We start from the raw sequence: 57,671 nt of genomic DNA, 5'->3' as shown, positions 1-57,671 counted from the left end.
GAGCCTGCGAGGGACTGGTATCCGCAAAGGTCGGCTTGCGTGAGGCGTTCCGCGCGAAAGCGCTGCAGCATGCAAATGCCCTGAAGGTCGGCAGAACTCAGCTTCAAGATGCCGTTCCGATGACAGTCGGGCAAGAGTTCGGGGCCTTTGCCGAACTCATAGATGAGGACATCATCCAGCTTCAATCGGCATCGAGATTGTTGCTGGAAATCAACCTCGGCGGTTCGGCAATCGGCACGTCGATCAACGTGCCTCGCGAGTTCCCCAGTATCGTTTGCCGTCATCTGTCGCAAATATCCGGGATTCAGCTTATCGCCGCGCGCAACCTTATCGAGGCAACGTCCGACACCGGAGGTTTTGTCTCCTTTTCAGGTATGCTGAAGCGCATCGCTGTCAAGCTGACCAAGATCTGCAACGATCTGCGCCTCCTTAGCAGCGGACCGCTCGGCGGCCTCGGCGAGATTCGCTTGCCGCCGGTACAGGCCGGCTCTTCCATCATGCCGGGCAAGATCAACCCCGTCATTCCGGAGATGATGAACCAGCTCAGTTTCCAGGTCATTGGGAATGATCTTGCCGTGACGCTCGCCGCGAGCGCCGGGCAGCTCCAACTGAATGCAATGGAACCGGTGATCGTCTTGAACATCCTGCAATCAATGCGGTTGTTGACGAGAGGAATGCGGATTTTCAAAGAGCGCTGCGTGGACGGGATCGAAGTCGACGAGGATCGCTGCAAAGCCCTGCTTGACCAATCTCTTGCTTTGGCCACGCCGTTGGCAAAGCTCATTGGCTATAGCAAAGCGGCGGAGCTGTCGAAGCGCGCTTTGGCAGGGAAGAGAAATTTGCGCCAGGTCGTTGAAGACGAAGGTGTTCTGCTCCCTGAACAGATTGAGCAAATCTTCGGCAACAGCGCCGAGTTCATCGGTCTTTCAGATGCTCCTTAGGATTTATGGTCGTAAGATATATTCCGTTCCGTAGAGATTGTGATGCGTTGTTGTAGCGCAAGATCGGAAGCGCTTCCGAAGGAATAAGAAGTTGTACGCTTCAAGTGGCTCCGTGTGTGCGTGAGACGAGGTCGGGCTTTTCTAAAGTCATCCACCATCTGGTGGACGAATGAAGCAGTGACGTCGACGAAGCGCCGCATCTCCGCTTCGGCCGGGGTTGCTTGGGGAACCGGCTGTCGGGGTAGATGAAGGCCAAATACTGGCCTTGAAGCTACCTGACGCGCGGCGGCTGTGCGGTTTGTCGTTCGCCAACTGACGGCCGCATTTCCGGCTGTAACTGCACCTGAAGGCTGAAGGGTGGACGTAAGTATAAAGTATGGTGCCCTCAGCCAATCGAAACGGGATCAACTTGACGCGCTGTGGAGCAAGTGACGCCAAGCGACGCCAAGCGACGCGCAAACTGAAATGGGCAAAGATACTCCCGGCCGCGAACGGCGGCCTGAGCGACAAGGTTATAGTCGCAATCTTGAAGGTCTGGGGGTCGACGATTTATCGGACCCGGCGGGGCCTTGTGGAAGCGAACCTGGAGAAGCGCTCGTCGAGGAGACGCCTCGCGTGCCGTCACAGTGCCGCCCCTGCGCGCATGTCTTGACGCTAATGTCGATTTTCCTAGCGCCAATCAGAGCAAAGGACGCGCAGCTACGCAAGACATGCTTCACCTCGCTTCAACAAACCTGTGTCTGCGAAATTGTGTGACGCGTCAATCTGGAAGAACCTACTGGAAGAACAAAGTGCGCGGTCAACAGGGTTCGACCAGCCGCCGGGGACATGCATTACAACTGAGACTTTGATGATCGTGGCCCAGCCGACTCCGCGGCTGAAAATTGAGCCACGTACTCAAAAGTGCGAGCGGACGACGGACCGTCACCCGCCGGGATAGGCAAAAGATGAGCCTGGCACGAACAAGGACTAGTGCAATCCTGGCGGGCCCCACGGTCGCCTACATGTTGGCTTTCTTCGTCGTTCCCAGCCTTATCCTTCTCGTCTACAGCTTCTGGTCATCCGCCTCCTACCGCATCGTTCCGGATTTCCAGTGGGGCAACTATGCAGACTCGCTGATGTCGCCGGTGTTCTGGAAAGTCACCTTCAACGCCATCCGCATCGGCCTGTTGACTGCTACGGTCAGCCTGATCCTCGCGATTCCGGTCGGCTACTACCTTGTTTACATCAGCCGCTCGCAAGTCATCCTCTACCTAATCCTGATCACGTGGTTCTCGAGCTACCTCGTGCGCATCTATGCCTGGCGCACGTTGCTCGGCACCAACGGCGTGCTCAACACGGTCTTGCTACAGCTCGGCCTTATCGACCATCCACTCGAGGCGTTACTGTTCAACTCCTTTGCAGTTACGATCACGCTGGTTCACGTTTATCTTCCATTCTGCATTCTGCTGGTGGTGGCCTCGCTCAGCGAGATCAAACGCGACCTGATCGATGCCGCGCGCGATCTCGGCACCACGTCGTTCGGCGCATTTCATAGGGTCATCGCGCCGAACGCGGCCAACGGTCTCATTGGCGCCTTCATGCTCACCTTCATTCTCGTCTCGGGCGACTACGTGACGCCGCAGATGCTCGGCGGCGCATCTGGCCAAACCACCGGACTGCTCATCGCGGACCAGTTCCGCAAGACCGGTAATTGGCCGCTGGGAGCGGCGCAGGCGTTCATCATGTTCGCTGTCTCGGTGCTTCTTTACACGATCCTGCTGGGGCTCGGCCGCGTCAGCGGACTGATCGTCAAACGCCGGCGACCAACCGCCTCCGCGGAGGCTTAAATGCTGATCAAGCTCGTCGTGTGGACCATCCTAGCCTTCTTGCTGGCGCCGCTCGTCATCATCGTGCTGTTCAGCTTCCACGATTCGCCGTCGCTTTCCTTTCCGTTCGCCGGCTTCAGCCTGCGCTGGTACGAGGAATTGCTGGGCAATCCGCAACTGAGCGCCGCGGTGCTGAAAAGCCTTGGCATCGCGCTGCTGACCGCTGTCATCACCCTGCTGCTCGGCGCGACGGCTTCTTTGGCTTGGCTGCGTTCCGGTCGCTTCGGCCGCAACCTGATCGAGGCAGTGACGGTCACGCCGATCGCGCTGCCCGGCCTGTTCGTCGGCGTGTCGCTGCTGGTCCTCTTCGCCCAGGCTGGGGTGCAGCTTTCAACTGTGACCATCGTCATCTCGCATGTCGTCATCGCCATCCCGATCATGATTGTGGCCATGAAGGCGCGACTTACCCTGTTCGACATGTCGCTGGAGGAAGCGGCTCGCGACCTGGGCGCCAGCCAGTTGCAGACCTTCTCGCGCGTCACGCTGCCGCTGATCGCGCCGACGCTCATTTCCTCGGCAATCCTCGCCTTCGCCGTCTCTTTCGACGAGTTCGTCGTGACGTCTTTCGTGGCAGGCACCGAGACGACGCTGCCCATGTACATCTGGTCGATGATGCGGCGCACCGTGACACCCCTCATCAACGCCATCTCCACACTGGCTCTCGCCTTCTCAGTCGTCATTCTGGTAGGCGCGTGGGCGATCGGCAGGTGGCGTCGCAGTTCATCCATCTCAGGCCGCGAAACGTCGTGAGGAGCCCAGCATGACCCCTCCCAATCCCATCATAGAGATCAAACGCGGCAAGAAAGTCTTTGGCAGCTTCATCGCGCTGTCCGACATCGATCTCGCGATCGAGGAGGGCGAGATTCTCACCCTGCTCGGGCCGAGCGGCTGCGGCAAGACCACGCTGATGCGCCTCATCGCGGGCTTCGACAGCCTGACCGAAGGCTCGCTACGCATCGGCGGCGTGGATGTCGCCGGCGTGCCGCCGGAGCGACGGCCCGTCAACATGGTATTCCAGCGCTACGCGCTCTTCCCGCATCTGGACGTCTTCGAGAACGTCGCTTTCGGCCTAAAGGTCAAGGGCCTTCCCAAGAACGAGATCAAGGAACGCGTTCAGCGGATGCTACACATCGTGCAGCTGGACAGCTTCGCCAACCGCTATATCGATCAGATCAGCGGTGGGCAGAGCCAGCGTGTCGCGTTGGCGCGGGCGCTTGTGAATGGACCGAAAGTCCTGCTCCTCGACGAGCCGCTAGCAGCTCTCGACCTCAAAATCCGCCAGCACATGCTTTCTGAGATGAAGCGCATCCACGCGGAAACCGGTGCCACCTTTGTCTACGTAACACACGACCAGGACGAAGCCATGATCCTGTCGGACCGCGTTGTGCTCATGGAGAAAGGACGGTTCGTTCAGGTCGACCGCCCCGAGGACATGTATGCGAAGCCTAAGTCGCTGTTTGCTGCGAAATTCCTCGGCGAGACCAACCTGTTCGAGGCCAAGGTTACACACGTCAACGGCGTCGGTACAACGGCGGTAACGCCCTCCGGAATCCGCTTCCTCGCAAGCCACGCGCCGAATGCGTCAAGGGACGACAAAGTTGCAGTTTCCCTTCGTCCGGAATCGCTGAGTTTCCAGGAGGGCGACGCAGCGCGGCAGTCGGTCGAGGGGACAGTCGACGACATTGCCTTCATCGGCAGCCGCTCCTTCTATACCGTGCGGCTGGACGACCAGTCCTTCGTCCGCATCCAGGTGCAACGCGACGGCCGCAACCTCCTGCCAGCGTTGCATGCGCGGACCAAGGTTTTCTGGGACGCCCACAATGTGGTGATGTTGCCAAACCATTGACCCAGCCGCCGCCAGTAAGGCAGGGCCGCCCACCATTCGCAGGATGGCGCACGGCTTGCGTCGTCAAGCGGCGGCAATTTCGATCATGCGAAATTGTGGAAGCGTCTGCGAAGCGGGAAACTTTCCAAGCCAAGAAACACGAAAAGGGGAACGAAGATGAGACGAATTTGGTCAACAGGCGAGATCCTGCAGGCGAGGGTAGGCCGCCGCTCCTTCCTTCAGGGCGCCACGGCTCTGGCCGGCGGCGCAATGCTTGGTCCGCTTCTGCCCTTCCCGGCGCGCGCCGCAAGCGGCGACCTGCAGATTATGGCTTGGGAAGGCTGGGAGCTGACAGATGAACTCGCCGACTGGCGTGCCAAGAACGGCATCAACGTCCAGGTCAGCGCCATGGGCAATCAGGACGACGTGACGACAAAGTTCAGCGTGCCGAACCCGCCGCCCTTCGACGCCGCCGAGTATAACCAAGGCTACGCCGACCTCTACCTCGACGTTTTGAAGATCGCCAAGCCGCTCGATAAGGTCAAGCTGTCGAACTACAACAAGGACAATCTCTTCGACGTCTTCTACGACAAGCCGACCTGGTTCCGAAACGGCCAGCTCTACGGCGTGCCCTATGCATGGGGACTCAACGCTTTGGTCTATAATCCGGCGCTGATGGAAAAGCCTACCTCCTACGAGGACCTGCTCAAGCCCGAGTTGAAGGGCAAGATCGCCTTCGTCGATGATACGCTCGCCACTTGGCCTATCGCTGCCCGTATGGCCGGCCTCGGTGACAAGTTCCCGAATGTCACGCCCGACGAGATGAAGGCCATCTTTGAAAACCTCAAGAAGTACCGCGACCAGTCGCGAATCATCAGCCTGACCTACGGAGACCTCGTTTCGCTGTTCGTTTCGGGCGAAGTGGCCGCGCTCTTCTGTGGTTGGACCGGCATCCCGGTCGAAACCGCCAAGCAGGGTGTCAAAACCGAATACACGATCCCGAAGGAAGGCGCCGGTACCTGGTGTGATGCCTGGTTCATGCCGCCGTCGGTCGACAACGAGGATGCCGCTTACGCCTTCATCGACATGGCGATTTCGCCGGAAATCCAGGCCAAAGTCGTCACCCGCAACGCCGCCGGCGTGGTATCGCCGAAGGCGGTTGACCTTTTGCCACCGGAGACCAAGGCGCTGTTCGACTATTCAGACGTCGAAGGCATCTTCAAGTCGTCACCGCTGCTTGGCATTCCACCGCTTGAGTCGACCCAGTTCGCCACTTACGCCGACTGGGTCGCAGCTTGGAATGAATTCAAGGCCGCCGGCTGACCGGCGCCTCGCTCTTTCCTCTTATGCCCGCATAGTGAGGCGGCCTCGTCCTGCGCCGCCTCGCTGTCTCTTAACGGATAGCAGATGCCCGACTACATCGTGATCGGGGGCGGCTCGGCCGGATGCGTCGTCGCCTCACGCCTTTCCGAAGACCCCGCTACATCCGTGCTCCTTCTCGAAGAAGGCCCGGAAGACCGACACATCGCGATCCATCTGCCTGCAACGGTCTACAAGACGGCGACCGGCAATTTGCTGCAACGCTTCGAGCAGGAAGTCACAGCCGGAAACCCGAAAGCCCGTCCGCCGACCATGGTGCAGGCGCGAGTGCTGGGCGGCGGCTCATCGGTCAATGCCATGCTCTATGTGCGCGGCATCCCCTCCGACTATGACGGCTGGGCAGCCAACGGCGCCGAAGGATGGTCCTACGCAGATGTGCTGCCGTTCTTCTTGAAGGCGGAAGATAACGACACGCTGGCAGGCCCAGCGCATGCGCGCGGCGGACCTCAACACGTATCCAGTCCCGAGCATGTCAGCCCGTTGACCAGGACTTGGCTGCAGGCCTGCCAACAGGCCGGTATTCCCTATGTCGCTGACTTCAACGGTGGCGAGCAGGCGGGCTCGGGCCTCTACCAGCTCACGCTGCGCAACGGCCGCCGTGCCAGCGCGGCCGTATGCTACCTGAGACCGGCGCGCAGGCGGCGCAATCTCTCCGTACAGACCAGCAGCCGCGCCCTGCGCATCCTCTTTGACGGCAAACGGGCTGTCGGCGTTGAGTATATGCGCGGCGGCGTCCGCATCGTGGCGAAGGCCGAACGCGAGGTGATCGTGTCGGCAGGCGCCATCAATTCGCCCCGGCTGCTGCAACTCTCAGGGATTGGCCCGGCCGCGCATCTGGCCCAGCTGGGCATTCCGGTGGTTCATGACCTGCCCGGCGTTGGCCGGGGCCTCCAGGATCACATGGATGTCTATCTGATCTATGAGCTGAACGGCCCACACGGTTACGACAAGTACAAAAAGCTGCATTGGAAGGCTTGGGCGGGGCTGCAATATGCGCTTTTCCGCAAAGGTCCGGTCTGCTCGAACATCATCGAAGGCGGCGCCTTCTGGCGGGTCAATTCAGACGATCCGCACCCCGACATCCAGTTCGCCTTCCTCGCCGGCTCGGGGGTCGAGGACGGCGTCGCGCCAGTAGAGAGCGGCTATGGCTGCACACTCAACGCCTGCCAGATCCGGCCGCGCTCACGCGGCTTCGTCGAACTGCGCTCGGCCGACCCGGTCGATCCTCCGCGCATCCAGCCGAACTATCTGTCGGACCCCTATGATCTCGACACCATGGCCCAAGGCGTGCGCCTCGGCCAGAAGATCATGAGCCAGTCGCTGCTGGAGCCCCTAATCAGGCGCGAGACGCACCCTGGCCGGCAAATGCGATCGATGGACGACTACCGCCACTACGTCAAGGAAATGGCGCAAGGCGCATTGCATCCGACCGGCACGTGCAGGATCGGCAAGGACGCCAGGGCTGTCGTCGACGGCCAATTGCGTGTCCACGGCGTTTCGGGGCTGCGCGTCGCCGACGCTTCCGTCATGCCAACCGTGCCGTCCGGCAACACCAATGCGCCAGCGATCATGGTCGGCGAGCGCGCCGCCGATTTCCTCCGCCGCAGCCGCAACGATCTTTGATGATCCTGGCTAACGCGTGTGATGCGCGTCAGGCCGACGCGGTGCAAGCCTGACCCTCTTTTGCCAAACCGCACAACACGGTTCCGCAGACCGCAGTGACGCTCCTCCAGTTTCTGACTGAATGGACACCCGCGCTGACAAGGAGGAGGCGCACTTTCCGAAAGGAGTGCGCCAAAAGAGCCGCTAGCACGGGGCGCGTAATCGACCGGCTACGACCTGACCAAGCTCTTCATCGGGTCCGAAGGCACTCTCGGCGTAATCACACAACTCACCATCCGCGTTCATGGCGTCCCAGAAGAGACCGTCGCGGTGTGCGGCTATCCTTCGCTGAAGGCTGCGGTCGCCACGGTGCCTCAAATTATTCAACTTGCATTGCCGATTGCGCGAGCGGAGCTGATGGACGAGCCCGCCATGCCGGCATGCGTCGACTACTTCAAGCTCGATTATGAATACGGCCTACCTTGTTTTTCGAATTCGCTGGCGCGCCCCAAGCTGTTGCCGAACAGATAGCCACTGTCGGGGCGAAATCCGCCGAAATGGGCGGAGGCGAGTTTCGCTGGGCCAGAGGAGAGCGGGGCGGCCCTGTGGCGCGCGCGCCATCGCATGCACAGTGCGTTGTTGGCCAGCCGGCCCGGCGCGAAGGTAATGCCCACGGATGCTTGCTTCGGCAACAGCGCCGAGTTTGCGGGTCTCTCGAACGCCGTCTCGGCTTGAAGGGCAAACGGCCCCGCGTGAGGCACTCGCAGCCACAAAGCCGGGTTGGCAAGCACGATATCAATGAAAGTGGGGAGTGACGTACTGAGTGGACTTCAAAATCCAAGCAGACGGGTAGCATCTGTCAGGTCGGGAAGGGACAGGACTCCTTCCGGGAAATTCGTTGGTGACGGGCCGTTGCGGATTCCGAGGAACGGGATTCCCAGTTCGATCGCCGCCGAACACTCGGTGATGGAATCACCGACAGCCACCACCGTTTCCCGGGCAAGGCCCAAGGCAAGGATCCCGGTGAAGGCCTCATGCTTTCTGGTAGGCGCACCGATGACGATTTCGAAATAGGGGTTCAGGTCGCGTTGTCGGACGATCTCGACCAACTCTCCATGCGGCGTACCCGAGACGACAAAAAGCCGGGAGGGACCGCGAGCGGCGTCCAGCAGCGATCTGGCCCCGGGGATGAAAGGTGCGGAAAGTACCTTCTTGAAAACGATATCCGTGAACCTTTGTGACAGGAAAGAAAGTCTCTCCTCGGTCGGTTCCTGGCCGAGCATCGTTTTGTCAAAATGTTTGAACTTTTCTCGACGAGATACGCCTCCATGCTTGCGCTGATAATCCAGGATGAAAGCAGCCCATTCTTCGCCTTTCTCGGAATAGATCTCCGCAAAAGCCTGAGCCTTGATCTCGGCTGAATCCAAGATGACGCCGTCGAAATCGAAGATTATCGCCGAAGGGCGGGCCGGGAGAACTGTCTTAGGGGGCACGCCTTGCCTCTTCATTGCGATGTTTCCCATGGCAGCAGCGGCAATGGTCTACACGGCGCTGGCGAGGCGCAGTTGCTTCAGGCCTCGCGGGGGGCAAGCCGATTTTCTCACGATCAATTGAGAGTCCAGCCGCACAAAGCGAGGAGACTCTCCTGTGGAAAGCGACATGTGGAGCATCTCGGCGCTCAGGCGTCCCATTTCCTCGGCGGGCACGGCAATCGTCGTCAGCGGAGGGTCCAACTGTGCGGCATACTCTGCGTCGTCGAAGCCCACGACGGAGATGTCCTGTGGAATGCGAATCCCAAGCCGGCGGCTTTCGCTTAGGGCGCCGAAGGCAACCACGTCGGTATTGCAGACCAGTGCGGTTGTGTCGGGATATTTGACCAGCAGGGCGCGCATCGCTTCGGCGCCGTCGCGGATGGTAAAGTCGCGAATAATGATGTTCTCCTCGCCCTCCAGTTGTCTCGCCCCTATGAAATCCTTGTAGGCGGCAATTCTGGTGCGCTGACGATCGCTGCCCTTCGGGCTGCCAGCAATCATGGCAAAATTTCTGTGGCCAAGATCCGCGAGGTATTCCATCGCGCTCTGGGTGGCGGCGTAGTTGTCAAAGCCGATACAGGGCACGATCTCTTCGGGGATATACGAGTAGGTCGTGACGACCGGTATATGCGGCTCCTTCAGGTAGCGCACCAGTGCCGGATCCTCTATCGCCCCAACCAGCAGCAGCGCTTCGGCGCCGCGATCGACCAGCGTCTTGACCTTCTCGAACACGTTGGCGTGCTCGAAACCTGTCGTGGCGACAATCGTGATGTAGCCATGCTGAGCGAACGTATCCTGGAAGTGATTGATCATCTTTGCAAAGATAGCGTAGTCGAGGGTGGGAATGGCGGCCCCGACAATGTGTGTCTTACGCGACCGAAGCGCCTTGGCGGCAGGATTGGCGGCGTAACCGAGGCGTTGCGAAATCGCCAGCACACGCCGGCGCACATCCTCGCTGACGAGATCGGGCAGGTTGAAGGCTCTCGACACTGTCGCGACAGATACGCCCGCCTCCCGGGCGACATCGAACACGCCAGCTCGTTTCTTGAGCTTTGACTGTTTCGTCTTTTTACCGGGCATACGCCGCCACCGTGATCGTTGGTTTCACCGACCTTCAGCCTTTGTCTTCGACTTCGCCCGGCTTGACAAGTCATAAAGCGCTTCAGGTGAAATCGTTTTCATATTTCAAGATTGGCGCTTGACAAGGGGGTGCTGGGTCATGAAAATGAAAACGTTTACACGATTTGGGAACGCTAAGGCGTACTCGGTTCGCCTTGCATCAAAACAGGAGGAGCAACAAGTGACCGACCCGATCAGACTGCCCTTTTCCCGTCGCGACTTTTTGAAGGCTTCCGCCGGTCTTGCCGCGGCGATGGCGGCGTATCGCGCCTCGTCGGCCTATGCGGAGGAGGTGACGCTCAACATCCTCAACAGCAACTCGGTGTGGGCCGGGGCCCTGACTGACCAGGTGGCGAAGGCCTACACGGGCGCAAAGATCACCGGCGAGTCCAATCCCTATGAGTCGCACTATGAAAAGATGCTGATCGAGCTCTCGCAGGGCTCCGAGACGTTCGACATCATCACCACCGACAGCCTCTGGGTTCGCCAGCCGCAGCGCAATAAGTGGGCGCCGACGATGGAAGACATCAAGGCTGCGACGCCGGGCCTTCCCGACATCAACTACGGGAACGTCACCGAAGGATCGCTCCAGTACTCGATCTATCAGGGCAAGCACTACGGCCTGCCGCTCGCCATGACAATTCCAGTATTCATCTATCGCCGGGACCTGTTCGAGAAGGCTGGCATCGACAAGGTGCCTGTCACCTGGGACGAGTATGTCGCGGCCGCCAAGAAGCTGCACAGTTCGGATGTGGCCGGAAACACGCTGTGTCTGGGAGGGCAGGACGCCCACATGTCCGGCGACTGGATGACCCGTGTCATGGGTATGACGAAGCTTGCGCCCACGGATGACGGTTGTTTCAACGATGCCAACGAACCCGTCTTCAATTCGGAACGGCAGGGCGAGCATGCCATCGAGCGGCTGAAGGAGGTCTTGCAGTATTGCCCGCAGGGCGTGTCCGGCTTCGACTATCCGGAAGGCCAGTCGGCGATCGGCCAAGGCACGGCAGCCATGATCATATCCTGGTCGGACGCGCTCTCCGGAATTGAGAGTGGACCGCACGCCGGCAAGTTCGGTTACGCCGTGGCGCCCACGGAGAAGTTCCAGCAGTCGATGATTGGCGGCTGGACCGTGGTGTTGAATGCCTCGAGCAAGAAACAGGCCGAAGGCTACAAGTTCCTGGCCTGGCTTGCCGATGGTGGCTACAAATATTTCTCGGAAGCTGGCGAAACGTCGATTTGCTACAAGCCGGATCTGGACAATCCCGAGATGATCAAGAAGATCCCCGGACTTCACGTCTTTGAGGATTTCAAGACCCGCGGCACGCAACCGATCGCTATCCCGCCGTACCGCCTCACCAACGCGGTGGAAGTGCAGCGGGCGATCTACGAGGAGGTCCTCGCGGGCGTGACCGGGCGAAAGACGCCCAAGACCGCCATGGTCGATGCCGTTGATCGAGTGGCAAAGCTCATCAAGGGCTGAAGTCGCCGCACCGGTGCGTCGGGATATCCGACCGTCGTTGAACAGGAACGCGCCGCGAGCCTATGCCCGCGTGCGCCCTGGAGAGCAGGGAACCATGACAGCCAGCATAGAGAGTTTGCCAATCGCAAGCGACCGCGCGCAGCGCGCCGGAGAGCGCTACACGGGCATGATCCTGCTTGCGCCGACCATGATCATCATGACTGTCGTCGGTCTGTTTCCACTCCTCCACTCACTGTACATGAGCATCACCGGCTATAGGCCGGCGGATCCGGACAAGTTCCAGGGATTTGTCGGTCTCGGCAACTATGCGGATGCGCTCGCGGACGCCCAGTTCCTGCATTCAATCCTGCTGACGCTGCTGTTCACGGTGCTCTCGGTCGGACTGTCCCTTACCTTCGCGATTCTGCTCGCCCTGCTTTTCAACCTCAGGCTCAGGGGTTTCACCGTTCTCAGGACCATCATCATCGTGCCGATGCTGATCACGCCGATCGCGGTCGGCATCACCTGGCGCATCATGATGATGCCCGATCTCGGCGTGCTCAACTACGTGCTCAGCCTCGCGGGCATCCCGCCCCAGCCTTGGGCCGGCGAGAAAGCCAGCGCCATGGCTTCGATGGTGCTTGTCGATGTCTGGCAGTGGACGCCGTTTATGTTCCTCATCATCTTTGCCGGCCTGTCAGCGCTGCCGAAGAGTCCCTTCGAGGCCGCGGCGATCGACGGCGCATCCCCCATTCAGACATTCTTCATGGTTACTCTGCCGATGCTCAGGCCGGTGATTGTCATCGCCAGCCTGCTGCGGATCGTCGACGCCATCCGAACCTACGACACCGTCTACATCATCACCCGAGGCGGCCCCGACTTCGCCACCGATCTGCTCAGCGTCTATCTGGCGCGCGTGAATTTCCGTTTCTTCAATCTCGGATACGGCGCCGCGCTGTCCTGGATCACGCTGCTGATCATCCTGACCGTGGTTCTGATCTTCGTGAAGTATACCGGCTTCATGCGCATGGTGAACGAAAAGGAGGCACGCTGATGTCGAGTTCGACTGCGCCACGTGGATCGCTCTTCAGCGGTATCGGCTACTATCTGCTGGCCCTGATCTCGACCGCCTTCTTCGCCTTTCCGATCGTCTGGATGACGCTGTCTTCGCTGAAGTCGGATGTCGACATATCGGCCTATCCGCCGAAATGGATATTTTCACCGACACTGGAGAGCTTTCGCAAGCTTTTCACCGAACTCAACGCGATGGATGCGTTGATCAACAGCGCCTTCATCGTCTGCCTGGCCACGCTGTTTGCAATGATCGCAGGCACGCTCGCCGCCTACGGACTGGCCCGATTTGACGTGAAGAACAAGAACTTCATCGCCTTCGAAGTCCTGTCGATCCGCATGTTGCCGCCCATGGTCAGCGTCATCCCGCTGTTCATCATCGCCAAGCAACTTGGCATCTTCGACACGCCGTGGCTGTTGATCGCCGTCTATACGCTGAATGGTCTGCCGTTCGTGGTCTGGGTGATGCGCGTCTTTATCCAGGAGATTCCACAGTCGATCGAAGAGGCCGCGCTCATCGACGGCTGCAGCCGCTTCGAGTGCTTCTGGCGCGTAACCTTGCCTCTGCTTTTGCCGGGTCTCGCGGCGACCATGGTGATCATCTTCATGTTCGCCTGGAACGAATTCCTGCTCGCCAGCATCCTGACCTCGTCGGAAGCGCGCACCTTGCCCGTCATCGCGGCCAGCTCGATCAAGGCCAAGGCTATCTCGTGGGGATTGGGATCGGCCGCGGGCGTGCTGATGTCGTTGCCGGTCGTCGTGCTCGTGCTGTTGATGCAAAAATACCTGGTCAGGGGTTTGACCCTCGGCGCCGTGAAGGGATGAGGAAGAGATAATGGGTATCGAAGTCAAATCCGTATACAAGCGCTTTGGCGCCTTTACCGCCGTCAACGGCGTCTCGGTCGACATCAAGGACGGCGAGTTCTTCGTCATGCTTGGCCCCTCCGGCTGCGGCAAGACCACGACCTTGCGGATGATCGCCGGACTGGAACTCCCCAGCGGCGGCCAGATAAAGATCAATGGCCGCGACGTCACCTACGAGGAACCTCGCCATCGCGACATCGCGATGGCGTTCCAGGACTACGGACTTTATCCGCACCTGTCGGTATTCCAAAACATCGAGTTCCCGCTGAAGGTGCGCAAGATTGCCGAGGGCGAGCGCAAAAAGAAGGTGCAGGCGACCGCGGAGAAACTGGGAATTGCCGAGTATCTGGACCGCAAACCGGGGCAGATCTCCGGCGGGCAGAGGCAGCGCGTCTCCCTGGCGCGGGCCCTGGTCCGTAACCCGCGTGTCTTCCTGATGGACGAGCCTCTCTCGAATCTCGATGCCAAGCTGCGAGCCACGATGCGCACCGAGATCAAGAAACTCGTGACGAGCCTCGGCATCACCACTGTCTACGTGACCCACGATCAGATCGAAGCCATGTCGATGGCTGACAGGATCGCCGTCATGCGCCGCGGCGACATGGTGCAGGTCGCAACCCCGCTCGAAATCTATGACAGGCCGAGGACCGAATTCGTCGCCGACTTTATCGGGTCGCCTCCTATGAACCTGTTTCCTGCCCACTTTGACGGCAAGAAGGGAATCGCCGCTACCGTGCAGCCATTTGCCGACAGTCTGTCCGGCGAGGTCGCCGACAGGGCAAGCAGCTTTGCCGATGCCCAGGGACAATTCTATGTCGGCGTACGCCCCGAGCATCTCATGATCGTGCGCGACGGCGTTGAAGGCGCAGCCTCTGCAAATGTCGACTTCGTGGAGCCCCTGGGGCAGACAACCAATGTCTACGTCGACTGCGGTGGTCACAAATTCATCGTCGTGACGGATCGCACCGAAGCCAAGATCGGCGACGTTGTCGGTGTAGCCGTAACCCCCGGCAAGAGCCGGCTCGTCGCGCGCAACTGACCGGGGACGTGAGCTGATGAACGTGCGCGAATACGAGAACTGGATCGATGGCGCCTGGGCGAAGACCGATCGCAAGGTGGAACGCAAGTCACCGGCCCATGGCGAGCTGCTGGCGAGGTTCGCGCAAAGCGACGAGAACGCCGTCAACGCCGCGATCGAAGCTGCCCGAAGGGCTTTCGATGACCGATCCATATGGTCAGCCATCCCTGGCGCCGAGAGGGCAAAGGCTCTCGGGCGCTGGGTGGATCTGCTGATCCGTGAGATCGACAGGCTTGCCTTGATTGAGGCCGAAGAGGTCGGCAAGCCGATCCGCTTCGCCAAGGCCGAGGTCGAATGGTCGATAGAGCTTGCGCGCTATGCTGCAGCGCTCGCCTGGCAAATCCCCGGAGATCTGGTTTCCAATATCGGGGACGCAAATCTGGGCCTTGTGACCCGTGAACCGCGCGGCGTGATCGGAATGATAACGCCGTGGAACTTTCCCCTGGTTACGCTGTTCCAAAAGCTGCCATTCGCGCTCGCTGCTGGCTGTACGGTTGTGATCAAGCCGTCCGAGCTGACCTCAGGGTCGACGCTGGAAATCGCCAGGCTCGCGAAAGACGCGGGCCTTCCCGACGGCGTTATCAATGTCGTCACCGGCTCCGGCCGCACCGTCGGCGAGATGCTGACAGGGCATCGTAAGGTCGACATGATCTCGTTCACCGGCTCGACTGCGGTTGGAATCAGGATCGCACAGCGCGCTGCCGAACAAGTCAAACGCGTTGGCCTCGAATTGGGCGGCAAGGCGGCAAATATCGTCTTTGCCGATGCCGATATCGACGCCGCGCTGGATGGCATCCTGCTTGGCTACGTTCTCAATCAAGGCGAGGAATGCGTTCAAGGCACGAGGCTGCTGGTCGAGGACAGCGTCGCGGACAGCTTCCTGGAAAAGCTGGTCGAGCGCTCGAAGAAGATCCGGCTCGGCCTGCCGACGGATGAAAAGGCGGATGTCGGAGCGCTGATCCATGAAAAGCACATGGAACAGGTGCTGTCCTACATCCAGAGTGGCGTAGACGAGGGCGCTACACTTTTGCTCGGCGGCAGCCGTGTCACGGAGAACGGCCTGGGCAACGGCTTCTATGTCGCCCCCACGATCTTTTCCGACGTCACCCCGGATATGACGATCTTCCGCGAAGAGATTTTCGGGCCGGTTCTGGCTGTCACCCGTTTCGCCAGCGTGGATCAGGCGATCGCCTTTGCCAACGATACGAATTATGGACTCGGCAATGGTGTCTGGACGAAGGACATAGACAAGGCGATCCGCGTTTCACGCGAACTCCGCAGCGGGACGGTGTATGTGAACACCTTTCTCGAGACCGCTGTTCAGCTTCCGTTCGGAGGGTTCAAGGAGAGCGGAATCGGTCGTGAAAACGGCCTGGACGGATTGCTCGAGTTCACCGAGGTAAAGTCGACCTTTATCAAGCTAGGGCAGCGCCCGCACGCCTTGCCGCACACCGTGGCGAACTGACACGTAAGGAGTGACCCTCGGTGGTAGACAAGAAGACGTTCGATTACATCGTCATCGGCTCCGGCTCGGCAGGTTCGGTAATCGCTTCTCGCCTCGCCGAAGACCCTTCCACGACTGTTCTTCTTTTGGAAGCAGGGCCATCGGATCAGCATATCTACATCCGCATGCCGGCGGCCCTCGGCTTCCCGTTGATGAACGACCGCTTTAACTGGTTCTACAATTCGGAGCCGGAACCACATCTGCAGGGACGGATCGTTCATGAGGCGAGGGGGCGGGTGCTTGGCGGCTCGTCCTCCATCAATGGCATGAATTGGGTCCGCGGCAATCCCTGGGACTATGACAATTGGGCAGGCATCGGAGCAGGCGGGTGGTCGTATGCGGAATGCCTGCCTTATTTCAAGAAAGCCGAGACATTCGACAAGGGAGCGAACGCTTATCGCGGCGGGGCAGGGCCGATGCAGATCGAAACCTGCAAGGCGGAAAATCCCCTCTATCACGCCTTCCTCAACGCCGGGGTGGAGAGCGGGCTGAAGCATGTTGCCGATCACAATGCGTATCAGCAGGAAGGTGTTCACATCACCCAGCGCAACGTCCATGACGGCATTCGCTGGAGCACCTCGCAGGGCTATATCCATGCGCAGCCCCGCAAACCCAATCTCACCGTGCTGACCGGCGCAAGGGTCACGGGCATCGAGACAAGCAACAAGCGCGTCGTGCGGGTTGCGGTTACCACCAAATCCGGTGCTCAGCAGTTCGAGCCGGAGCGTGAGACCATTTTGTGCGGCGGTGCCCTCAACTCGCCGCAGCTCCTGCTTCTTTCAGGCATCGGTCCGGCCGAGGATCTCAAAAACGCCGGCATAGCCGTTAAGCATCATCTGCCGGGCGTCGGCCGCGGGCTGAAGGATCACGTCGCCGCGCCGGTGATGTATCGCGCGACCAAAGACGTTTCGGCCGCGAAGGACCTGTCCACCTTTGGCAAGGCCAAGATTGGCCTGCAGTGGCTGCTGTTCAAGAAGGGGCTCGGCGCGACCAATTTCTTCGAGGTGGGCACGTTCATGCGCACGCGCGACGAAGAGGCCATACCCAATGTGCAGTTCGAGTTCGTCCCGATGCTTGGTGAATTCCAGCATGGCAACGTCAAGCTCGAGAACGGTTTTCAGTACTTCCTCAGCCTCATGCGCCCCAAAAGCGAGGGACGCGTCTGGGTGGAGACGGCGGATCCGACGGCTGCGCCAAAGTTCGTGTTCAACTACCTGCAGCATCCCGACGACATGGTGCAGGCGGTCCAGGCCGTTAAGGCAATTCGCAGCGTAGTCCGCCAGCAGGCCTGGGACGAATTCCGGGGCGTGGAGGAAATGCCTGGATACTCGGTCGCGACCGACGATGACATCGCCAATTGGCTGCGCGGCATTGCCGGCACAAACTACCACCCATGCTGCACCTGCCGAATGGGCGACGGCGACGACGCGGTCGTCGACAAGGACGCAAAAGTGCACGGCATTGAAGGTCTCAGAGTTGTTGATGCCTCGATCATGCCCGAGATCGTCAGCGGTAATCTCAATGCCCCGGTTATCATGATGGCGGAAAAGGTCGCGGACGCCATCCGAGGCCGCGTCGCTTTGCCTGCGGATCTACAGCCGTATCACACCGCTTGAAGACAGTCAGGGATGCAATGTCGAGGACGCTTGATATCTATCGTGAAAACGATTACATAAATCAAAACTCGTGTGGCGAAATATTGCAGCAGAAAAATTTCAATGAAAGAGAGTGTATAGGCGAATTAATATTTGAAACGTCAGCTGACGCCATCGTTTCTGGCCAAGGTATTCGTTGAAAACTCGAACAAATCCGATCTCGAAAAGGAGCATGGACGTGAGTGAACTAAAAGGAATCTGTGTGCCGATCTGCACGCCATTCAAGGACAATGGCGCGGCCCTCGATGAGGGCGCGCTGGGCGCAAACATCGATACGCTGATCGATGCGGGCATTCATATCATCGCGGTCAACGGCGGAACGGGCGAATTCCCGTTCCTGACTGAAAGCGAGAAGCGGCGCATAGCGGAGGTTGCCGGCAAGCGCATCAACGGTCGCGCCAAGCTGATCGTCCAGACATCGGCCTTGCGCACTGAAGACGCCATCGAAAATTCGAAGCATGCTCGCGACGCCGGCGCCGACACATTGCTCATCCTGCCGCCCTTCTTCGAGGGGCCGGGCGAGCCAGGCGTTCGCTACCACTACGAACAGGTATCCAGCGCCGTGAACACTCCGATCATGGTCTACAATATTCCTCAGTACACCGGTTTCGACATCACGCCTGACGTCTACAAGCGCTTCAGCGAGATCGATACCGTCAAGTACATCAAGGACAGCACCTCCAACATGATGCGCATCGACCAGCTGTCGGCACAGGGTGCGAAGGTGTTCAACGGCTGCGACTATCTGAACTTCTACAGCCTGCTGAGCGGCGCGCCGGGTGTTTTCACTGGTTCCGGCAACGCGGTTCCGGAGCAGCTCGTGCGGCTCTACGATCTGGTTCAGAGCAAGAACCTGGCCGAAGCGACCGCGCTGTGGCTCAAGCTGCGTCCCCTGTCGCTGCTGCTCTGGACCGCCCCCTTCAATCCAGTCGCCAAGGCAGCAAGCACCAAGACGGGGCGCCCTGTCGGCGAGTGCCGCCTCCCGGTTATCCCCTTGACCGCTGAGGAGGTTAAACTGGTTGACAAGGCGCTTGCAGCGGCAGCTGCCTGACGCGATCCGGTCGTCCCCGGGGCTTCGTTGCCCTGGGTATCCGGCTGCTGCAACTGGTCCTGGACATTCGTTCTTCCTCGTCCAGCATCGGATTGCACGATTTCATGGCCGGCCTGGCAGAAAGGATTGAGGAATGCGGTTGTCGCGGATGATCAACGTCGTGGGCGCTCACGCCGAGGGCGAGCCGAACGACGTCATTACAGGCGGTGTCATCGATGTTCCCGGCAAGACCATGTTCGAGAAGGCACGATGGCTGGAGACCAAAGGCGATGACCTTAGAGCCTTTCTCCTGCATGAACCTCGCGGCAAGGTCACGCTCTGCACCAACCTGGTTCTGCCCTCGTCTCACCCTGACGCTCAGATGGGTTACGTCATCATCGAACCGACCTCCTATCCGCCGATGTCGGGCACGAACACCATATGCACGGTGACCGTGCTCCTGGAGACCGGGATCATTCCGATGCAGGAGCCTGTCACCAACCTGACGCTTGAGGCGCCAGCCGGCCTGATCGAGGTCGAAGCGCGGTGCCGGGACGGAAAGTGCGAAAGCGTCAAGTTCAGGAACCAGCCGTCCTTTGTCATGCACCGAGACCGGATGATCGAGGTCGAAGGCATAGGATCGCTTCGCGTCGACGTTTCCTACGGGGGGATGATCTACGTGATCGTCGACGCCCAGGATTGCGGCTTCGAGATCGAGCCGTCCGAAGCGCGCGATCTTTCGGATGTCGGCGAAAAAATCAAGCGGGCGGCGGCCGAGCAACTGCCATCCGTGCACCCCGAAAACCCAGAGATACACACAATCAACCAGACGCTTTTCGCCGGTCCGCTCGCGGTAAGCGACGGGATCAAGACATCCAGGAACGGGGTCATCGTCTCGCCAGGCAGACTGGACCGCTCGCCTTGCGGGACCGGCACCTGTGCACGACTGGCGCTGCTCCATGCACGCGGTGAAGTCGCTGCCGGCGAACAATTCATCCATGAGTCGATCATCGGCACAAAATTCGTCGGCGAGATATTCGAGAGCACCCGGATCGGAGGTCTCGACGCCGTGTCTGTCGCCATCACCGGACGGGCCTGGATCACAGGCTTCCATCAGTTCGTGCTCGACCCGAGCGATCCGTTTCCGAGGGGCTACACACTTTCCGATACCTGGCCCGGTGCCTGACCAATATCCATCAATGCCATTTGCAGGAGTTCAAGATGAACGTGCACGCAGACTTCCACGCCCAAGCCGAAAAGCTGAAATTCGAAACACGGGCCTTTATTGACGGTGCCTATGTGGCGGCAAAATCGGGGGAGACGTTCGAAACCGTCAATCCTGCCACCGGCAGGCTCCTTGCCAATGTCGCCGCCGGCGGCGCTGCGGACGTCGACCTTGCGGTCAGGGCCGCACGCCGCAGTTTCGAGGCCGGCAGTTGGTCGGGCATGCCGCCGCGGGAGCGCAAGAAAGTCCTGCTGCGCTTTGCCGATCTGATCGAAAAGCACAGCGCCGAACTCGCGCTCATCGAAACGCTCGATTGCGGCAAGCCGATCAACGATTCCCTCAGTGTCGACTTGCCCGACTCCGTCGAGACGCTCCGCTGGCATGCGGAGGCGACGGACAAGATCTATGATCAGATGTCGCCGGCGCCGCGTGACGTCGTGTCGATGATCGTGCGCGAGCCGATCGGCATCGTCGGTGGCGTCATTCCCTGGAACTTCCCTCTGTTCGTCGCGATGTGGAAGTTGGCGCCCGCCCTGGCGGGAGGAAATTCCCTCGTCCTGAAGCCGGCCGAACAGACGTCTTTGTCGCTGATCAGGCTGGCGGCACTGGCATCCGAGGCAGGCATTCCGGACGGCGTCTTCAACGTCGTCCCGGGTCTGGGGCCGACTGCCGGCCAGGCGATCGGCCTGCACAGGGATATCGACTGCGTGAGCTTCACGGGCTCTGGCGAGGTCGGTCGGCTCTTCCTGAAATATTCTGCCGATTCCAACATGAAGAGGATCATCCTCGAGTGCGGCGGCAAGAGCCCGGCAATCGTCATGAGCGACGTCAAGAACTTCGCCCCTATCGTCGAGAATGTCGCGACGGGTATTCTTTTTTGCCAGGGCGAGAACTGCTCGGCCGGTTCCCGCCTCATCGTCCACGAGAGCATCAAGGACCGCCTCCTTGATGAGCTGAAGCCGGTGTTCGAGTCCTGGACGGTCGGCGACCCGCTCGAGCGCTCGACGCGCATCGGTGCGATGATCGAGGAGGATCATCTCGCCAAGGTCTTGTCCTACATCGAAACGGGACGCAATGAAGGCGCCAAGGTAGCATTGGGGGGAAATCGTGTGCTGGCCGAAACAGGTGGCAGCTTCGTTGAGCCGACGATCTTTGATGGTGTTTCCAACACCATGAAGATTGCCCGTGAAGAGATCTTCGGGCCTGTCCTGTCGGTGATCTCGTTCAAGGACGAGGCCGAAGCGGTTCGCATTGCGAACGACACCAACTACGGCCTTGCCGCTTCCCTCTACACCGACGATCTCAACACGGCGCATCGCGTCGCCAAGTCGATCCGCGCCGGCACCGTCTCGGTGAACTGCTATTCAGAAGGCGACTTCGCCGTGCCCTTCGGCGGGTACAAGGAATCGGGCTTCGGCGGCAAGGACAAGGGCCTCGCTGCGCACGACCAATACACCGAAACCAAGGCGGTGTGGATCCAACTGCGCTGATGGCATCCGGTGGCCGGCCCTCTCGGCCCGGCCATCGGCCCTTCGCGGGAGATCGGCGCGCCCGCAGGCTTGCGGGCGCCCTGTTGGATTTGAGGGAAGTCAATGACATCTGTTGCAGTGCTTAGGGAAGAACAGCTGAGCGCCCTGCGATTGACGGCTGCCGGCAGACCGCGGCGAACCGCCAATCCGTTCTCCGGCGTCGGCCCTATCACCGATCTCACCCTGGACGAAGTCGGCGCGCGGCCGCTGCGTTTCGAGTTCGAAGCTTGGCTCTACTTGGGTTTCGCGAAGACGAACCAGATGGCGTTCGGGCTAGGCGGTGGCCACAGGATATTCCAGCAGGGCGCCTTCTGATGGCCAGGCAGGCCTCACTCCCCAAGCTTAGTGTTGCTTCCCAACGGGACGGGGATCTGCTGCCCACCTTCGAATTTTTCCGCAAACTCACGGACGCGGCTGCTGCGGAGGTGATGCCGAGGTTTCGCAAGAGGTTGGCCGTCGAAGCCGAGGTCAAACCCGGCCTGCAATACGATCCGGTCATGGAAGCCGACCGAAATGCTGAAAGGGCTATCTGCGACATCATATCGGCCGAGTATCCGATGCACGCGATATTGGGCGAGGAGCTCAGCCCGTCGGGATCCGGGCCGCTCAAATGGGTGATTGACCCGATCAACGGGATGAAACCCTACCTATGCGGGCTTCCGGTCTGGGGAACTCTGATAGGCTTCACCGTCGATGGCCGCTCCGCAATGGGAATGATGAACCAGCCCCATACCGGGGAATGCTTCTGGTCCGATGGTACGAAATCGGTCTGCCATTCGGCCCATGGCGAGACCGTTTTGAGGGCGAGCGGCACTCAACGTCTTTCCGACGCGATATGCCACACGAATTCTCCAGAACCCTTCGCGCGCCGTCCGGGGCGAGGATTTGCCCGGCTCGCGTCGTCGGTCAAATTCACTCGCTACGGTGGCGAATGCTACGCGTTCGCCATGCTCGCCGCCGGCCAGATCGACCTTTGCGTCGAGCTCGCCCTGACAGCCTATGACGTCGTTGCGCTTATTCCGCTCATTGAGGCCGCCGGTGGTGTCGTCACTCGCTTCGACGGCGGTCGCCCGGAGCGGGGCGGCAACGTCCTGGCCTCGGCAAACGCCGTCCTGCACGAGGCTGCGCTGCGGATGCTCAACGACATCTGAACCCTTGCCGAGGGTATCTTGAATGGACAGCAAGAACGAGATCGAGCGAAAGGACGAGGATAACGCTGCCGAGCGACGAGCCCGTTTCTGGGGCTGGTTTTGGATGGCGGTCGCAACAGCGGCCATGTACCTTCTGGTCTGGGTAACCCGTTGAAGCGAAGAGTCGTCACCCACCGTCAACGCCGCAATCCAATCACGCATTCGCGCTTTGCGTCTGTCAAAGGGCCTGTAATTGCTTCCATGTCTCTGCCTCGATGGCGATGCCGCGCTCGGCCGCCAATTTGCGGGCGGCGAGCCTACGTTCACCTGGAAGGCGCGTCTGCCCGGCTTCGGCCATCGCCTCGACCAATTCCTCGATCCGCCCTGTGAACATTCTCAGGGAGCCATTTCCTTTCGTCGGGTCGATCAGGATGATGGTTTGACCGGTATGAGCGGAGTCGGCCCCGGGATAGGCCGACGAATTGACCTGATGGGAGAAGTTGCTGCCTGTCAGCGCTCCGCCAAGGATGTCGATCATCATGGCGATGGAGGATCCCTTGTGTCCGCCGAAAGGCAGCAGCGCACCCCCGTCAAGTATAGCCTGCGGGCTGCTGGTTGGCAGGCCCGAGGCGTCCAGGCCCGTTCCTTCGGGGAGCAGCTTGTTTTCAAGCGCCGCAACCTTCACTTCGCCATGAGCCATTGCTGCCGTCGCCTGATCGAACAGGAGAACCTGGCCATCTGCGCGCGGCACGGCGAAGGCCATCGGATTGGTTCCGTAGAGCCGCTTGTGACCGCCGTGAGGGACGACATAAGTGACACTGTTGACGACACTGAGGGCGATCAGTCCCGCCTCCGCGAATGGCTCGACATCCAGCCAGAGCGGACCGTTATGATGGGCATTGCCGATGGCGAGCACACAGGCGCCGGCCGATCGCGTCTTGTCGATGGCCTGCGGCATGGCCGCTTCCAGCGCCGGTCTGGCATAGCCATTGCCGGCGTCGGCACGAAGGAAAGCGGTTCCGGCGTCCTGGATTTGCGGAACGGCGCGGCCGTCGACGAAGCCGCTCTTGAGATTGCTCACATAGCCCGCCATCCGGAACAAGCCATGGCTTCGCGAGCCGTCGCGTTCGGCGCTCGCGCAATTCGTCGCCAGGGCTCGGGCGACGCTGTCGGACGTCCCGTGGCGCAGCATGATAGCTTCCAGCATGGCGATGAGCTCGGGCAGGCTGAGATAAATGGCTGGCTCATGCGACAAGGATGCGGTCATGACAAATCACGCGCTTCAACAGAGCGACGCGCCTCCCTGCGTGGCTCGCCTATCGGGGCCGCCAACGGCTGCATTGCAATGTCCGTTGGCGGCAGAGTGCCTCGCGTAGGTTGGGGGCGGGCCTGTGCTTCAGCACTCAACGCCATGGCGCGCGCTATTCGTTGACGTAACGCCGCGCACAGCCATGGCCGAGTGAAATCAAGATTTCATGCTCGATCGTTCCGCAGGCCTTCGCCAGATCGTGGTCACGAACATGGGGTCCGAGGATTTCGGCCGGACTGCCTGGTACCAGCGCCCAGTCAGGAACCCCCGAAACGTCGACGGTCAGGAGATCCATGGAAATGCGTCCGACAACCTGGGCGGCAAAACCCGCAACGGAGACGGCAGCGCGGCTTGAGCCGGCCCGGGAATAGCCGTTCGCGTATCCGATCGCGACCGTCGCGATCTTGGCTTGCTCGGTCAGGCGGTAGGTCGAGCTGTAGCCGACAGGGGCACCGCGCTTCATCGTCTTGACCTGAATGATCGGCGCGACTACGCGAGCTGGCTGCAACATGGGATTTGGGCGCCCTGTCAGCGGGTTGATCCCGAATGTCGCCTTGCCGGGCCGGACCATGTCGAACGCGTAGTCCGCGCCCAGATAGGTGCCAGCCGAATTGGCAAGCGACATTTTCGCGATGGGAAGCCCGCTCACCGCGCTCAGGAATGCCCCGCGCTGGAATTCGCACCTGTCGAAATCGAGGTCATCGGCTGCCGAAAGGTGCGACATGTAGAGGATAGGCGGGATCCGCGACAGGAGCGGCAAGTTCTGGCGAAGCCACGCGACGTCATCGGCCAGCAGTCCGAGCCGGTTCATTCCCGTGTCGAAATGGATGATCGAGGCGAGAGGACGCTCCACCCCGACCGCAACCTTTTCCCATTCCTCGATCTGATTGCGACTGTTCAGGACGGGTACTAGGTTCGCGCCGACAAATGCCTCCCTTTCTTCGGGCAGGAAGCCGCCGAGCACGCAAATCTCTGCTTCTTGAAGAGCGACTCGCAGCGTCACGCCGTCATTGGCCGTTGCCACGAAAAACGTCCTGGCGCCCGCTTGCCTCAGCGCCAGCGCGCTCGGGATCATGCCATGGCCGTAGGCGTCGCCCTTCACGACGGCAGCGCAATCGGCCCCGCCCGCCATGGCGTTCAGTCGCCTGTAATTTCCCCGCACTGCCTCTAGGTCGACGATCATCTCAGCCTGATGGATCAGACTGAGATTTCCTCCGGCGGAGGACAAGGGATGACTTACGGTCATGATCGGCACCCGTGTTTCCAAAGAAGCTGCGTCAGTAAACGTTTACATAATTAACTCAAGGGCTATCCTGCTTTTTTGGCCAAATCCGGAAAGGCGTACCGCGGGTCGTGCGTTCCTAAGGGCAATCAGGTTCGACGGGCACGGCAATGCCCGTCACGAGATCGCAGCACGCTTTGAGTTTAGTTCAGCAGGATCGACAGGTAATGCTCCGCCGCCTTGGACTGCGCCTGGGCGATCATACCGCGCTGAACACTCTGGTCCGCCAGCATCGCCATCACGGCCGGGCTAAGTTTTGCAAACATTAGAAGCGCGAGAAGAGGGATGCAAAATTTCGCTATCTGCAGGAACACATTGCGCGTGTGATTATGCATGGCGCGCCCTTGAGGGGTTTTCACTTGATGCCTCTCGATCACAAGCCGCTAGGTGCCGACGGCGTCACTTGAAGAGTGGTAAACGTTTACAGATAACTGTCAATGGGTCTCGGACGATACGAGGCCGGCTCGATCAAAAGATACCGTTGCCGCGAGTAGGTCGGAGGCGACAGCCACTTACTTGAAGAAACAGCGGTCGAGTGTAAGGGGTCTCCGCAGTTCAGAAGCGATTGGCGACGCGGACGAAAGCCGTTCCGGCAAGCAGGAACATCCCGGCCAGCAGCAAGTAAATGTTGGCTAAGGAGGTTGCCTCGGCGAGGGTGCCGAAGCTGGGTGCCGCGGCCAGGGCGACTATGTAACCCGTCGCGAAGACGACCACTATGTTTGACGCATCGCCGCGTCGTCCCGCCATGCTCAATAGTGTGGGAAAGATATTCGATACGCCGATGCCCAACAGGACAAACCCGAATAGCGCCACAGGCACCATCTTGGCAGAGGCGACAATCGAGAGACCGACGATCACGAGGCCTGTCGAGATTGCAAGAAGTTGCTTCTCGCCCACGAGCGTTCTGAAGCGATCGCCAGCCAATCGACAGATTGCCATGGCGCTTGCGAACGCCGCATAGCCGAGTCCAGAGAAGCTGAAATCGAGCGCAAAATGGCCAGTTAGGAAGAGGGGACCCCAGTCACGGACCGCTGCGTCTGTCGACATGCACACACCGGCAAGCAGGCCTGCAACAACTAGCAGCCACTTTGGGCTGATTGGCCGGGCTGCCGTAGCGCCCTCACTTGGCCTTGCAGCGAGAAGCTTGCTCTGGTTTGCCACGAAGAGACTCGAGAGTAATAGCGCGGCTATTAGCGCACCCAACGAGCTCCCCGCAAATTTGACAAGCAGGCCCCCCGAGGCGGCACCTGTAAGCCCGCCAAGGCTCCACATAGCGTGGAATGTCGACATGAGGGCCTTTTGGGATAAGCGCTCTGCCTCGACCGCCTGCGCATTCATGGCGACGTCCATGAAATTGCCCGCAAGTCCCAGCATCAGCAGGACCAGGGGGAACAGGTTTGGGGCATTCGTGAACGAGGCCAACACGACCGTCGCCAGGAGAAGGGGCGCCGACACTCGAACCACTTGTTTGCTGCCGAAACGCGTGATGAGAGACCGGCTCGCCAGCATGGCGAATAGTGAGCCCGCGACAATCATGAACAGCGACCAGCCGAACTGACTGTCTGGTATCGAGAGGCGCGCCTTGATTGTCGGCACAAGTGAAGACCAGGTGCCGAATATGCAGCCATGCAGGAAGAAAATGGAGAAAATAGCCGTGCGGCTCTTGCGGTCGTCTATTGAGGGCCAGGCAGGTTGATCTGCGAAGCGCTTCGGAATTTCCAACACCGTTTGGTTCTCCACTGGCGCCTTGCGCCTCGGTCAATGCCACCCGACGGCATGCCGGGCTCGGTCCAACGCATGCCGACTGGCCTGTCTCTTCTATGAGGCGAAAACCTTTGAATACACGCAGAGAACCCCTGCTAGGAGCACCTGATGGTCAGCTCACCGCACTCATCTTACATCGCGGCAGCTACAGGGCGATTTCGCAGGTAAAGCTTTGCATTCGCAATCTGACGCACGGGAGACGTCTTTCTAAGAGAAAGTAGATGTCGACCCTGCAGCGCAGTAGAATGCGGGTCTACCCGGTTCTAGTAACCTGAAGGGTTCACGTCATCAGCGAGCCGCTCAATGCGGCTGAAGATCCCTAGCGCATCGGAATATCCGCTGGATTCAAAATGGAGCGGTTCGACCGGAACCGCTCCTCGTGAATGAACCTCAGACCTGCACCGAGCGGCCGGTCTTTGCCGCTTCGCGTGCGGCCACGGCAAATTTCAAAGATTTCAAACCGTCGCGACCTGTTACCGTTGGTGAGCCATTGCCAGCCATGGCTGCATTGAAGTCACGGACAACCTTGTCGTAGGCATTCACATGGTCGATCTGCTCTTCGACCTGTTCGCCATTCTTGCGCACGAACACACGTCCACCACCACGCTGGAGCAGAACGTCGTCCGCAAAAACGGAAGCCTTTGTGCCAAAGAGCTCAACCGTCGTTCTAGCGTGATCAATAGCAAAGCTCTCGGTAATCTGAACAATTGTGCCGGTCTTCATTCGTGCGACGATCGCGACCGTATCCTCGACTTCCTTCGACGTTATCCCATTGTTGGCGGTCATCGCTACGACCTCCTGCGCCTCCGTGCCCAGGACGTAGTGCAAAAGGTCTGCGTCATGCACGGTAAGATCAAAGAACACGCCGGCTCCGGCGGTCACGGAATCGGTTCTCCAGCCGCGATTGGCGACCGGAAGCAGCACACCGAACGTCATGCGGGCCGCGACCAGTGCGCCCAGTTCACCATTCTTCACCAAATCGTGGAGCCTGATGTGGGTCGCCATGTTCCGCAGATGGTGATTGATGCCCAAAACGCGTTTGTGCGTTTCGGCGGCCGCAACCATGGCTTCGGCCTCGGCGATTGTCATTGCCATTGGCTTCTCGCCGAGCACATGTTTGCCCGCCACGATTGCCGCAATCGCATCGGGGGCATGCTTTTCATTGGTGTTGCTTATATAAACGGCGTCGACATCCGAGCGAAGCAGCGCTTCGATGGTATCGTAGACCTGCGGGATGCCGTTTCGCTCGGCGTAGGCGCGTCCACGGGCCGTATCGGAGGAGAACACTGCGGCGACCTCGCTGTTCGGAGCGCTGTTGATGGCCGGTATCAGCCACTCCTCGGCAATCCGGCTGGCGCCGACCAGTCCCCATTTGTAAATTTTGCTCATCGATTTCTTCCTGCTGGAATTCATGGTCATGGAGGGGGCTCATTCCAAGCTGACACACGAGGGCCCTCAAGCCCCCTGCAGAATGGAGAGACGAAACTCCGATTGCGCTCAGCCGATCCGCGGCTACCGGTTGCTATCGGCGGCGATTAGTTTCGTGACGATTTGGCTCGGAACGCGTGTGGCGCCCTTCTGGCAAGCATTTCTTCAGTGCGCCCTTTTTGACGAACGGCTTGGGTGCTTGATAGAGGTGGACGAAGAGCGCCTTCTCGCTCGGGCCTCTTCACCGCGCTTATCTTTACATCGGCGGGGTCCCACGGCGATTTCGCAGACAGAGCTTTGCATTCGCGATTTGACGCACAGGAAACGCCACTTTGAGATGAGAGTTCGCGGAAATCAGGTATCGCGCCGGCTATCAGTGCCGCAATGTAGGAAAAACACGGCGATATTAATTAGATGGGTGACAATCAAGTGGGCATCATTCCAGTTCGCGGCCCGCACAGGTAAGGCGTTCCTGTCTTTAAAGCGGTCTCGTAACTACGCGGAACGATACGGGAAGTTTTTCGATTATGGCCCACGAAAAACTCGTTTAAACATGTCCTCCGGGGCCACCAGAAGATCAATTTAAGTTATTGATCTTGCTGTGTATTTCCGAGGCTGTCCACAACGCGGACTCGAACCCCCTCTTTCTGACAATAAACTACCCAGGCGATTTTCCTTACCATCTCAGAATCGCTTGAGCCGATCGCATTGTTCCGAGGGTGGGCGGCGAGAGCGCTACTGTGTTTCCCTCCATTCGGAAACGCCGCGATATTGTCTAAGGGGCTGAGCCCTGTCTCGAAGCTTCAAAAGACCGGGGAACGGCCCCGAAGCCGACGTACGTTTTCCATGACACGAACGGCTGCAATGCGCCTGAAGTTGGCCATTGAACTTGTCATGGGCCGCCGTCCAGAAGCAGACATTCGAGCGGCTGGCCGCAGTGGCACCTCCGCGCCCAACAGCGGCCATCCTCCCCTTGCTGGTGCAACCGCTACTAGTTACAAGCTCGGAGCAGCGTGGACAGGCTGCTACACGCATTACACGGGCTACGGTCTCGAACTCGGTGCGGGGCTTATTTGGCGAAGCGGCTTCGGAATTCGGTAGCGACGGAAACTCCAAAATTGGTTTCAAATTAGCCAGTCTGCTTTCGGCCAACTGCGGAATAGCAGCCGCGCTCCACCGCCAGCCGCTTCAGCAGCGCCGACACCGCGTCGATCACCGGTGTCGGCCGGGCCGTCAGCCGGCCGAGTTCCTGAACGGCGGTCACCAGCGCGTCGATTTCCATCGGGCGGCCGCGCTCCAGGTCCTGCAGCATCGAGGTCTTGTGCTCGCCGACGTCGCCGGCGCCCTTGATGCGGCGGTCGACGGCGATCGGAAAGCGCACGCCGAGGCTTTCGCCGATCGCCTGCGCCTCCAGCATCATGGTGCGGGCGAGCGCGCGGGTGCCGTCGTCGGCGACGATCGCCGCCAGCGTCGAGCCGGTCAGCGCCGATATCGGGTTGAAGGACAGGTTGCCCCACAGCTTCACCCAGATTTCGCTGCGGATGTCGTCGCGCACCGGCGCCTGCAGCCCGGCCTTGACCATTTCCTCGGCCAGCTGTGTGACGCGCTCGCTCTTCTCGCCGGAGGGTTCGCCGAGCGAAAAGCGCCTGCCCTCGACATGGCGGATGAGGCCGGGCGCGTCGACCTCGACGGCGGGATAGACGACCGAGCCGATGACGCGCTGCGGTCCGATCCGCTGCCAGATGGCGCCGCTTGGGTCGACACCGTCGAGCCTTGTGCCTTCGAGCGGGCCGCTTAGCCTGTGAAAATACCACCACGGCACGCCATTCTGCATGGTGACGACCGCGGTGTCCGTGCCCAGCAGCGGCCCGATCTGGTCGAGCGCCGTGGTCAGCGAATGGGCCTTCAACGCCAGCACCACATAATCCTGCACGCCGAGCTCTTCGGCCTTCGCCGCGGCTTTGACCGGCGCCACCGTCTCCGCGCCGTCCTCGATCAGGCGCAGCCCGCCCGCGCGGATCGCGTCGAGATGCGCGCCGCGCGCGACGATCGACAGATCGGTGCGGCCGGCAATGGCCAGCTTGGCGGCGAGATAGCCGCCGATGGCGCCGGCGCCGAAAATGGTGATCTTCATTGTCACAGCCCGAGCTTGGCGGCGAGCCCGATGCGCTGCAGTTTGCCGGTCGCCCCCTTGGGGATCTCGTCCAGGATCAGGATCTTGCGCGGCACCTTGAAGTCGGCTAGCCGCGTCGCAGCGTGGGCGCGGATATCGCTCTCTGAGGCGCTCATGCCTTCCCGCAGCACCACGGCCGCCGCCACCTCTTCGCCGAGCTTGTCATGCGGCATGGCGAAGGTCACCACCTGCACCACCGCCGGGTGGTCCATCAGCACGTCGTCTACCTCTAGCGGCGAAATCTTCTCGCCGCCACGGTTGATGATCTCCTTCAGCCTTCCGGTGACCCTGAGATAGCCATCCTCGTCGAGCACGCCCTGGTCACCGGTGTGGAACCAGCCATGCGCGAAGGCCGTCGCGTTGGCATCGGGGTTCTTTTCGTAGCCCAATGTGACATTGGGGCCGCGAATGACGATTTCGCCGGTCTCGCCGGCCTGCATCAGCCGGCCGTCGAGCGCCATGACGGCCACTTCGGGTCCGCCGGCGGCGCCGACGCTGCCCGGCTTGCGCAGGCCTGGCGGCAGCCGGTTCGAGGCCATCTGGTGCGCTGCCTCGGTCATGCCATAGGCTTCGATGACCGGGCAGCCGAAGGTCGCCTCGAGTTCGGCCATCACCTGCGCCGGCAGCGATGCCGAGGACGAGCGGATGAAGCGCAGCGAGGCCGCCGCCAGCACGTCCGGATTGCGCGCCGCGCGCGGCAGGATCGCCTGGTGCATGGTCGGCACGGCCGTGTACCAGCTAGGCCTGGCGTCGCTCAGCCACTGGAAGAAGCGCAGCGCGTTGAAGCCCGGCGTGCAGTAGATGCTGCCGCCGGCGGCGAGCGACGACAGCACTGCCGCGATGAGCCCGTGGATGTGAAACAGCGGCATGATGTTGAGGCAGCGGTCGTCGGCGCTCAGGCCGAGCGTCGCGCCGATATGGCGGGCGGAGGCCGCGACATTGGCATGGCTGAGCGGCACCAGCTTGGGGCGCGAGGTGGTGCCCGACGTGTGCAGCAACAGCGCGATGTCGTCGTCGCGCGCCATGTCGGGCGCCGCCTGCGGCCCCACTGACGGGCCCTCGATGACGAAGCTGCCGGCAGGGGCGCCGGCCGGCACGACCAGCCGCAGCACGGCGATGCCCAGACGCTCGGCCACCGTCACCGCCGGGCCACTCTCGTCGGCGGAGACGAGGATCGCCTTGGCGCCGATGTCGGTCAGGTAGAAATCGAGTTCGTCCGCCCGGTAGGCCGGATTGAGCGGCGCCGTCGAGGCGCTTGCCGCCACCGCGACGAAGCTCGTCGCCATCTCCGGCCCGTTCGGCAGCACGATCGCCACCCGGTCGCCCCGGCGGATGCCGCGCGCATGCAGCGCCGCCGCCGTGGCGCCTATCAGCTGGCGCAATCCGCCATGGGTGAGGGTGGGCCGGTCAGGCGCCAGGATCGCCGGCGCGTCATCGGCTCCGGAGGCGAGCGGGCGTGAAAGCCCTTGCGAATTTGCGTTGCTGGTCATGGTCACCGACTATCGTTCCAATCCGTCAAAATCCAGCCGCGACACACAGATGTGATGCCGCCGGCTCTCAATATCCCAACGCCATCCCGTCCTTGCGCGGGTCGGAGGCGCCGGTCAGCGTGCCCTTTTCCCAGTCGATCAGCACTGCCTGGCCGCCGCCAAGCGGGTGATGCGGTTCGACGATGCGATGGCCGCGCTTGCGCAAGCCCTTGATCGCCTCGTCGGGAACGTTGCGCTCAGCCTCCACGACGTCATCGTTGTAAAACACACGCGGCGCATCCATCGCCTGCTGTGGATCCATGCCGAAGTCGATCATGTTGGTCAAAAAATGCACATGGCCGAAAGGCTGGTAGCCGCCGCCCATGACGCCGAACGGCATCACCACGCGGCCATTCCGGGTCGCCATTCCGGGCATGATTGTGTGCATCGGCCGCTTGCCGGGCGCGATCGCATTGGGATGCCAGGGCTCGAGCCGGAAGCTCGAGCCACGGTTCTGCAGCACCACGCCGGTCTTCGGGCTGACCACGCCGCTGCCAAACGAATAATAGGTCGAGTTGATGAAGGAGACCGCGTTGCGGTCGCGATCGACCACGGTGATGTAGACCGTGTCGCTGCCCGGCAGGTCCAGCTTCGGCAGATGCGTCATCGCCCGCTCGGGGTCGATCTCGGCGCGCAGCCTGTCGGCATAGGCGGCGGACAAGAGCTGCTTGACCGGCACAGGGACCTGGTCCTGGTCGCCCACAAAACGGTCGCGGTCCTGGTAGGCCAGCCGCCCCGCCTCGATTTCCAGATGCAGCCGCTCGGCGCCATTGGGATCGAGCCCGCCAAGCTTGAAGCCGGACAGCACATTCAGCATTAGAAGCGCGGTCAGCCCCTGGTTGTTCGGCGGCATCTGGTGGAAGTCGTAGCCGCCGTAGGAGGTGCTGACCGGTGCCACATAGTCGCCTTTGGTCGCCGCGAAATCCTCTTGGCTATGCAGCCCGCCCAATTCCTTGAGCCGGCGCACCATATCGTCGGCGACAGCACCCTCGTAGAAGCCGGCGCGGCCCTGCTTGGTGATGATGCGCAAGGTAGCGGCGAGTTCCGGCTGGCGGTGGACGTCGCCGGCCCTCGGCGCCTTGCCGCCGGGCAGGAAGATGCGCGCGGCATGTTCGTCCGCGGCAAGGTCGATCTCCGGGTCCGCCCAGTCGAAGGCGACGCGGTCGTGCACGACATAGCCGTTCTCGGCATAATGAATGGCCGGCGCCAGCACCTCGGCGAGGTCCTTGCTGCCATGGTCCTCGAGCAGCCGGCACCAGGCATCGATGGCGCCCGGCACCGTCACTGCATGCGGTCCCTGTTTGGGAAGCTCGCTGAAACCCCTGTCCAGGTACCAGTCGACGGTCGCGGCCGCCGGCGCGCGGCCGGAGCCGTTGAAGGCCAGCACGTCACCTTGTCCCGCCGGGCAGTAGAGCACGAAACAATCGCCGCCTATGCCGGTCGATTGCGGCTCGACCACGGCCTGCACGGCGGCGGCGCAGACCGCCGCGTCCATGGCATTGCCGCCGGCGCGCAGCATCTCGATCGCCGCGAGCGTCGACAGCGGGTGCGATGTCGCGGCGACCGCTTCGCTGGCACGAACCGGCGAGCGGCCGGGAAACTGGAAATCACGCATTCTGTCTCTGTATCCCTTGGTCTGATCGAAGCGACATGTTCACCATCGCGTAACACAACACGGCAGCAGATCGTTTCGGCTTGTCGGCGCAGCCCATGTCGCCAATTCTCCTGATTATGCCCCGGTGATGTTTCATGCACGGACCCGATAGGGCGTTAGCCAGGTCTCCAGGGCATTCAGGGCCGAGATGATCGTGAAATTTATGGTGAGGTAAATCGCGCCCGCAGCCACGAAAACTTCGACGGCGCGATAAGTCTGAGAAATCAACCCCTGGGCTATGCCTGTCACTTCCATCAGGGTGACGATCGATGCCAGCGACGTACCCTTCACCATGAGGATGATCTCGTTGCTGTAGCTTGGAATGGCTTGGCGCAGCGCCAAAGGCAGAACGACGAGGCGCAGTGTCTGGATCCGTGTCATCCCGAAAGCGGAAGCGGCCTCGACAAGACCGCGCGGCACGCCTTGTATTGCGCCCCGCAGGATCTCGCTGCCATAGGCTGCGGTATTGAGACTGAGTGCGATGATGGCGCACCAATAGGGCTCGCGAAACAGCCACCAGAGCCCAACAGCCTGAAGCGTGGGACGGAACTGGCCGAGGCCGTAATAGATGAGGAATATCTGGACGAGCAATGGCGTGCCGCGAAAGACGGCGACGAAGGCGCGTATCGGCCAGACCAGCATCCGATGGTTTCCCTGCTGCGCCAGTGCGAGCAACAGGGCCAAGGCAAAGCCTATTGCGATCGACAGCCCAGCAAGCTGCAAGGTCAGCGGCAAGCCGGAGAGCAGGGTTGGAATGATCTCGACAAAGAAATGCAGGTCGATCATGCGTGGACCATGCCTCGCCACGCTCGTGTCTCGCCGTAGCGGAAGACCGATCCGGTCACCGCGGCGATGAGGAAATACAGTGCCGCGGCGGCCAGGTAAAAGACGAAGGGCTCCCTCATCGATCCTGCGCCGATCTGAGATTGCCGCATCAATTCCACGAGACCGATCACGGAGATCAGGGCCGAATCCTTGAGCACCAGTTGCCAGACATTTCCGAGGCCCGGCAGAGCGTGCCGCATCAATTGCGGTATGATGACGAGGCGTAGCGAATGGAATCGGGCCAGGCCCAAAGCCTTGCAAGCTTCGAACTGGCCGGGATCGACGGCGAGATAGGCTCCGCGATAGACCTCGGCTTGATAGGCGCCAGAAATAATGCCGATCGCCAGGACGCCGGTTGCAAATGTCGGGAGCCCGACGAAGCCGGCGCTGCCGAAGAGTTTTCCGATCTCGGTCAAGGCGATGCTGCCGCCATAGTAGAGCAGGTAGATCGTCAACAGATCGGGCACGCCCCTGAACACCGTGCCATAGGCCTTGGCCAACCACGACGGTACAGCTCTCGGTGAAAGCCCACCGCTCGCGGCCACTGCGCCGAAGAAGGCGCCGAGCAGGAAGCCTAGGATGGACAGCGCAAACGTAACGCCTGCTGCCAAGAGCAGCGCGCCGCCCCAGCCGCCCTTGCCGAGGGATAGGATATGGAGTGCATCGGTCATTTGAAACCTAGATGATCAGGGGCGTCCGGCCGATCGGTCGACACCGACCGGCCGAACAAGTCCCCAAATGGCTACTTGACCGGCGTCACGTCCGTTTTCACCCATTTTTCCGAGATGCTCTTGATGGTGCCGTCGGCGATCGCGGCGCTGATCGCGTCGTTGAGCATCTGCTTGAGCTTGGTGTCTTCCTTCCTCAGGCCCGCACCGGTTCCGGCGCCGAACAGACCGCCGACAAAGCCGGGCCCCGCTACCGTGAAGTTCGCGAATTCGGGTTTTGCAAGCGTCGCGGCGAGCGCCGTCTTCTGAGCGAATATCGCGTCGATGCGGCCCGCGGCCAGATCGAGATCGTGCTGCTCGGTCGTCTTGTACTCGCGGATCTCCACCGTGTCCCCGAAGTATTTCTTGACGAATTCGAGCATCGCCGTTGCCGCCTGGACGCCGACCACCTTGCCTTTCAGCAAGGGCTTCAACTTATCGATCGCGGCCTTGGTAGCAGCCTCATCGTCCATTTTGAATTTCTCGGTCGAAGCGCCGAGCTTGCCCAGGTCGCTGTCCTTGGCGGCTGCGAAACCACCCGGGTCGATCGCATAAGGCTGGGTGAAGTCGATGGTCTCGAGGCGTTTCGGCGTGATGAACATGCCGGCCATGATCACATCGAACTTGCCGACCTTCAGCGCAGGAATAAGACCGTCCCAATCCTGGGCGATGATGGTGCATTTGACCTTCATCCGCTCGCAAAGATTGTTGGCGAGATCGATCTCCAGTCCGTCGAGCTTGCCGTCGGCGTTGGTGAAGTTCCATGGAGCGTAGGCGCCCTCCGTGGCGATGGTGATGGCCTTGGGCGCGTCCTCGGCCAAGGCGGTGTGCATGAAGCCGAACATGCTGAGTGCGGCCGCAACTGCGGCCAAACGATTGAATTTCATTTGGTTCCCCTTTTTTTGGTAGGCTGATTGAACGATTCCCACGCCCGGCCGCATTGCCGTTCGAGGCCATTCATGCCCGGTCGGTTTTCGTCACCGGCCGGGACTCACGAGCTCGGCCAGCAGCGGCGCCGTGCCGAGAACATGTTCCTGCATCACCTGTTCCGCGTGCTGTGCGTCGCCCGAGCGCAAGGCAGCGATCACGGCGGCATGCTCCTCGCGCGCGGAAAGCGGCTTGTCACAATCGTCGAACCAGATGCGCATGTAAGGCTCGATGACCACATGCAGCGCCGATATCTGGTGGACCAGCTTGGGCCTCTGGCTCAACGCACAGATGCGGCCATGGAATTCCTGGTGGCGGACAACCCAGTCGCTACCGCCGCTCTGGCCCGCGCGTTCCATGCGTTCGAGCAGGCGGTCGAATTCCTCGAACTCCTCTTCGTCGATCCGGGGCATCGCCAGCCTGACGGCCAACCCCTCCAGAACCGAGCGAATTTCGAAAATCTCATAAAGCTCGTCGACAGTCAGCCCAGCGACCACGCATCCCCGATTTGGGCGAAGAACCACCAGCCCGTCGGATGCCAGGCGCCGAAAGGCTTCCCGCACCGGCATGCGGCTCATGCCTATTTCAGCCGCGATGTCTTCGGGAATGAGGCGGTCACCCGGTTTGTAACGACCGAGGCGAAGCGCTTGCTGAAGATGCCTATATGCCTCCTCCTCTGCGGTGGCGGGCAAGCGTGGCTCGACGGAGAAGGCTGCTGGCACTTTGCACCCAAAAGTATTTTTGTATCCACGTATTATCAAATCCGGATTTGGCTGGAGCGTCAAGACCCGATCATGACGAAGTAGGGAGGGAAGGTGGGCGATCTCGGCTGCTTCAAAGGCACGGGGCCTGGTTCCCAGAGGTCAAATCACGGTCGGCAGCCGCAATTGCCATCCAGTGCATTTGGTGCAATCTGCCCCCATGAAGATATCGGGCTCCGATCTCCATCTCTTTCGTGTCTTTGAAAGCGTGGTCCGCAACGGCGGCATGTCTGCGGCACAGATGGAACTGTCGCTCAGTCAACCTACGATTTCCAACCATCTGACGGCGCTTGAACAACGGCTCGGCGTGAAGTTGTGTGAACGAGGGCGGCGCGGGTTTTCGCTAACGGAGGAGGGGCGGCGGGTTTACGAAATCAGCACGGAAATCACCGGGATGCTGGACTCCGGTTCGGCCCGGCTTTCGCGTGTTAGAAGCGCTTTGGCGGGAAAGGTCGGCGTTGGCATTGTCGACTGCTTAACGACCGACCCAAGTTTCCGGCTCGCCGACGCTATTGCCGAGCTTTCCAAAGCTGCGCCGGAAATCGAGCTTGATCTCAAGATCATGGGCCCCAACGACATAACGAAGGCCGTGGCGGAAAACGAAATAGACATTGGGATAGGTGCCTCCGACATCAAAGTCGCAAGCGTGCAATACCAGATCATCTACCAAGAGGAGCACGCGGTATTTTGCGGTTCGGCTCATCCTTTGTTTTGCCGAAATGACGAGACGATTACGAGTGAGGAATGCTACGGCCATCCGTGGGTAGAGAGAGGATATTGGTACGGGATTAGGCGTCACCGCTTCGATACCGCCGCGAACCGGGTAGCCTTTGATATTGAGGCGCAGCTTCTGATGGTCCTGTCGGGCGCCTACCTCGGGGTCCTGCCGATACATTTTGCGAGCATGTTCGAACAGCAGGGGCGTCTTCGCCGACTTCCCATAGCCGACGAGGCCTATTCCGCCGACATCGAGGTCGCCACGCGAACAGGCGAGCAGGCTGCCAACGTCAGCTATGTCCGTGATGCGATCATCAGGGCGCACCAGATGCATTTGTGAAAACCAATGTATCCGTTCTCTGAATGATATTCTTGCCGTGTCGATAGAGGTCTAGCCTCTCGTAGGGCTGGCGATGCGCAGCGCAAAAGTGCCGCCTGCGGACTTGCCCGCCAAACGTGCAAGTTCGACGTGGTCGCCACGTCGGGTGTCGCTATTTAGCCTTAAGGCATGGGATGAGCACGGACGCACTGCTGCTTCGCAACCTTCCTAATTTTCCGCCGGAGACGACAAGGCGCCTCGTAGCAACCCGGTACGGGATCGACGGGACATACACGCAACTGGCTTCCGAGCGCGATCTGTCGTGGCGGATCGAGGGCACCGATGGCCGCGACGTCGTCGTCAAGATATCGAATGCCGGCGAACCCGAAGGCGTCGTGGATATGCAGGTCAAAGCCCTGAACCATATCTTCGAGCGCGATCCGTCCCTGCCGGTGCCTCGCGTCGTTCCCTCCCTCGCTGGCGCCCCATATGAATGGATCGAGGACGAGCGCGGCTGCCGGCACATGATCCGTGTGCTTACTTTCCTTCCGGGGAAGATCATGGAGCAGGTTGAGGAAGCCTTTTCCGCCGCCACTCGGTTCAACATAGGAGCGATGGTAGGACGGCTTGCCTATGCGCTGCGCGATTTTTTTCATCCATACGCAGGCAGCAATGTGCACCTCTGGGACATTTCACGTGCCCTGGCCTTGCGCCCGCAGATAGCAAAGATCTCCGACCTCGGGCTTCGGCAATTGTGCGAGGAAATCTTCGAGCGCGCCGAGCGCTTTACCCTTCCTCAATTGCTGAAAACGCGCCGGCAAGTCGTCCATCAGGATTCCCATGGCGGCAACATCCTTGTCGATCCCAACGACAGCACATCGCCGGTCGGTATCATCGATTTTGGCGATATGGGCTACAATCCCATTGTTGCGGACATTGTGACGGCTTGCGAGACATTCTCGAAATCCGATGATGATCCGATCGCCTACCTCTGCGATGTGGCGTCGGGTTTCGATTCGACATATCCGCTCGAAGAAAATGAGATCGATCTCATTTTCGACGCGATGCTGCTGCGCCTCGCACTGGCCACCGTCATCGTCGAAGCCAGGGAAGCCACGATCGAATCCGGCATTCCCCATATCGAAAACGCCGGCCAATACCCGCGAATGATGGAGTTGCTGAGCCGGCAAGGGCGCCCGGAGGCGGTACGCCGGCTTCGTCAGGCGTGCCGGTTTCCGGTCTATCATCCCTCGGGCAATGGCAGCGAGCCTCTCGCGAACGACTATGACCTGGTGAGGCATGAGCGCGACGCCCATCTTGGTCCGATATGGCATTTCTACAAGCAGCCCCTGCACATCACGCGCGCTCGAGGGGCCTGGATGTATGCCGCCGGCGGGACGGCTTATCTCGACGTCTACAACAACGTCCCCCAAATTGGTCATTGTCACCCGCACGTGGCGAGAGCCATATACCGTCAGGCCAGCGCGTTGAATACCAACACGCGATACATGTGCGACACGGCGGTCGAGTATGCGGCGCGATTGACCGCAGATCTGCCTGATCACCTGGACACCTGCATTTTCGTCAATTCAGGCAGCGAAGCCAACGATCTGGCGATGCAGATAGCCATGTCGCTCAGCGGGCATGATGGCGGTCTGATCATTGACCAGGCCTACCATGGATGCACCGAACTCACGACGACGCTCTCCAATGAAAGCTGGCGTCACTTGCCCGCCGGCGAGCATCCCAGGCAGATCGAGACCCTGATGGCCCCGGATATGTACAGGGGCCTTTTCGCCAACGACCCACAGGCAGCCGCGAACTACGCTGCGGATGCCGACCGGGCGATAGCCGCCTTGCGCGCCAGAGGGCACAGGCCGGCGGCATTCATGGTCGACACGGCCTTGTGTTCGAGCGGCGTGCTGCGGGCGCCTGACGACTATTTCAACCTCGTCGCGAGAACCGTCAGGTCGGCGGGTGGGTTCGTCATCGCGGACGAGGTGCAGGCCGGCTGCGGTCGCATGGGAACCTTCTGGGGGTTCAGGGCGAACGGGCTCTCGGATGACAATGTCGACTTCGTGACGATGGGCAAGCCGGTCGGAAACGGCCACCCGCTCGGCGTCGTCATCCTCGGTTCGGCACTTATGAAGCGTTTCCTCAACGGCACCTATCCGCTGTTGTTCAGCACATTCGGCGGCAACACCGTCGCATGCGCGGCGGGCATGGCTGTTCTGGACGTCATCGAGCGGGAAGACCTGATCGAGCGCGGCGCCGCCACAGGAGACTATTTGCGCCGGGAGCTTGGGCGTCTGGCGCAACGGCATCCCATCATCGGCGACGTACGCGGTCTAGGCATGATGACCGGCGTTGAACTGGTGACGGATCGCTTCACCAAGGAACCGGCGGCGCGGCAGACCGATCAGCTTGTCGAAGCCTTGCTCGCACGCAACATCCTGACAGGGAAAGGCACGCCGAACACCCTCAAGTTACGTCCACCGCTGATCTGGTCGCGAAAAGAGGCCGATATGTTCGTCACGGCTTTTGACGACAGTTTGAGCGGACTGCAATGACCTCTGCCAGGGCTTGCCTGGGCCAAAGCATGTCAGGCGAGCCCCCAGAAAATCGGGAACGATCGGAAGACCAGCACTGCTTCCGCTGAGAAGGGAACATCGGCCTGCCTGCAAAATGGCAAGCCGGACCAACAGGAGAACGAACATGAAGAAACAGCTACTCGGACTGGCTGTCACGATGACGGCCGTCCTCTTTTCCGCAGGGGTCTCGTTGGCGGAGGACAAGGTCGTCAACGTCTATAACTGGTCTGATTATATCGACAGTTCCATCCTTGATGATTTCACCAAGGAAACCGGTATCAAGGTCGTCTACGACACCTTCGATTCGAACGAAATTCTTGAGACCAAGCTGCTTGCCGGCGGCTCCGGCTATGACGTGGTGGTTACAACCGGACCTTTTCTGGCCAGGCAAATTCAGGCGGGCGTGTTCCAGAAGCTCGACAAGTCCAAGCTGCCAAATCTCAAGAACATGTGGCCCGAGGTGATGGCGCGCTTGGCCCAATATGACCCGGGCAACGAATATGCCGTCAACTATATGTGGGGCACGACCGGCATCGGCTACAATGTCGACAAGGTGAAGGCCGCGCTCGGCGACATGCCGATCGACAGCTGGGATGTGCTCTTCAAGCCGGAGAATGCGGCCAAGCTAAAGGACTGCGGCATCAATATCGTCGATGCGCCGGAGGAGACTATGGCCATTGCCATGAACTATCTCGGCAAGGACGGCGACAGCAAGAAGAAAGAAGACCTCGAAGCCGGTGGTGGCATCTACACGAAAATCCGGCCCTATGTCCGCACCTTCAGCTCCTCTGCCTACATCAACGACCTGGCGAATGGCGATAAATGCATCAGCATCGGCTGGTCGGGTGACGTGCTGCAGGCCAAGAACCGCGCCAAGGAAGCCAACAACGGGGTCAAGGTCGAATACCTGATCCCTAAAGAAGGCACCTATATGTGGTTCGACAATCTGGCTATTCCTGCCGACGCCAGGCATGTCGATGAAGCGCACGCCTTCATCAACTACTTGATGCGGCCGGAAGTCATCGCCAAGTCAACCAACTATGTCCAAACTGCCAACGGCAACCTCGCCTCGCAGAAGTTCATCGACGAGGCCGTGTTGAAGAACCCTTCAGTTTATCCGACGCAGGAAACGCTCAAGAAGCTTTTCACGATTTCTTCGTATGGGTCGAAGGAACAGCGCGTCCTTACCCGGCTCTGGACCCAGATCAAGACGGGCAGCTGAACGGGGCGGTCACCGCCCCACTTTTGCTGGCTGCGCCTCTGGTCAAGGTCTGCCGCCGCCACCTGATGGCCATGCGCGGAAGAATGGCGGGCGAGTCCGCGGTCTCTTGGACCGGTAACGCGCAAATCCACTCTCGGGGGCGGATCCGAATGCGGAGCCGTCCATATCAATCGCCGATTTGCTACTAATTCAAACTGGGAGAAACAATGCCATTCCAAGATCTGATCCAGCCTGAACTAGGCGCCTATGTCAGCAAAGTGGCCACGCCAGGCGACTTTGCCCAGTTCTGGGCCTCGACCATCGCCGAGGCCCGCCAGGCCGGCGGCAAGGTCGACATCGTACCGGCGCAGACGACACTGAAGGCGGTCCAGGCTTTCGACGTCACGTTTCCGGGATACGGCGGTCATCCGATCAAAGGATGGCTGATCCTGCCGACGCATCGTGAGGGGCGGCTTCCTCTTGTCGTGCAGTATCTCGGCTATGGCGGCGGGCGCGGCTTGGCACATGAGCAACTGCATTGGGCGACCTCAGGATTTGCTTATTTTCGAATGGATACACGCGGGCAGGGAAGCGACTACAGCGTAGGAGAGACCGCCGATCCCGTCGGCTCGACCTCTTCGTTTCCCGGCTTTATGACGCGTGGCGTACTGGACAAGAATGACTACTATTACCGGCGCGTGTTCACCGATGCTGTGCGGGCGATAGACGCTCTCCTGGAGCTGGACTTCATCGATCCCGAGCGCATCGCGGTTTGCGGCGACAGTCAGGGCGGCGGCATTTCGCTTGCCGTCGGCGGAATCGATCCCCGCGTCAAGGTCGTAATGCCCGACGTGCCGTTTCTTTGCGACTTTCCCCGCGCTTTGGGGACTGCCGTGCGCGATCCCTATTTGGAGATCGTCCGTTTCCTGGCGCAGCATCGCGAGAAGAAGGCGAAAGTCTTTGAAACGCTCGGCTATTTCGACTGCGTCAACTTTGCCAGGCAGTCCAAGGCAGCGGCGCTGTTTTCCGTGGCCCTGATGGACGAAGTCTGCCCGCCTTCTACCGTTTATGGCGCGTTCAATGCCTACACGGGGGAAAAGACCATCGTAGAATACGAATTCAACAACCATGAAGGCGGACAAGGCTACCAGGAGCGCGAACAGATGGCGTGGCTCAGCGCGCGGTTCGGTGTCGACTGATGTCAGCGGCCCAGCACTGGCCGGTTTTACCTTCCCAAGGGACCTCTGCTTGCCCGGGCAACCGGGCTCCAGCGGCTACCAGCCGCCCGGCTGCACGCTTCCATGCCCGCAAACAGCACATGGCGTGCGCTTTGAGGGACCCGCGGCAACCTTAGCGGTCAACGACCTCGGAGGGGCTGGGCGGCCGCTGCGGCAGAGTCCCGCGCGACCTTGATGCCATCGGCCTCTCCTTGCTCGGTGTCAGCTTACCCAGTCCTTCCCGCAACCGGACCGGCAGCAATCGGCCTCACTACGGCCGTTCTGGAGGATGGCTGCCAACGTTCGTACACTTCGTAAACTACATCTGTTTAGCGCCACGAGACGATACGGAACGATATGGGAAGCTTTCAGATTTTTGCCCACGAAACTCAATGAGTTCAAGACGCCCTCCGGGCCTGACGCGCTGTTATGTTGCCGTAGGATAGAACCCCTACATCTGGTCACGCGAGATCCGAGCGTTGCGCTCGCGTTCGAATACCTTGTGACCGTCAGCCAGTGCTTCAACCCGCTCCGAAATCACCCATTCGGCCGCCGTACAGGAGAGACGGGTGGTGCAATGGCTTTCCGTTCGCCAGTCTGTCCGTTGGGCAGCGCATGTCCAGCGAATCTCGGCGGCCAATGACAGGGGATCGTCGGGGGCTATAGACCATACCTCTCGCCGGATGTCGCGCGTGCACAAGCCGTTCTCCGGATGTCGACTGACCCGTATCCTCATGCACGCGGTAATGAGTGACACCTTGCTGAAGGTCACGTTCGACCGAACGGGCAGACAATCCTTCCGTCAAGACTTCATAGCGGGGCAGCGGATCGGGATCGGGTGGTTGAGGCACTTCGATCCTGCGATGCCCACCAAGCAGGGGTAGTTGCAGTTGCAGCGCCGAGAGGTCGATCACCAGAGTCGCGTCGCAAGGCGGTGGCAAGATGGTCGGCCAATAGGCACTGGACAATGGCGCAGACGGTGGCCCGGCGCAAAGCGGTAGCCGCACGCATCAAGCACCAGTTCGACTGCGACGGTCTCGCCCGGCTTCATGGGCTGTGGCTCGTTAATCCCTTGCCGGGGATGGCTCAAACTCAGTTCCGAAATGCAGCCACGGCGTTGACCTTCCGGTGCATGAACATCTCCGCTGCAGGCATCAACCTGCCATCGGCAACATATCGGCGTGTTGAAGAGGAGCGTCCTTGATCCGGATCTGCGCGCCGTTCGGCCCAGTCACCGATAATTGTCAGGGCAATGCGGATCTTCACTTTTCACTTTTTGAGTATTTGACTTACTCCCACTTCTTCTGGTCCGACCTGTTCGCCAGGGTCGAACTCACCTTCAAACAAGACTGTCGCGACCGACCCAAGCGGATTGGCGATCCGGTCCTCCAGCAGCTCGATCAGTTTGTGCCCGACGGCTGCCATGTCTATGGAATGAACGCCGATATTCGCCGGCAGGAAGCGCGACAGACGCGTGTTGTCGCGAGTGACGATGTGGACGTCTCGGCCCGGCTCAAGGCCCCGTCGGCCGAGCGCGTGCAGCGCCCCAAGCAGGCCCAGTTCATTGGCGCACGCCAGGCCCGTTGGCGGATCTGACGACGCCAGCAGCCGATCGAACCAGGCTGCGCTCGATTCCATCGTAAACGTGCCGTGGCCGATCAGCGATTGGTCGATCGGAAGGCCGGCCTCGGCCATCGCTCTCTGATAGCCTTTGAGCCGCGCGGCGCTCGCCTGGTCCTTCGCCACGAGAAGCTGCAGCGCTATGCGTCGGCAGCCCTTGCCCATGAGCCGTCGAGTCGCGTCATAGGCGATCTGCTCATTGTCGATATCGACATAGGGATAGGCGGCGTCCACATCGGTTCTGCCGAAGGTGACGAACGGAATGCCCTGGTCGAGCAGCAGCTTGATGCGCGGATCGCCCGAGACCATGCGCGTGATGATCAGCCCGTCCGCGCTGCGCGCCTGCAACAGGCGCCGCATGCTTTCGACCGGATCATCGTCGGGCGTGGTGGAATATATGGACAGGCTGTAGCCCGTTTGCCGCGCCGCCAGCGTCATGCCCTCGATCAGGGGAAGCTTGGCCAGATCGGACAGGTAATCGCTCGTCTCCATCGGCAGCACCGCCGTCAGCGTCATGGTCCGTCCGGTTTTGAGCGCGCGACCATGATGATCAGGCACGTAGCCGACGCGGTTGGCCACCTCCTTGACCCGCGCCACGGTCGAGGGGTGCACCTCCGGACCGTCCTTCAGAGCGCGCGATACGGTGGTCACCGAAAGAGAAAGTTCCGCCGCGATCTGTTTTAGATTGGCCATGTCGCCCGACTTGATTTGCGAATGCGTCGGCTGATTTTGCTGCGCTTCGTAACGTTACCGGATTCGACCTGACGGTCAAATCCGACGCCCCCCACTATCAAATGTCCGCCGTAAAGCCGCTTGACTCAATGCCGTTTCGCTGCAATCGTAACGTTACGATTTCCTAAAATGGGCACGTAATCGACGCTTTGATGAATCCTGGAGGAGGAAAATCCATGTCTTGGCTACCACGCATTTCCTTGGCGGTGATCGCAGTCTCGGCTGCCTTGCCCGTCTATGCTCAAACGGTCACCATCACCACCGCAGGCGGGGACTATGGCAATGCCATCAAGGAGGCCATGTGGGCTCCCGCTGCAAAAGAGCTTGGCTATGAGGTCCGCGAAGAGACCCAGAGCGACGGCCTTGCCGCGTTGAAGATGCAGGTCACCTCGGGCGCGGTCACCACCGACATCATCCATCTCAGCTCGCCGGAAGGCGCACAGGCGGCCGCGCAGTCGCTGCTGGAACCGCTCGACTACAAGATTATCGATCCCAAATCCGTGCCGGCCGGCGCAAAGTCCGATTACTGTTATCCCTTCGATTCCTACGGCACCGTCATGTCGTGGAACACCAAGGCCCTTGGCGACAACCCGCCGAAAAGCTGGGCGGAGTTCTGGGATGTCGCCAAGTTCCCGAACCGTCGCGCCTTGCGCGCCAACGCGCAGGACCTGATCGAGATCGCGCTGCTCTCCGACGGCGTGGCGCCGGCGGACGTTTATTCCGTGCTCAGCACCCCGGAAGGGCTGCAGCGCGCCATCAAGCGGATCGAGGCGATCAAGCCAAACGTCTCCGTGTGGTGGACCTCGGGCGCGCAGTCGGCGCAACTGCTGAAAGACGGCGAAGCGGATCTGGTTGTCACCTGGAACGGAAGAGCCCAGACCGTGAAGGCGGATGGCGGCGCCGTCGACTATACGTTCAAGGGTTCCGTTATCGGCACGGACTGCCTCGGTGTGCCGAAGGGCGCCCAGAACAAGGACGCGGCCATGAAGCTGATCGCGGCGATGACGCAACCCGCTCGGGTGGCGAAGCTCACCGATTTCATCGCCTACGGGCCGGTCAACCCTGCCGCCTATGAAGGAGGCCTTATTCCGAAGGACCGTCTGAAGACCCTGGCGACGGCGCCCGAAAACGCCGGCACTTCGGTGTTCTCGAATGCCGACTGGTGGCTGAAGAACGGCGAAGCCGCGCAAAAGGCCTTCGATGAAATGATCAGCCGCTGACGCTCCAGCGCATCAGATGCAACGACGGAGCGCATGATGAAATCGCTTCCGATCACCATCGACAGTGTGCGTAAGGCCTATGGGTCTTACGTCGCGCTGGACGATGTCTCACTCGACATCAGGGCCGGTGAATTCCTGACGCTGCTCGGCCCCTCCGGGTCGGGCAAGACCACTTTGCTGATGGCTCTGGCCGGTTTTGTCCGGCCCGATTCCGGAAAGCTCCTGTTGGGGGATCGCGACATCACTCGCCTTGCCCCCAACAAGCGGGAGATCGGCATCGTATTCCAGAACTACGCCCTGTTTCCGCACATGAACGTCCTCGCCAATGTCGAATATCCGCTGGCGCTGCGCAGGAGACGGAAGGCGGAAGCGCGTCAGCGGGCACTGGACGCCCTGGCCCGCGTGAAACTTGACGGTCTGTCGGAGCGTGGCATCGGCGAGCTGTCCGGCGGCCAGCGCCAGCGTGTGGCGTTGGCGAGGGCGATCGTCTTCGAGCCGCGCGTGATGCTGATGGATGAGCCGCTGTCGGCGCTCGACAAGAATCTGCGCGAGACCATGCAGTACGAGATCCGGCGCCTGCACGATGATCTCGGGATCACCACCATCTATGTGACCCATGACCAGCGCGAGGCGCTGACCATGTCCGACCGGATCGCGGTGATGAACTCCGGCCGCATCCAGCAGATCGATGCGCCGCAGCACATCTATGACCGCCCATCGACACGCTTCGTCGCCGAGTTCATGGGCGAAGCCAACATTATCGCCCCGGGCCTAGCGCGCAGGATCGATGGCGCCGACGCGCCGCGCGAGACGCTGATGATCCGCGCCGAAAGCCTGCATCTCGACGCGAGCCTCGCCGGACGCGACGGAGTTGCCCTCGACGGGACACTGCGCGCCAAGGCATTTCGCGGCGAGAACTGGCTTTTGACGCTGGCGCTTGACGGCGGGCAGGAAATCCTAGTCTGCATTCCGGCGGCCCTGGCCGGTGGCTGCGTCGAGCTTGCCGCCAGTCAGCGGGTGACCGTCTATGCGCCGGCGCAAAAAGTTCATGTTTTGCCGGGAGCAATGGCGTGAGCGTCGCCGCCGATCCCGCGCTCGCCGCGGATGGCCGACGCGAGCGGCGCTTCTTCCTTTCGCTGTCGCTTCCGGCGCTTTTCATCGTTGGGCTGGCGGCGATACTGCCGCTCCTCTGGATCGTCCGGCAATCCTTCCTGACGACGGCGGGCCAATACTCCGTCGGCAATTACGAGAAGGTGCTGTCGAGCGGGCTGACATGGTCGGCCTTGGCCACGACCCTTGAACTGTCGCTGGGCACGCTGGTGGTCTGCATTATTCTCGGCATTCCGCTGGCGCTCGCTCTGGCCAGCACTCGGCCGAGGGTGGCCAACGTGCTGATGGCCTTCGTCATGCTGCCATTGTGGACCTCTATTCTGGTGCGCACCTATGGCTGGCTCGTGCTGTTGCGGCGCGATGGCCTGATCAATGCGGCTTTGACGGGTTCAGGCCTGACCGCGGAGCCATTGCCGCTGGTCTACAACTTCACCGGCACGCTTATCGGCATGGTTCACTACATGCTGCCGCTGTTTCTGCTGCCCGTTTACGCCGCGATGCGCGATATCGACACAAACCTCACTCGCGCCGCCGCCAGCATGGGAGCCACGCTCGGGCAAGTGATCCGCACGGTCATTCTGCCGCTTTCGGCCGGCGGCATCTTCTCAGGCTCGATCCTCGTCTTCATCTACACGATCGGCTTCTTCATCACCCCCGCGGTGCTTGGCGGCGGCAAGGTGAATCCGCTCTCCATCCGGATCGAGCGTACGCTGTCGACCTTCCAGGATTGGGGCTCGGCGAGCGTCCTGGGCATTCTGCTCCTCGTGCTCATGGCGCTGATCGCGGTGATGTTCCTGACGGCAAGACGGCTGATGGCACACAACAAAATGGGTGCGGCCCATGCTTGAGGCCTATCCGGACAACAGGCTCGCCCGCGTCGCTCTGTGGGGCTTTGCCGCGCTTGTCATGGCGTTCTTGATACTGCCGACACTTGTCGTCGTGCCGCTCTCCTTTTCGGCGTCGGACCTGCTCGAGTTCCCGCCGCGCGCCTACTCGCTGCGCTGGTATGAGAATTTCTTCGGGTCGGCCACCTGGATGGACGCGCTTAGGACCAGCCTGATCCTCGGCACTTTGACGGCGGCGATTGCCGTGCCGCTGGCGCTGCTGGCCTGCATCTCGACGAACAGGCTCGGCGGCCGGGCCGCGGCGACCATTCAGGGTGTTCTGCTCACCCCTTCCATCGTGCCGGGAATCCTGCTTGCGATCGGCCTCTTCTTCGTGCTGGCGGCGCAGGGCCTGGTCGGAACGCTGTTCGGCGTGCTGGTAGGCCACGTGGTGCTGGCTATCCCGGTCGCCTGTATTGTGCTGGTGCCCGCTCTTGCCCGGTTCGACTGGAACCAGGTCCAGGCGGCGCGCAGCCTGGGCGCCGACTGGGCCAGAGCCATTGGCGGTATCATCGTTCCGCAACTCAGGATCAGCCTGTTGTCGGCGACGTTGATGGCCTTCCTGACCTCGCTCGACGAATCCGTCATCTCGATCTTCGTCGCCAGCGGCCGCAACAGCACGCTGCCGAAGCTCATGTTCCTGTCGCTGCGCGATCAGATCGATCCAACCATCGCGACGATCTCGACATTATGGACCGCCATCGTCGTGGCCGTCATCCTGATCGTGACGCTTCGCCAGAAATCCTGACCGAGACCGGAAATCATGCCAAGCAATCCTATCGCAGCCGACCATCAGACAGACATCCCCAAGGTGGGGCTGGCGATCATCACCGGTTCTGCAAACTGGGGGCTGGCCTTTCCCGAAGATGTCGAAGTCGATGGCGTGCGCACCTTGCGGCGGGACATCAGCTTCGAGACGCCTTTCGGCTGCACTGACAACTGGAAGCTGATCGAGTTCGATGCCTCGATTACCGCCGAAGGCAGAACGAAACAGGCGCTGTGCATGTATTCGCATGGCAACCCCCGCGACCATATCGACCATTCCTGCCATCGCCGTGCGTTTTGGGTATTGATGAACGCGGGTGTGCGCCAGGTCCTGGCCTGCTCGACCATCGGTGCCGTCAACAAGGCGATCCAGCCCGGCGACATGGTGGTGAACGCCGATATCATCGAGCTGACGCAGACCCCGTTCTCACTGCTTCCCGGCCGCCAGAGCTTCGACTGTTCCGGCAAGCAGATCGTATGCCCAAGATGCGCGGCCGTTCTGGTCGAAACCGCGCGCCGTCACTGGCCGCCGCAATGCCGCGTTCATGGCATCGAACAGCAGCTGGTGGCTGCCCACTGTTACGGGCCGCGTCTTACGAGCCCGGCCGAAGCCTTGGCGTTTCGAAGCATGGGGGCCGACGTGCTCAACCATTCGATTGCCCCCGAAGCCACCTTGTCGCGCGAGATCGGCGCCTGTTTCGTGCCCTTGGCGTTCGTTACGGCGGCCTTCAATGACTATATGGACCGTAATCGCCAGGAATTGCTGCAGCAGGACGTGTTGCCGAGCCTGTCCATGACAGCCTCGCGGGTTGCGCTGGAAACCGCCGCCCGGCTTCCGGTCGATCCGCAATGTTCCTGCCATGGCTTGAAATCGCCGCAGCCGGAGGAACGCTCCAGCCGGTTCTGAGCCAACGCCAGAGCGACCCTCCTTCAGCCTCGCCGATCGGCACCTCGAGTGCCCGGCTCGCAGTAAGAGACCGCATCTATCGCGAAAGCTTTCTGCCACGGCTCTTCCCCGGCAGAGCGTCTCGCAGAGCGCGTGTGCTAAGGCGAAAGCCGTTTTCTGTGGCGACGAGCGCTTGCCGGGAAACTCCTCGCCCTCCTAGTCCCTAGGTTCGCCAGACCATACGAGAGAATACGAAGGAAATGGGTTGGCGAACCATCCGGTAAGGTATTGATTTTGTGTCGAAAACGATGTCCCTCCGGGCCCACCATTGTCGTTGTTTATCAATTACTTATCGCCAGCCGCTTCTTCGCCCGGTTAGCCAGATCCTGGCGGCGGAACCCCTGCCACGTCGGCAGCCAAGATCGCCGCAAGCCTGCGTTGCTCTTCTCGCAAGGGACGACCCTCCCGCCAGTCGGAACAATTTAGCCTAAGAAACGGCGCGAGCGAGCCTTGTTCGGATGCCTGGAATCCGAAATTGGCGCTAGGGGAGCATAACGCCACCGTCTTTATTTGTATCTGATCTGCTGATACATAACTCCGTGTGACGAGTGCGGGGCCATATGTCGAATGAAATCATGGTTGTCGATCCGCTTGAGCGGCTTGACTTGTTGAAGGGCCTCGCGAGCGAGGTCCGGGTCCGGATTCTCGATCTGCTGCACCGCAAGGGGCCGAAAAACGTCAATCAAGTGGCCGAAGAACTGGGTCTTCCGCAATCAACGATTTCCGCAAACATCCAGGTTCTTGTCGATGTCGGTTTGATCGAGACGAAATCGCAGAAGGCGCGCAAGGGAAGCCAGAAGGTTTGCTATTCGACTTTCTCCGAGTTGGTTGTCGTCTTTAAGGACCGCACCCCGGCGCAGGATCTCGGCGTCATAGAAGTGGCGATGCCGCTTGGACTCTATACGAGATGCGAAGTTTCCGCTCCCTGCGGCCTGTGTTCAAAAGACGGCGTCATCGGACTTCTCGATGTGCCCGACACCTTTCTCGATCCTGACCGTATGCGGGCAGGGCTGCTGTGGTTCACGCGCGGCTTCGTCGAATACCAGTTTCCCAACAATGCGACGCTTGCCAATGCCAAAGTCGGCGGATTGGAACTAGCGATGGAGCTTTCGTCGGAGGTCCCGGGCACATCGAAGGATTGGCCATCGGACATCACGGTAGCGATCAACGGACACGAGATAGATACCTGGACAGCGCCGGCCGACTATGGCGACAAGCGCGGCAAGCATACGCCCGGCTGGTGGAAGCTGGCCGGATCGCAATATGGCGACCTCGCACACTGGCGCGTCACGAACAACGGCACCTATCGCAACAACAACAAGGTTTCCAAATGCTCGCTGGCTGATCTGGAGCTCGAGCGGCACCGCTCGATCCGGATACGAATCGGCGTGAAGGAAGATGCGCGTCACCCCGGCGGCATAAACATCTTCGGTAGCGGCTTCGGCAATTACAGCAACGACATCGTTCTGCGCCTGCTGAAGGCTTAAGGGCACGGTCTCACGGAAACTGCGAACTGCTCCACTCTTTGTTTGGACGTAATTCCAACAGAAAGCGCTACGGCTTTTCCAGGAAAGCCGCACACATCTTTCCTGGAATTGCTCCAGGCCCTTGACGGGCGGGCGAACTCCGCCCTTAACTGACCCGTGACCCGGATATAAATCGGAAAGTCGGATTGATAGTCCGCAGTGGGAGGGATCATGAAGGCCAGAGTCACGGCGAACGCGGCCTATGCCGTCGCGGATATCGACAAACGTCTTTACGGCTCGTTCCTGGAGCATCTCGGCCGGGCGGTCTATACGGGCATCTACGAGCCCGGACATCCGCAAGCGGACGAAGAGGGAATGCGCAAGGACGTGATCGAGCTGGTGCGTGCGCTCGACACGCCGATCTGCCGTTACCCCGGTGGCAACTTCGTATCCGCCTACAATTGGGAAGACGGCATAGGGCCAAAGGAGAGCCGCCCGCGGCGGCTCGATCTTGCGTGGCGCACCACGGAGCCCAACCTGGTTGGCATCCATGAATTCGCCGACTGGGCCGAAAAGGCCGGCACCGAGATGATGCTTGCCGTCAATCTCGGTTCGCGCGGCCTCGACGAGGCGCGGGCGTTCGTTGAATACGTCAATCACCCGGGCGGCAGCTACTGGTCCGACCTCAGGGCCAAGAACGGACGCACGCAACCCTGGAACTGCCGCCTCTGGTGTCTCGGCAATGAAATGGACGGTCCCTGGCAGGTTGGCCATAAGTCGGCCAGCGAATACGGCCATCTTGCCAACGAGACAGCCAAGGCGCTGCGCGGCCTCGACCCGACGGTGGAACTGGTCGTGTGCGGCTCGTCGCATTCCAATATGCCGACCTATCCGCAGTGGGAAGCAACCGTGCTGGAAGCGACCTACGAGCAGGTCGACTACATCTCCCTCCACATGTATTTCGAGAACTACGAGAAGAATACGGCCGAATATCTCGCTCTTCCGGCCAAGCTCGACCGCTACATTGGCACGGTCGCGGGCATCATCGACTACGTGAAGGCCAAGACGCGCTCGAAGCGGAATGTGAAGATCTCTTTCGACGAGTGGAACGTCTGGTACCATCAGCGCAAGCAGGACGCCGAGCGCATGCGCAGCTGGGACTGGCCGGAAGCGCCCAGGCTTCTGGAAGACATCTACAATTTCGAGGACGTGCTGCAGGTCGGTTGCATCATCAACACCTTCATCCGCCGGTCGGATATCGTTCGCATCGCTTGCATCGCGCAACTGGTGAACGTGATCGCGCCGATCATGACCGATCCCGGCGGCGCCGCCTGGCGGCAAACGATCTACTGGCCATTTATGCTGGCCTCCAGGCACGGCCGCGGCACCGCGCTGCAACTCGCGGTCGAGGTGCCTACCTATGACGCGGCCGCGGCCGACAAAGTGCCGTGGCTCGACATTGCAGGCGTGCACGATTCGAGCGCCGGCACGCTGACCTTTTTTGCCATCAACCGGCACGGGTCCGAGGCGATAGAGGCCGACGTCGCCCTCGAGCGGTTCGCCGCCAAGTCCATCGAGCACACGATCATCCGTCACGACGACCTCGAGGCCTGCAACACGAAGGACGCACCGGACAACGTATCGCCTGTCAAAGGCAACGGGGCAGCGCTCACCAGCAAGGGAATGACACTTAACTTGCCGCCGCATTCCTACTCGATGGTCCGCGTGACGCTTTAAGTTAATATCCGATTATCTGATATATACCCTAAAATCCGTTGCAGGTGGTTCGGTTTGGTGTAGCATTGAGACGTTCAAGGCGGATCTAACCGCCGTACTCGGGAGGAGCTGAGATGAACTTTCGCAAGATGATGGCCCTAGCGGTGATTGCGGCCGGAGGATTTTGGGCCGTCGCGGCCCAGGCCGAAGAAACCGTCGCATGGTGGGATTTCCTCGGCGGCGGTGACGGTGTGCGCATGAAGCAGATGATCTCCGACTTCAACGCCGCCCACGCCGGCAAGATCAAGATCGACGCCACGACGCTGGAGTGGGGCACGCCCTTCTACGCGAAGGTGCAGACCTCGGCCGCGGTCGGTGAGGCGCCTGACGTCATGACCTATCATGCCAGCCGCATCCCCTTGGCGGTGAGCCAAGACATTCTCGAAGAAATCACCGCCGACGATATGAGCAAGATGGGCCTCTCTGCCTCGGACTTCGCCCAGACGACGATGGGCGCCGTGACGGTCGACGGCAAGCAATACGCGGTGCCGCTCGATACCCACCCGATCGTCCTGTACTACAATCGCGTCCTCCTGAAGAAGGCAGGCGTGCTCGGCGACGACGGCCGTCCCGTGGGTATGAGAAACAAGGAAGAATTCACCGCGACGCTGCAGAAGTTGAAGGATGCCGGCGTCGAGTTCCCGCTGGGCAGCGTCACCGCCGACGGCAACTTCATGTACCGCACCATTTATTCGCTGGTGTGCCAGCAAGGCGGCGAGCTTCTGACGGGCAACGAGTTCCTCGCCGGCGACAATCCTGAAAAGCTGGCGAAAGCGTTAGCGGTCCTGCAAGGGTGGACGAAGGCCGGGCTGCAGTCGACCTATACGGACTATCCCGCGACCGTCGCCCTGTTCACCTCGGGCAAGGCCGCAATGATGATCAACGGCGTCTGGGAAGTTCCCACGATGACCGACCTCGCCAAGCAAGGCAAGCTGTTCGACTGGGGCGCCGTCGAGATCCCGGTGATCTTCGACAAGCCATGCACCTATGCGGACAGCCATTCATTCGCAATCCCGAAGAACAAGGGCAAGGAAATCAGCCCGGAAAAGCGCGCCGCCGTCCTCGAGGTGATCTCCTGGATGGACAAGCACTCGCTATTCTGGGCCACGGCAGGGCACATCCCGGCCTACAAGCCAGTCACCGAAACGGCTGAATACAAGGCAATGGAGCCCAATGCGACCTACTCGACGCTGACGGCCAACATGATCTTCGATCCGAAGTCGCCCAAGGCTGGTGTCGCCGGGCCGATCTTCGACATCATGTCCAATTATTTCGTGCCGACCCTCAATGGAGAGATGGACCCCGGCGAGGCGGTGAAATCCATCAAGGATGAGCTGAACAGCATGTAGGGCTCAAGGGCTGGGACCGTCCTGTCCAGAGCGGTCCCAGTCATATTTGAGGAAGAGCCATGCTTCGCAACTCCCGCACTGAACGTCTTGTCGCGCTGGTGCTGGTCGCTCCCTTCCTGGCGATCTATCTGCTGGCGTTCGTCTATCCGATGGTCCAGATGTTCCGCATCTCCTTCACCGATGCGCCGCTGATCGGCGCGGGTCGGTGGGTTGGTCTCGACAACTACCTGCGGCTCGACAACGACCCGATGTTCCGGCGCGCGCTCTGGAACACCGCTTATTTCGTGCTGATGACGGTCGTCCCAGGGACACTCATCGCCCTGTTGATCGCGCTGGGCGTGTCGCGGCTCAAGGGCCACTTCCAGTCGATCGTGCTGGCGCTGTTCTTCCTGCCCTACATCCTGCCGGTGTCCGTCGTCTATCTGATCTGGGACTGGACGCTGAATTTCCAGTTCGGGATCGCGATGCATGTGCTGGACTGGCTCGGAATCCCGCGCGTGCCGGTCTTCAAGTCGCGCGTCTGGTTCTTGCCGGCTGTGGCCGGGGTGACAATCTGGTGGACCGCGGGCTTCTCGATCCTCCTCTTCCTTGCCGGACTGCGGTCCATACCAGCGGAGATCTACGAAGCCGCGGCGCTCGACAACTCGACGCGATGGACCACGTTCCGGCGCATCACCTGGCCGCTGCTGTGGCCGATCACCTCGCTGGTGTTCACCATCCAGCTCATCCTGCAGCTCAAGATCTTCGACCAGGTCTATCTGTTCTCGATCGGCGGCCGGCCGAACGACAATATGGTGCTCGTCTACTACGTCTTCCAGAAGGCCTTCCAGCAGAACCAGGGAGGCAGGGCGGCGGCCGTCGCCGTCACCCTCTTCGTGCTTGTGGTGGTCGTCTCGGTCCTGCAATTCCAACTGCTCCGGTTCGCCGAAAGGCGGCGCCGATGAACGCCGTGGCTGCGCAACGCTGGAACTTCTGGGGCGGGATCATCACCGCACTGACGCTCGTCTGGGCCATCCTTTGGGCGTTCCCGCTCTACTGGGGTGTGATCTCATCGCTCAAACCGGATGACGAGGTCGTACGGCCCTACATCGAACTCTGGCCCGAGACGCCGACGCTGGAGAACTACATCAGCGCTCTGACCACCACGCAGATCAGCGCCTGGTACGTCAATTCAGTGGCGGTCGCGGTCGGCGTAACGGTCATCACCATCTTCATCTCGATGCTGTGCGGCTACGCAATCTCGCAGTTGCGGTTCCCGGGGCGGATCGCGCTTTGGTGGCTGATCCTTGCCTCCTTCATGGTGCCGACTTCGGCGCTGATCATCAATCACTTCGTGCTGGTCGCCAACCTCGGCCTGCTCAACAGCTGGGCCGGAATCATGTTGCCGCAGCTCATCCACCCCGTCATCATCATCGTGTACAAGCAGTTTTTCGATCAGGTCCCGAAGGACTTCCGCGAGGCTGCGGTGATGGACAATGCGTCTGAATTCGGGATCCTCTTCAAGATCTACATGCCGATGAACTGGGGGGTAACGACCGCGCTGTCGATCGTCTGCTTCATCTGGACGTGGAACGCGTTCTTGTGGCCGTTCCTCTCCGTGACCCGCACCGAGATGATGACCATCACGGTCGGCATCACGCAGGTCAACGACGCCTTCGGTGTCTACTACGCGCGCCAGCTGTCGGCAGCCGTACTGGCCGGCCTGCCGGTGGCACTGGCCTACCTCTTCTTCCAGCGCCGGGTGACCGAAGCGATAACGCTCTCGGCAGGTATCAAGGGCTAGAGCCCCGGCAAGATGCCGGAGGGCACGACCCGCTCGGCGGGTTCAGTCTCCGTCGGCGCGTGCGTGCCAGGCCGACCCGTCCGCGGCGAAGAGATGCAGGGCCGTGGTGTCGAACTTCAGCCGAACGGCGTCGCCTGGTTTGACGCTCGAAAGCCCGCGATCCTGTGCCGTCACCTGCGTCCCATCCGCGAGCCGCGCATAGACGAGCGTTCGCTCGCCAAGGCGCTCGACAACGGTGGCCGTGGCGGATGTTTGATTGCCCTCAGCGACGACAGTCAGAGATTCCGGCCGTACTCCGAGTTCGCGCCAATCCATGTTGGCCGGCGTGCCAGGAAGTTCGACGAGCGATCCATCGGTCAAGCGCGCATTGAGCCTGTCGCCTGAGCCCGAAACCGTAACAGGCAGGATGTTCATTGCCGGCGACCCGACGAAGGTCGCGACGAATCGCGACGCCGGACGTGCATAGACATCGACGGGTCTTCCCATCTGCTCTATCCGGCAATTGTTGAGGATCACAATGCGGTCGGCGAGCGTCATCGCCTCCACCTGATCGTGGGTGACGTAGATCATCGTCGACTTCAAACGCTGATGCAGTTCGGCAAGCTCAACGCGTGTACGGGCGCGAAGCGCCGCGTCCAGATTGGAGAGTGGCTCGTCGAACAGGAATGCCTTGGGCTCCTTGACGATCGCACGCCCGATGGCCACGCGCTGGCGCTGCCCGCCGGAGAGCTGCGACGGCCGTCGGTGAAGCAGCGCTTCGATCTCCAGGATACGCGCAGCCTCGGCGATCCGCTGGCGGAT

At 60.8% G+C, this 57,671-nt stretch carries 50 protein-coding genes (1 of these 50 running past the window's edge); 33 read left to right on the top strand and 17 right to left on the bottom strand.

What is annotated here, in order from left to right; genetic code table 11:
- The 7 genes from EN857_RS15385 to EN857_RS15355 all read left to right on the top strand — a co-directional run.
- Positions 1–941, top strand: partial view of an aspartate ammonia-lyase gene (locus tag EN857_RS15385; RefSeq protein WP_127308987.1) — the 3' portion only. Its footprint begins 469 nt before the window's first position; only the last 941 of its 1,410 coding nucleotides appear in the window; the start codon falls outside the window, past its left edge; it ends in the stop codon at positions 939–941.
- Between the two features lie 947 nt (positions 942–1,888).
- A complete protein-coding gene (locus EN857_RS15380) occupies positions 1,889–2,770 on the top strand; it encodes an ABC transporter permease (protein WP_127308988.1) in 882 nt (293 codons plus the stop codon).
- Positions 2,771–3,559 (top strand): ABC transporter permease, encoded by a 789-nt coding sequence (locus tag EN857_RS15375; RefSeq protein WP_127308989.1) that lies wholly within the window; start codon positions 2,771–2,773, stop codon positions 3,557–3,559.
- Between the two features lie 10 nt (positions 3,560–3,569).
- The gene (locus EN857_RS15370; RefSeq protein ID WP_127308990.1) at positions 3,570–4,655 is read left to right on the top strand and encodes an ABC transporter ATP-binding protein; all 1,086 of its coding nucleotides are present in this window, start codon (positions 3,570–3,572) and stop codon (positions 4,653–4,655) included.
- Positions 4,656–4,811: 156 nt separating this feature from the next.
- Positions 4,812–5,957: an extracellular solute-binding protein gene (locus tag EN857_RS15365; RefSeq protein WP_127308991.1), complete on the top strand. Its 1,146-nt coding sequence runs from the start codon at positions 4,812–4,814 to the stop codon at positions 5,955–5,957.
- Positions 5,958–6,041: 84 nt separating this feature from the next.
- Entirely contained in the window at positions 6,042–7,637 is a 1,596-nt protein-coding gene (locus tag EN857_RS15360; protein WP_127308992.1) for a GMC family oxidoreductase N-terminal domain-containing protein, read from the top strand.
- A gap of 216 nt (positions 7,638–7,853) precedes the next feature.
- Positions 7,854–8,147 (top strand): FAD-linked oxidase C-terminal domain-containing protein, encoded by a 294-nt coding sequence (locus tag EN857_RS15355; RefSeq protein ID WP_127308993.1) that lies wholly within the window; start codon positions 7,854–7,856, stop codon positions 8,145–8,147.
- A 299-nt stretch (positions 8,148–8,446) separates the two neighbouring features.
- Here EN857_RS15355 and EN857_RS15350 read toward each other — a convergent pair whose 3' ends face one another.
- Together EN857_RS15350 and EN857_RS15345 are read right to left on the bottom strand one after the other, a co-directional pair.
- On the bottom strand, positions 8,447–9,124 hold the full coding sequence (locus EN857_RS15350) for an HAD hydrolase-like protein (RefSeq protein WP_187331425.1): 678 nt from the start codon (positions 9,122–9,124) through the stop codon (positions 8,447–8,449).
- Positions 9,125–9,157: 33 nt separating this feature from the next.
- Positions 9,158–10,228: a LacI family DNA-binding transcriptional regulator gene (locus EN857_RS15345; RefSeq protein ID WP_127308995.1), complete on the bottom strand. Its 1,071-nt coding sequence runs from the start codon at positions 10,226–10,228 to the stop codon at positions 9,158–9,160.
- A 220-nt stretch (positions 10,229–10,448) separates the two neighbouring features.
- On the opposite strand from EN857_RS15345, the gene EN857_RS15340 reads away from it, so the two are divergent.
- The 12 genes from EN857_RS15340 to EN857_RS36185 all read left to right on the top strand — a co-directional run bounded on the left by EN857_RS15340 (position 10,449) and on the right by EN857_RS36185 (position 22,990).
- Entirely contained in the window at positions 10,449–11,750 is a 1,302-nt protein-coding gene (locus EN857_RS15340; protein WP_189379533.1) for an extracellular solute-binding protein, read from the top strand.
- Positions 11,751–11,844: 94 nt separating this feature from the next.
- On the top strand, positions 11,845–12,783 hold the full coding sequence (locus EN857_RS15335; RefSeq protein ID WP_187331424.1) for a sugar ABC transporter permease: 939 nt from the start codon (positions 11,845–11,847) through the stop codon (positions 12,781–12,783).
- Entirely contained in the window at positions 12,783–13,625 is an 843-nt protein-coding gene (locus EN857_RS15330) for a carbohydrate ABC transporter permease (protein WP_127308998.1), read from the top strand. Before EN857_RS15335 ends, EN857_RS15330 begins: the two co-directional genes overlap by 1 nt.
- Before the next feature lie 10 nt (positions 13,626–13,635).
- On the top strand, positions 13,636–14,703 hold the full coding sequence (locus tag EN857_RS15325) for an ABC transporter ATP-binding protein (protein ID WP_127308999.1): 1,068 nt from the start codon (positions 13,636–13,638) through the stop codon (positions 14,701–14,703).
- A gap of 16 nt (positions 14,704–14,719) precedes the next feature.
- Entirely contained in the window at positions 14,720–16,207 is a 1,488-nt protein-coding gene (locus EN857_RS15320; protein ID WP_127309000.1) for an aldehyde dehydrogenase family protein, read from the top strand.
- A 20-nt stretch (positions 16,208–16,227) separates the two neighbouring features.
- Positions 16,228–17,862: a choline dehydrogenase gene (locus EN857_RS15315; RefSeq protein WP_127309001.1), complete on the top strand. Its 1,635-nt coding sequence runs from the start codon at positions 16,228–16,230 to the stop codon at positions 17,860–17,862.
- 211 nt (positions 17,863–18,073) lie between these two features.
- Entirely contained in the window at positions 18,074–18,952 is an 879-nt protein-coding gene (locus EN857_RS15310) for a dihydrodipicolinate synthase family protein (protein ID WP_127309002.1), read from the top strand.
- Positions 18,953–19,085: 133 nt separating this feature from the next.
- On the top strand, positions 19,086–20,117 hold the full coding sequence (locus EN857_RS15305; protein WP_127309003.1) for a proline racemase family protein: 1,032 nt from the start codon (positions 19,086–19,088) through the stop codon (positions 20,115–20,117).
- Between the two features lie 35 nt (positions 20,118–20,152).
- Entirely contained in the window at positions 20,153–21,646 is a 1,494-nt protein-coding gene (locus EN857_RS15300) for an aldehyde dehydrogenase (RefSeq protein WP_127309004.1), read from the top strand.
- A 102-nt stretch (positions 21,647–21,748) separates the two neighbouring features.
- Positions 21,749–22,000, top strand: coding sequence for a hypothetical protein (locus tag EN857_RS15295; RefSeq protein ID WP_127309005.1), 252 nt, complete (start codon positions 21,749–21,751; stop codon positions 21,998–22,000).
- Positions 22,000–22,836 carry an inositol monophosphatase family protein gene (locus tag EN857_RS15290; RefSeq protein WP_128346545.1) on the top strand — a complete coding sequence of 279 codons (837 nt, stop codon included), beginning with the start codon at positions 22,000–22,002 and terminating at the stop codon, positions 22,834–22,836. The genes EN857_RS15295 and EN857_RS15290 overlap by 1 nt, the downstream gene beginning before the upstream one ends.
- 22 nt (positions 22,837–22,858) lie before the next feature.
- On the top strand, positions 22,859–22,990 hold the full coding sequence (locus EN857_RS36185; protein ID WP_281015743.1) for a hypothetical protein: 132 nt from the start codon (positions 22,859–22,861) through the stop codon (positions 22,988–22,990).
- 63 nt (positions 22,991–23,053) lie between these two features.
- On the opposite strand, the gene EN857_RS15285 is transcribed toward EN857_RS36185, so the two are convergent.
- The 12 genes from EN857_RS15285 to EN857_RS15230 all read right to left on the bottom strand — a co-directional run bounded on the left by EN857_RS15285 (position 23,054) and on the right by EN857_RS15230 (position 37,105).
- Positions 23,054–24,082, bottom strand: coding sequence for an Ldh family oxidoreductase (locus tag EN857_RS15285; RefSeq protein ID WP_128346544.1), 1,029 nt, complete (start codon positions 24,080–24,082; stop codon positions 23,054–23,056).
- Between the two features lie 154 nt (positions 24,083–24,236).
- Entirely contained in the window at positions 24,237–25,370 is a 1,134-nt protein-coding gene (gene alr / locus EN857_RS15280) for an alanine racemase (RefSeq protein ID WP_245511328.1), read from the bottom strand.
- A 179-nt stretch (positions 25,371–25,549) separates the two neighbouring features.
- Complete coding sequence (locus EN857_RS15275) at positions 25,550–25,765, bottom strand: hypothetical protein (RefSeq protein WP_127308652.1); 216 nt, start codon at positions 25,763–25,765, stop codon at positions 25,550–25,552.
- Positions 25,766–25,961: 196 nt separating this feature from the next.
- Positions 25,962–27,128, bottom strand: a complete 1,167-nt coding sequence (locus EN857_RS15270) for an MFS transporter (RefSeq protein ID WP_187331423.1) — start codon at positions 27,126–27,128, stop codon at positions 25,962–25,964.
- 432 nt (positions 27,129–27,560) lie between these two features.
- Positions 27,561–28,589 (bottom strand): Gfo/Idh/MocA family oxidoreductase, encoded by a 1,029-nt coding sequence (locus tag EN857_RS15265; protein ID WP_127308654.1) that lies wholly within the window; start codon positions 28,587–28,589, stop codon positions 27,561–27,563.
- Positions 28,590–29,727: 1,138 nt separating this feature from the next.
- The gene (locus tag EN857_RS15260) at positions 29,728–30,732 is read right to left on the bottom strand and encodes a 2-dehydropantoate 2-reductase (protein WP_128346540.1); all 1,005 of its coding nucleotides are present in this window, start codon (positions 30,730–30,732) and stop codon (positions 29,728–29,730) included.
- Positions 30,733–30,734: 2 nt separating this feature from the next.
- Entirely contained in the window at positions 30,735–32,261 is a 1,527-nt protein-coding gene (locus EN857_RS15255; protein WP_127308656.1) for an acyl--CoA ligase, read from the bottom strand.
- Between the two features lie 67 nt (positions 32,262–32,328).
- Positions 32,329–33,915 (bottom strand): gamma-glutamyltransferase, encoded by a 1,587-nt coding sequence (gene ggt / locus EN857_RS15250; RefSeq protein ID WP_127308657.1) that lies wholly within the window; start codon positions 33,913–33,915, stop codon positions 32,329–32,331.
- A 132-nt stretch (positions 33,916–34,047) separates the two neighbouring features.
- Entirely contained in the window at positions 34,048–34,740 is a 693-nt protein-coding gene (locus EN857_RS15245) for an ABC transporter permease (RefSeq protein WP_127308658.1), read from the bottom strand.
- Positions 34,737–35,450 carry an ABC transporter permease subunit gene (locus EN857_RS15240; RefSeq protein ID WP_127308659.1) on the bottom strand — a complete coding sequence of 238 codons (714 nt, stop codon included), beginning with the start codon at positions 35,448–35,450 and terminating at the stop codon, positions 34,737–34,739. The genes EN857_RS15245 and EN857_RS15240 overlap by 4 nt, the downstream gene beginning before the upstream one ends.
- A gap of 71 nt (positions 35,451–35,521) precedes the next feature.
- Positions 35,522–36,373 carry a transporter substrate-binding domain-containing protein gene (locus EN857_RS15235; RefSeq protein ID WP_127308660.1) on the bottom strand — a complete coding sequence of 284 codons (852 nt, stop codon included), beginning with the start codon at positions 36,371–36,373 and terminating at the stop codon, positions 35,522–35,524.
- Between the two features lie 90 nt (positions 36,374–36,463).
- Positions 36,464–37,105 (bottom strand): GntR family transcriptional regulator, encoded by a 642-nt coding sequence (locus tag EN857_RS15230; RefSeq protein ID WP_245478062.1) that lies wholly within the window; start codon positions 37,103–37,105, stop codon positions 36,464–36,466.
- A 229-nt stretch (positions 37,106–37,334) separates the two neighbouring features.
- On the opposite strand from EN857_RS15230, the gene EN857_RS15225 reads away from it, so the two are divergent.
- The 4 genes from EN857_RS15225 (at position 37,335) to EN857_RS15210 (ending at position 43,201) form a co-directional block, all read left to right on the top strand.
- On the top strand, positions 37,335–38,231 hold the full coding sequence (locus tag EN857_RS15225) for a LysR family transcriptional regulator (RefSeq protein ID WP_135858834.1): 897 nt from the start codon (positions 37,335–37,337) through the stop codon (positions 38,229–38,231).
- Between the two features lie 173 nt (positions 38,232–38,404).
- The gene (locus EN857_RS15220; RefSeq protein ID WP_128346452.1) at positions 38,405–40,780 is read left to right on the top strand and encodes an aminotransferase class III-fold pyridoxal phosphate-dependent enzyme; all 2,376 of its coding nucleotides are present in this window, start codon (positions 38,405–38,407) and stop codon (positions 40,778–40,780) included.
- A gap of 145 nt (positions 40,781–40,925) precedes the next feature.
- Positions 40,926–42,023, top strand: a complete 1,098-nt coding sequence (locus tag EN857_RS15215) for a polyamine ABC transporter substrate-binding protein (protein ID WP_128346451.1) — start codon at positions 40,926–40,928, stop codon at positions 42,021–42,023.
- Positions 42,024–42,229: 206 nt separating this feature from the next.
- Positions 42,230–43,201 carry an acetylxylan esterase gene (locus tag EN857_RS15210; RefSeq protein ID WP_128346450.1) on the top strand — a complete coding sequence of 324 codons (972 nt, stop codon included), beginning with the start codon at positions 42,230–42,232 and terminating at the stop codon, positions 43,199–43,201.
- 928 nt (positions 43,202–44,129) lie between these two features.
- Here EN857_RS15210 and EN857_RS35730 read toward each other — a convergent pair.
- Together EN857_RS35730 and EN857_RS15200 are read right to left on the bottom strand one after the other, a co-directional pair.
- A complete protein-coding gene (locus EN857_RS35730) occupies positions 44,130–44,270 on the bottom strand; it encodes a CocE/NonD family hydrolase C-terminal non-catalytic domain-containing protein (protein ID WP_245478063.1) in 141 nt (46 codons plus the stop codon).
- A 218-nt stretch (positions 44,271–44,488) separates the two neighbouring features.
- Positions 44,489–45,532, bottom strand: coding sequence for a LacI family DNA-binding transcriptional regulator (locus tag EN857_RS15200; protein ID WP_128346449.1), 1,044 nt, complete (start codon positions 45,530–45,532; stop codon positions 44,489–44,491).
- A 215-nt stretch (positions 45,533–45,747) separates the two neighbouring features.
- Between EN857_RS15200 and EN857_RS15195 the strand changes: the two genes are divergently transcribed.
- The 10 genes from EN857_RS15195 (at position 45,748) to EN857_RS15150 (ending at position 56,870) form a co-directional block, all read left to right on the top strand.
- A complete protein-coding gene (locus tag EN857_RS15195) occupies positions 45,748–46,791 on the top strand; it encodes an ABC transporter substrate-binding protein (RefSeq protein WP_135858831.1) in 1,044 nt (347 codons plus the stop codon).
- Between the two features lie 36 nt (positions 46,792–46,827).
- On the top strand, positions 46,828–47,865 hold the full coding sequence (locus tag EN857_RS15190; RefSeq protein ID WP_128346537.1) for an ABC transporter ATP-binding protein: 1,038 nt from the start codon (positions 46,828–46,830) through the stop codon (positions 47,863–47,865).
- Positions 47,862–48,749 (top strand): ABC transporter permease, encoded by an 888-nt coding sequence (locus EN857_RS15185; protein ID WP_127308666.1) that lies wholly within the window; start codon positions 47,862–47,864, stop codon positions 48,747–48,749. Before EN857_RS15190 ends, EN857_RS15185 begins: the two co-directional genes overlap by 4 nt.
- Positions 48,742–49,533, top strand: coding sequence for an ABC transporter permease (locus EN857_RS15180; protein ID WP_128346536.1), 792 nt, complete (start codon positions 48,742–48,744; stop codon positions 49,531–49,533). Before EN857_RS15185 ends, EN857_RS15180 begins: the two co-directional genes overlap by 8 nt.
- Before the next feature lie 15 nt (positions 49,534–49,548).
- Entirely contained in the window at positions 49,549–50,457 is a 909-nt protein-coding gene (locus tag EN857_RS15175) for a 5'-methylthioadenosine phosphorylase (protein ID WP_128346535.1), read from the top strand.
- Positions 50,458–51,056: 599 nt separating this feature from the next.
- Positions 51,057–51,983, top strand: coding sequence for a transcriptional regulator (locus EN857_RS15170; protein WP_127390867.1), 927 nt, complete (start codon positions 51,057–51,059; stop codon positions 51,981–51,983).
- A gap of 210 nt (positions 51,984–52,193) precedes the next feature.
- Positions 52,194–53,699 (top strand): alpha-N-arabinofuranosidase, encoded by a 1,506-nt coding sequence (locus EN857_RS15165; RefSeq protein WP_127390866.1) that lies wholly within the window; start codon positions 52,194–52,196, stop codon positions 53,697–53,699.
- Positions 53,700–53,812: 113 nt separating this feature from the next.
- A complete protein-coding gene (locus tag EN857_RS15160) occupies positions 53,813–55,087 on the top strand; it encodes an extracellular solute-binding protein (protein WP_127390865.1) in 1,275 nt (424 codons plus the stop codon).
- Positions 55,088–55,146: 59 nt separating this feature from the next.
- A complete protein-coding gene (locus EN857_RS15155; protein WP_127390864.1) occupies positions 55,147–56,031 on the top strand; it encodes a sugar ABC transporter permease in 885 nt (294 codons plus the stop codon).
- Positions 56,028–56,870, top strand: a complete 843-nt coding sequence (locus tag EN857_RS15150; protein ID WP_127390863.1) for a carbohydrate ABC transporter permease — start codon at positions 56,028–56,030, stop codon at positions 56,868–56,870. Before EN857_RS15155 ends, EN857_RS15150 begins: the two co-directional genes overlap by 4 nt.
- Before the next feature lie 42 nt (positions 56,871–56,912).
- Here EN857_RS15150 and EN857_RS15145 read toward each other — a convergent pair.
- Positions 56,913–57,671, bottom strand: a 759-nt coding sequence (locus EN857_RS15145; RefSeq protein WP_135858827.1) for a TOBE domain-containing protein, incomplete at its 5' end; no start/stop codon positions are given.

Source organism: Mesorhizobium sp. M4B.F.Ca.ET.214.01.1.1, from assembly GCF_004791545.1.
GTDB classification, from domain to species: Bacteria; Pseudomonadota; Alphaproteobacteria; order Rhizobiales; family Rhizobiaceae; genus Mesorhizobium; species Mesorhizobium abyssinicae.
The sequence above is the reverse complement of the archived record's forward strand: the minus strand, read 5'-3'. Positions and strand labels throughout refer to the sequence as shown.

What these genes read in the sequence shown, in the direction of transcription:
- EN857_RS15380 (WP_127308988.1), top strand. Translation starts at nt 1,889, where the DNA reads ATGAGCCTGGCACGAACAAGGACTAGTGCAATCCTGGCGGGCCCCACG.
- EN857_RS15375 (WP_127308989.1), top strand. Translation starts at nt 2,771, where the DNA reads ATGCTGATCAAGCTCGTCGTGTGGACCATCCTAGCCTTCTTGCTGGCG.
- EN857_RS15370 (WP_127308990.1), top strand. Translation starts at nt 3,570, where the DNA reads ATGACCCCTCCCAATCCCATCATAGAGATCAAACGCGGCAAGAAAGTC.
- EN857_RS15365 (WP_127308991.1), top strand. Translation starts at nt 4,812, where the DNA reads ATGAGACGAATTTGGTCAACAGGCGAGATCCTGCAGGCGAGGGTAGGC.
- EN857_RS15360 (WP_127308992.1), top strand. Translation starts at nt 6,042, where the DNA reads ATGCCCGACTACATCGTGATCGGGGGCGGCTCGGCCGGATGCGTCGTC.
- EN857_RS15350 (WP_187331425.1), bottom strand. Translation starts at nt 9,124, where the DNA reads ATGAAGAGGCAAGGCGTGCCCCCTAAGACAGTTCTCCCGGCCCGCCCT.
- EN857_RS15345 (WP_127308995.1), bottom strand. Translation starts at nt 10,228, where the DNA reads ATGCCCGGTAAAAAGACGAAACAGTCAAAGCTCAAGAAACGAGCTGGC.
- EN857_RS15335 (WP_187331424.1), top strand. Translation starts at nt 11,845, where the DNA reads ATGACAGCCAGCATAGAGAGTTTGCCAATCGCAAGCGACCGCGCGCAG.
- EN857_RS15330 (WP_127308998.1), top strand. Translation starts at nt 12,783, where the DNA reads ATGTCGAGTTCGACTGCGCCACGTGGATCGCTCTTCAGCGGTATCGGC.
- EN857_RS15325 (WP_127308999.1), top strand. Translation starts at nt 13,636, where the DNA reads ATGGGTATCGAAGTCAAATCCGTATACAAGCGCTTTGGCGCCTTTACC.
- EN857_RS15320 (WP_127309000.1), top strand. Translation starts at nt 14,720, where the DNA reads ATGAACGTGCGCGAATACGAGAACTGGATCGATGGCGCCTGGGCGAAG.
- EN857_RS15310 (WP_127309002.1), top strand. Translation starts at nt 18,074, where the DNA reads ATGGACGTGAGTGAACTAAAAGGAATCTGTGTGCCGATCTGCACGCCA.
- EN857_RS15305 (WP_127309003.1), top strand. Translation starts at nt 19,086, where the DNA reads ATGCGGTTGTCGCGGATGATCAACGTCGTGGGCGCTCACGCCGAGGGC.
- EN857_RS15300 (WP_127309004.1), top strand. Translation starts at nt 20,153, where the DNA reads ATGAACGTGCACGCAGACTTCCACGCCCAAGCCGAAAAGCTGAAATTC.
- EN857_RS15295 (WP_127309005.1), top strand. Translation starts at nt 21,749, where the DNA reads ATGACATCTGTTGCAGTGCTTAGGGAAGAACAGCTGAGCGCCCTGCGA.
- EN857_RS15290 (WP_128346545.1), top strand. Translation starts at nt 22,000, where the DNA reads ATGGCCAGGCAGGCCTCACTCCCCAAGCTTAGTGTTGCTTCCCAACGG.
- EN857_RS36185 (WP_281015743.1), top strand. Translation starts at nt 22,859, where the DNA reads ATGGACAGCAAGAACGAGATCGAGCGAAAGGACGAGGATAACGCTGCC.
- EN857_RS15285 (WP_128346544.1), bottom strand. Translation starts at nt 24,082, where the DNA reads ATGACCGCATCCTTGTCGCATGAGCCAGCCATTTATCTCAGCCTGCCC.
- alr (WP_245511328.1), bottom strand. Translation starts at nt 25,370, where the DNA reads ATGACCGTAAGTCATCCCTTGTCCTCCGCCGGAGGAAATCTCAGTCTG.
- EN857_RS15265 (WP_127308654.1), bottom strand. Translation starts at nt 28,589, where the DNA reads ATGACCATGAATTCCAGCAGGAAGAAATCGATGAGCAAAATTTACAAA.
- EN857_RS15260 (WP_128346540.1), bottom strand. Translation starts at nt 30,732, where the DNA reads ATGAAGATCACCATTTTCGGCGCCGGCGCCATCGGCGGCTATCTCGCC.
- EN857_RS15255 (WP_127308656.1), bottom strand. Translation starts at nt 32,261, where the DNA reads ATGACCAGCAACGCAAATTCGCAAGGGCTTTCACGCCCGCTCGCCTCC.
- ggt (WP_127308657.1), bottom strand. Translation starts at nt 33,915, where the DNA reads ATGCGTGATTTCCAGTTTCCCGGCCGCTCGCCGGTTCGTGCCAGCGAA.
- EN857_RS15245 (WP_127308658.1), bottom strand. Translation starts at nt 34,740, where the DNA reads ATGATCGACCTGCATTTCTTTGTCGAGATCATTCCAACCCTGCTCTCC.
- EN857_RS15240 (WP_127308659.1), bottom strand. Translation starts at nt 35,450, where the DNA reads ATGACCGATGCACTCCATATCCTATCCCTCGGCAAGGGCGGCTGGGGC.
- EN857_RS15235 (WP_127308660.1), bottom strand. Translation starts at nt 36,373, where the DNA reads ATGAAATTCAATCGTTTGGCCGCAGTTGCGGCCGCACTCAGCATGTTC.
- EN857_RS15225 (WP_135858834.1), top strand. Translation starts at nt 37,335, where the DNA reads ATGAAGATATCGGGCTCCGATCTCCATCTCTTTCGTGTCTTTGAAAGC.
- EN857_RS15220 (WP_128346452.1), top strand. Translation starts at nt 38,405, where the DNA reads ATGAGCACGGACGCACTGCTGCTTCGCAACCTTCCTAATTTTCCGCCG.
- EN857_RS15215 (WP_128346451.1), top strand. Translation starts at nt 40,926, where the DNA reads ATGAAGAAACAGCTACTCGGACTGGCTGTCACGATGACGGCCGTCCTC.
- EN857_RS15210 (WP_128346450.1), top strand. Translation starts at nt 42,230, where the DNA reads ATGCCATTCCAAGATCTGATCCAGCCTGAACTAGGCGCCTATGTCAGC.
- EN857_RS35730 (WP_245478063.1), bottom strand. Translation starts at nt 44,270, where the DNA reads ATGAAGCCGGGCGAGACCGTCGCAGTCGAACTGGTGCTTGATGCGTGC.
- EN857_RS15200 (WP_128346449.1), bottom strand. Translation starts at nt 45,532, where the DNA reads ATGGCCAATCTAAAACAGATCGCGGCGGAACTTTCTCTTTCGGTGACC.
- EN857_RS15195 (WP_135858831.1), top strand. Translation starts at nt 45,748, where the DNA reads ATGTCTTGGCTACCACGCATTTCCTTGGCGGTGATCGCAGTCTCGGCT.
- EN857_RS15190 (WP_128346537.1), top strand. Translation starts at nt 46,828, where the DNA reads ATGAAATCGCTTCCGATCACCATCGACAGTGTGCGTAAGGCCTATGGG.
- EN857_RS15180 (WP_128346536.1), top strand. Translation starts at nt 48,742, where the DNA reads ATGCTTGAGGCCTATCCGGACAACAGGCTCGCCCGCGTCGCTCTGTGG.
- EN857_RS15175 (WP_128346535.1), top strand. Translation starts at nt 49,549, where the DNA reads ATGCCAAGCAATCCTATCGCAGCCGACCATCAGACAGACATCCCCAAG.
- EN857_RS15170 (WP_127390867.1), top strand. Translation starts at nt 51,057, where the DNA reads ATGTCGAATGAAATCATGGTTGTCGATCCGCTTGAGCGGCTTGACTTG.
- EN857_RS15165 (WP_127390866.1), top strand. Translation starts at nt 52,194, where the DNA reads ATGAAGGCCAGAGTCACGGCGAACGCGGCCTATGCCGTCGCGGATATC.
- EN857_RS15160 (WP_127390865.1), top strand. Translation starts at nt 53,813, where the DNA reads ATGAACTTTCGCAAGATGATGGCCCTAGCGGTGATTGCGGCCGGAGGA.
- EN857_RS15155 (WP_127390864.1), top strand. Translation starts at nt 55,147, where the DNA reads ATGCTTCGCAACTCCCGCACTGAACGTCTTGTCGCGCTGGTGCTGGTC.
- EN857_RS15150 (WP_127390863.1), top strand. Translation starts at nt 56,028, where the DNA reads ATGAACGCCGTGGCTGCGCAACGCTGGAACTTCTGGGGCGGGATCATC.